This window comes from Allobacillus sp. SKP2-8, from assembly GCF_007559355.1.
GTDB lineage: Bacteria > Bacillota > Bacilli > Bacillales > Alkalibacillaceae > Allobacillus > Allobacillus halotolerans.
In genome coordinates this window covers 1-57,671 of record NZ_VMHF01000013.1, presented here as the reverse complement: position 1 = coordinate 57,671, position 57,671 = coordinate 1, and the positions used below count along the sequence as shown (strand labels likewise).

Sequence of the window (57,671 nt, the reverse complement as noted above, 5' to 3'; positions counted from 1 at the left end):
TGCAATCCAAGCGTTTATCTTCGTTATGTTAACAATGGTTTATATGTCGCACAAAGTGAGCGATGACCATTAATTCATAAAAAAATACTAATTTCTAATATCCAAGAGGAGGAATTTTCAATGACAGGAGCAGTAGCAGCTGCAATTGCAGTAGGTTTAGCGGCACTAGGTGCTGGTGTAGGTAACGGTTTGATCGTATCTCGTACAGTAGAGGGTATTTCTCGTCAGCCAGAATTGCGTGGTGCCCTACAAACAACAATGTTTATCGGGGTTGCGTTGGTTGAGGCGGTTCCAATTATCGCCGTTGTTATTGCCTTTATGGTAATGTAGTCGAATGAATACATCAAAATAATGGCGGAGTCGCTCAGAAGCTTCGCCATTCATTTGTACGCGAAAGATTAAAGAGAGCATGCGAAAACAAGCTGTTTTTTGAAACATCGTTTTCCGTGTGAAGCCTTATAGAAGAATAGGCGAAAGGAGTGAAAGCCGTGCTAGACCAAGCATTGATCATTGGTGCTGCCAATGGGTTACTTTTTGGAGATATGATTATCCAGTTAATTACGTTTATCATTCTATTGGCGTTGATTACCAAGTTCGCTTGGAAACCGCTGATGAATGTCATGCAAGAGCGTGAACAACATATCGCGAGTGAAATAGATCAAGCAGAACAAAGCAACCAAGAAGCAAAACGGCTCATGAATGAAGCGAATGACGAGTTGAAAAACACACGTCAAAACGCGCAACAAATCATTGATGACGCTAACGAAACTGCAAAAAATCAGCAAGCAGACTTAATCAAAGCCGCAAAAGAAGAGGCCGCACGTATCAAAGAAAACGCGCGTCTTGAGATCGAACAAGAGCGTGACAAGGCAATTCAAGCCCTACAAACTCAAGTGGGTAGTCTATCTGTTCAGATTGCCAGCAAAGTGATTGAAAAAGAACTTTCTGAAACAGAACAAGAGAAATTGATCAACGATTACTTGGAAAAAGTAGGCGAAGACAATGAGTAATTCAATTGTAGCCAGAAGATATGCGGTAGCTCTTTACGAATTGGGGAAAGAAAAAGCTTCCCTCGAATCGATTGAAAATGAACTGAATGTACTTGCTGAAGTATATGAAAATGAACCTGCTTTCAGCACATATATGAATAATCCACGAGTTTCAACTGAGGATAAAAAGAATTTCATTCGGAATACTTTCAAGGATCTGACAAAAGATCTGGTAAACACACTCCTACTATTAGTAGATAAAGGCCGTGTAGAGATCATTCCGGATATGGTCCGTTCATTTGTTGAAATGAAAAACGAAGCAAGTGGAGTTGCAGAAGCGGATGTTTATTCCGTTCGCGAACTTTCTTCAGAAGAGCTAGCTCAAGTCGAGAAAGTTTTTGTGAAACGATTGAATTTAAACACCCTTCGAATGAACAATATCGTCGACGCTTCATTGCTAGGCGGCATTCGTGTCCAAATCGGCAATAAAATTTACGACGGAACACTTGCAACACAGTTGAAACGTTTAGAGCAGAACCTTACGTCTGCAAACAAGTAAAGATAGGGGTGAAATGGATGAGCATCAAAGCTGAAGAAATCAGTGCGCTGATTAAACAGCAAATTGAAAATTATGATTCTGAGATCGAAGTAAACGATGTCGGTACCGTAATCGAAGTCGGTGACGGAATCGCTCGTGCACATGGTCTAGATGATGTAATGGCTGGGGAGCTCGTTGAATTCTCTAACGGCGTAATGGGAATGACCCAAAACCTTGAAGAGAACAACGTCGGTATCGTTATTCTTGGGCCATTTACTGAAATCCGCGAAGGTGATGAAGTTCGCCGTACCGGACGTATTATGCAAGTTCCAGTTGGAGAAGAATTATTAGGTCGTGTTGTGAATCCATTAGGTCAAGCAATCGATGGTTTAGGTACAATTGAAACATCCAAATCCCGCCCGATTGAAAGTCCGGCGCCAGGAGTTATGGATCGTAAATCAGTTGACGAACCACTACAGACTGGAATTAAAGTAATCGACTCCATGGTACCAATTGGCCGTGGACAGCGTGAATTGATCATTGGTGACCGCCAAACAGGTAAAACGGCAATCGCCATTGACACAATCATTAACCAAAAAGAAGAAGACGTTATTTGTATCTATGTTGCGATCGGACAAAAAGAATCCACAGTAAGTGGTGTTGTTGAAACCCTTCGTCAACATGGCGCATTAGACTATACAATCGTCGTTAATGCGGGCGCATCTGACCCAGCGCCACTTCTTTACCTAGCACCATATGCGGGTGTATCTATGGGTGAAGAATTCATGTATAACGGAAAACACGTATTGGTCGTCTATGATGACTTATCCAAACAGGCTTCTGCCTACCGTGAACTTTCCTTGCTACTACGTCGCCCACCAGGCCGTGAAGCATTCCCTGGAGACGTATTCTACTTGCACTCTCGCTTACTAGAGCGTGCAGCTAAACTAAGTGATGCAAAAGGCGGCGGCTCATTGACAGCCCTACCATTCGTTGAGACACAAGCCGGTGATATCGGTGCGTATATCCCAACGAACGTCATTTCCATCACAGACGGACAAATCTTCTTGCAGTCTGACCTATTCAACTCCGGTGTACGTCCTGCGATCAACCCAGGTCTTTCCGTATCCCGTGTTGGTGGTTCAGCACAAATCAAAGCAATGAAGAAAGTTGCTGGTACGCTACGTCTTGACTTAGCGTCCTTCCGTGAGTTGGAATCTTTCGCACAGTTCGGTTCTGACCTCGATAAAGCAACACAAGCGAAACTGAACCGTGGACAACGTACGGTTGAAGTCTTGAAACAAGGCCTACACGAACCACAACGTGTCGAATACCAAGTTGCAATCATTTATGCATTGGTTAACGGCTACTTGGATGACATTCCAGTGGAAGATGTACAACGTTTCGAGGAAGGTCTACATGCATACATGAAACAACATGCATCTGACATACTTCAATCCATCCGTGAAACAGAACAGCTTCCGGATAAAGAAGCATTCAACAAAGCGATTGAAGGCTTCAAAAACACGTTCAGCGTTAGCGAACAAAAATAAATCATTGATTCATATAAACAATCTGTTTGACCGTGTCGGAAATTGACTCGTATGAATCATTTCTGACACACCTTTTTAAAATACGAAGAAGTCTCTTAAAAAAGGTGGTGAGACGTTGTGGCATCTCTTCGTGAAATAAAAAACAGAATCAATTCGACTTCCAGCACCAAAAAGATCACGAGTGCAATGGAAATGGTTTCTGCATCTAAAATGAACAAAGCCGAACAAAATGCGAAATCGTTCGTACCTTATATGGAAAAAATCCAAGAGGTCGTCGCGAGTATCGCTTCCGGTAACGTAGATGCCGATCATCCTATGCTTCAATCTCGTCCAATCAAGAAGACTGGATATGTCGTCATCACATCTGACCGTGGATTAGCAGGTCCTTACAATAGTAATATTTTAAGAAACCTTTATCGTACAATCCAAGAGCGTCATCGTTCTAAAGACGAATATGTGGTGATCCCACTAGGTAAAGTGGGCACTGAATTCTGTAAACGAATGGAACTGCCGATCGCCAAAAGCATCGTCGGTTTGGATGACCAACCAGAGTTTGCGGAAATCAAAGAGATTACAAGCTATGCTGTAAACCTCTTTGAAGACGAAGAAGTGGATGAGCTGTACTTACACTATAACCACTATGTAAGTGCAATTACACAAGAAGTGACAGAAACAAAACTTCTGCCATTGACCAATATCAATGAAGAAGGAAAGCAGCTCAGCACATATGAATATGAACCAGATCAAGAAGCAATCTTAAATACAATTTTGCCTCAGTATGCCGAAAGCTTAATCTACGGTGCATTACTGGATGGTAAAGCAAGTGAACACGCGTCTCGTATGACCGCGATGCGCAGTGCAACGGACAACGCAGAAGACTTAATCGATGATTTAACTCTCTCGTATAACCGTGCACGTCAAGCAGCCATCACTCAAGAGATCACTGAGATCGTAAGTGGTGCATCTGCATTAGAATAATCGCGAACTGCAAGATTCGTATGAACTGAAAAGATGTTTTCTGATTCGATTCAGTTAGGAGGGAAAAGGATGAGCAAAGGACACATCACACAGGTCATGGGACCAGTTGTCGACGTGAAGTTTGATAGTGGAGATCTTCCTGAGATCTACAACGCTTTACGTGTAGCTGGAACAGACCTACGTGACGATTTAGTACTCGAAGTAGCACTTCACTTAGGTGATGACACCGTACGTACCGTAGCAATGTCTTCTACAGACGGACTCGTTCGTGGTGAAGAAGTGGAAGATACAAATGGACCAATCTCCGTTCCGGTTGGTGAAAAGACGCTAGGCCGAGTGTTTAACGTTCTTGGTGAAAAAATTGATTTGGAAGAAGAAATCGGTGATGACGTTCGTCGTGATCCAATTCATCGTGAATCACCAAGCTTTGATACCTTAGCTACAGAAACACAAATCCTAGAAACAGGTATCAAAGTTGTAGATTTACTTGCCCCTTACGTAAAAGGTGGTAAGATCGGACTTTTCGGAGGTGCGGGTGTAGGTAAAACCGTACTAATCCAGGAGCTTATCAACAACATCGCACAAGAACACGGTGGTATTTCCGTATTCGCAGGTGTTGGTGAACGTACACGTGAAGGAAACGACCTTTACTACGAAATGAGCGACTCAGGCGTTATTACTAAAACAGCAATGGTATTCGGTCAGATGAACGAACCACCTGGTGCACGTATGCGTGTTGCCTTGACAGGTTTGACAATGGCAGAGTACTTCCGTGATGAAGAAGGACAAGACGTTCTACTCTTTATCGACAACATCTTCCGTTTTACGCAAGGTGGTCTAGAGGTATCCGCCCTACTCGGTCGTATGCCATCTGCCGTTGGTTACCAGCCGACACTTGCAACGGAAATGGGTCAGCTACAGGAGCGTATTACATCAACAAATAAAGGTTCGATTACATCGATCCAAGCTGTATACGTACCTGCGGATGACTACACAGACCCAGCACCAGCAACAACATTCGCTCACTTGGACGCAACAACAAACCTTGAGCGTAAATTGACAGAACAAGGGATTTACCCAGCGGTAGACCCACTTTCTTCTACATCCCGTGCACTTGACCCGAACATTGTCGGCGAAGAGCACTATGAAGTAGCGCGTGAAGTTCAGCAAACACTACAACGTTATAGTGAACTTCAAGACATCATCGCAATCCTTGGTATGGATGAACTATCCGATGATGATAAACAAACAGTAGCACGTGCACGTCGGATTCAGTTCTTCTTATCTCAGAACTTCCACGTGGCTGAACAGTTCACTGGAATGAAAGGTTCCTATGTACCTGTTGAGGAAACAATCAAAGGATTCAAAGAAATTCTTTCCGGTAAATACGATCACTTGCCAGAGGATGCCTTCCGCTTGGTTGGCCGAATCGAAGAAGTCGTTAAGAAAGCCGAAGAATTGGAACAATAATGGGACGTTAAGCGAAAGAGGCAACTGTCGTAATTGACCTCTTCGCTTACCACTGCCCAAGGAGGGGTAAGATTGAAAACACTAAATGTGAGTGTTGTCACTCCTGACGGCCCTGTACTGGATGGCACCTATGAAATGGTCAGCTGTCGAGCGGAAGGTGGAGAACTCGGGATCTTACCAGGCCACATTCCACTCGTCGCACCATTGACCATCAGTGCAGTACGACTAAAAAGCGAGAACAATACGGAATACATCGCTGTTAACGGAGGCTTCGTTGAAGTGCGTCCTGACCAAGTGACAATTCTAGCGCAATCTGCAGAAAAACCGAGCGACATCGACGTCGATCGTGCTCAGCAAGCAAAGGAACGCGCAGAGCAACGCCTAAACTCCAAACGAGAAGACGACGTTGACTTTAAGCGCGCACAAATCGCCCTTCAACGTGCGATCAACCGTATTGATATTGCAAATAATCAATAATAAAAAGAGGCTGATCCCATTGTATGCGGATAGCCTCTTTTTTTGTTGTATGTTGACAGGTTGGCGTGCTTTATCAATAGTTGGGGAGCATATAATGGCAGTTAGGGAGCATTTAATGGCATTTTGGGAGCATATATCAGTATTTAGGGAGCATATAACAGCAGCTAGGGTGCATTTATCGGTAGTCAGGGAGCATATAACGGCAATTAGGGATCATTTATCAGCAGTCAGGATGCATATAACAGTAGTTAAGGATTATTTAGCAGTTGGCAAGTGTCTATCAACAGTTAGCCCGCATTTATCGACAGTTGGGTGACCTTTATCAACAGTTGTGATGCATTTATCGACAGTCAGGCGCTCTTTATCAACAGTTGGAATGCGTTTATCGACAGTTGGGTGCTCTTTATCAACAGTTGGAATGAATTTATCGACAGTCAAGTGCTCTTTATCAGCAATTGGGATACATTTATCGACAGTCAGGCGTTCTTTATCAACAGTTAAATCACATTTATCACCAATCACCAATCAGCAATCAGACACATCATGATCAATTAAGCCGAAAAGACAATCAACCAAAACTTTAACAACACAAATAAGAGAATTTTCACCAAAACATTAGCATAAAATACGCAATTATAACCATCATCCAACTAACGAACGACATAATGTTACAAGAATATTAACAAAATAATACATAACTTATTACCCGCGAAAAACCTACATAACCATTGTCTTCACGCTCCACAGCAAATTTTTCTAAATAAATAACTTTAGGTTTGATGTCGATATTTCCCGGGAAATGTAATATTAGCTCAACAATTTGACTTTTTTTGTAAGACTAATCCAGTGGGGAATAGCAGGCACATTCTTAGTAAGAGGTGTCCGAGATGTTTGTACAACCAGCAGTTGATGCATTAACGGGAATGATTTCCCACCTTATTTTTATCGTAATAGCTTGGAAAGCCTTGGAGTCATTCAATATTCAAGGGGTTTTCAAGAAGGATCGAGAGCTCGAAAGTAAATTGCTGTTTATTTTACTCTCAATTGTGATAGGTACTACAGTAAGTAACTTTTTTCTCGATTTTATCCGTTGGTCAGGTCAATTGAGTTATTTGATGTAAAAAAGAAGTCGAAATTTGAAAGGTTTATTCTTGGTGTTTCGTGCCCACCCTTTGGATAAGAGGGGTGGAAATGATGAGAATATTATTTATTGGACTATATTTGATTTCTTTTATTTTTACGAACCATACAATCTATCAAACTACGAATTTAGATGACTTTATGGAAGACATTGAAACGTTCGATCAATATTTTAGAGAGAATGAATTGGACATTGATTCATTTTCCTTTACCATCCGAACAGAGTTAAATGAATCACAAGTTGAACGTTTAGAAAATACGTTAATAAAAAAAGATTCTTTAAAGGACTCCCAGAAAAACGATTCTTTACACGAAGAGTTTGATGTAACTCGTTTTGACCAACGCGGAAAAATCCAAGTCACTTATGTTCTTTCAGGGGATATCTGGAATGAGCAAGTGAAAAATGAAATTAAAGGCAAATTGAATGATGAAACCTTCAAGGAATTCTTTGAAAATGGGCTTTATTACTCTTGTTATCAATCTAAGCACAGTGATAGAATGAATAGTAATTTGTTTTTTGATAGAATACGAGAAGATTTTGACATTCAAGAAAAAAATATGCTTGATGAGTCAGGGTTTAAAGTATTAGGTGGCAAGACTGACCTAATAAAAACGAGTCTAAATGAAAGTCAGCATTCTATTAATATTCAATTGGCGATCAGAGAAGAGGTAGACGGTGCAACATTGACAATCGGAACACCTATCCTTGTAATTGAATATTAAATAACATACGGAATATCGATCACGGAGGGAAATGTTGTGGATAAAATCATTGTGACAGGAGGCAATCGACTTGAAGGAACTGTCCAAGTCGAAGGTGCCAAAAACTCAGTTTTACCTGTAATTGCAGCAAGCATCATGGCAAGTGAAGGAAAAAGTACACTCGACCAAGTGCCAACACTAGCAGATGTAGATACAATTAGTGAAGTTTTAAGATATATGAATGTAAATGTGTTTAGAGATGGTGGAAAGCTTCATATCGATGCGTCTGACACATTAAAGACGGAAACACCTTTTGAATATGTACGGAAAATGAGAGCTTCTGTACTTGTATTGGGACCTTTACTGGCCAGGTATGGTCACGCAAAAGTCGCCATGCCAGGAGGCTGTGCAATTGGCTCCAGACCAATCGATCAACATTTGAAAGGTTTCGAAGCCATGGGTGCAGATATTCATGTAGGAAATGGATATGTAGAAGCATTTGCACCAGGAAAGTTGCAAGGCGCAAGAATTTATTTGGATTTCCCAAGCGTCGGCGCAACGGAAAACATTATCATGGCTGCAGCTTTAGCGGAAGGAACATCTGTCATTGAAAATTGCGCGAGAGAACCAGAGATCGTTGATTTAGCAAACTATATTAACCAAATGGGTGGTAAAGTAATCGGAGCTGGTACGGAAACAATTCGTATCGAAGGCGTTCCTGCATTGCATGGTGTCGAGCATACCATTATTCCTGACCGAATCGAAGCAGGGACATTCATGATCGCTGCAGCGCTAACAGGAGGAGACGTCGTCGTAAACGGCGCAATTCCAGGACATTTGCGCTCATTAATCGCGAAGATGAAAGAAATGGGTATTCGGATTGAAGAGTATGATGACGCTGTCCGTGTTACTGCCCGTGAAAAACTGAAGCCTGTCGATATTAAAACACTACCGTATCCTGGCTTCCCGACCGATTTACAATCGCAGTTCATGACACTGACAATGAAAGCAGAAGGTACTAGTGTCATCACGGAAACGGTCTTTGAAAATCGTTTCATGCATGTCGAAGAGTTCAGAAGAATGAACGCTGCAGCAAAAATCGAAGGACGTAGTGCCATCGTCAATGGTCCAGTCGAATTGCAAGGAGCAGAAGTTGCAGCAACCGATCTCCGTGCTGCTGCCGCACTCATCATCGCAGGCTTAGTCGCAGAAGGTCGCACTGAAGTCACTGAATTAAAACATTTAGATCGTGGCTATGTAAACTTTGAAGAAAAACTGAGATTACTCGGCGCAACAATCGAACGCGTAACGGATGAAGCAGAAGAACCAACAACGACAGATAAATTGGCAAAGTCTAGCTAACTAGCCGTACTCATTAATAAATCGATATAAGCTCACAGCCTATCTCTGAAAGGAGATGGGCTTTTTCACGTTGAGCAATCTATTAATCTTGATGTGAATTTTTTCTATAAAATTTCTATATTTTTGTTCTATCAAAGGTGCCTTTTACATAAAACTAGTAATAGTCAGGAGTTAATCAAAGGAGGAATTTCAAAAGTGAGAAAGGTACCAATCATCCTAGTTGCCACGTTACTTTCAGTCATTCTAGTGTTGCCTACGCTTCTTGTCATCCCGTTTGCCGAGGCATCGACGAAAGTGGATGAACAAGTAGAAAGTGAGCCAGTAACCGAAACAGAGACACCGAGTGAAGAACCAGTTGTATCTGTCTTTCGTCAGGAAAGCGAAGTCGTTGAAGAGGTACCACTTGAAGAGTATGTTGCTCTCGTGGTCGCTTCGGAAATGCCGATGAGCTTTGAAAAAGAAGCCATTAAAGCACAAGCACTTGCCGCAAGGACGTATATCGTGAAAAAAATGCTGACAGGAAGCGAGGAAGCATACGACGTGACCGATACGGTAAATGATCAAGTATTTAAAAGTGAAGAAGAACTCCGGGAAGACTGGGGCGTCGACTTCTCTGAAAGGTTCATGAAACTTGAGCAGGCTGTTAATGAAACAAAAGGTCAGATCATCACATATGAAGGAACGCCAATCACCGCCCAATTTTTCTCGACGAGTAATGGATATACCGAAAATGCGGAAGACTATTGGCAAAATGAAATTCCTTATTTAAAAAGTGTGTCGAGCCCATGGGATGAAAAGTCGCCTGAATTTAGTGAGCAAGAAGTCATTGCGATGCAAAAAGTCGCAGCCCAGCTAGATATTAATGCTTCGAATAATTTAACGGTATCGAATGTGAAACGAACCGAGAGTGGGCGAATTGCAGAACTAACGATCAATGGAAAAAGTTTCAGTGGACGTGAAGTCCGAGAAGCTCTAGGACTACGTTCCAATGATTTTACAATTGAAAAGAAAGATGACTATATTATTTTCAAAACGGAAGGCTATGGTCATGGCGTTGGCATGAGTCAATACGGAGCAAACGGAATGGCCAGAGAAGGAAAGACATATCAAGACATCGTCAAACATTATTATCAAGGAATCGACATTCAGACATTGGAAGAGGTTATGTAATACGGCCAAAACTTCTACTAATGAATAAACTCGAATTCTCTTCTTAACTACGGACTTCAATCAAAAATAAACATCCATTACCTCAGCAACCAAGAAAATTTTTGAAAATCGATGTATATATTCCACGTAATCGGTTCAGAATGGTTGCTGAGGTGATGAAAATGAGTGATAAGGAAAGAAAATTCCTTCGTCAATCAAAATGGAAAAGATTGACTCGTCAACGTTGGTTTTACCCAACACTCTACATTGGATTAGTCGCGGTCGTGTTAGCAGGGGTCATGATTTATCAGTTTAACGCAGCAGACGACACAGCTGAAGAAAATGCGAATGATTACAGCTGGAACGTCGAACAGAACGAGCTTATTGAAAGCAGCGAAGAAGATGCTGCAGAAGTGGTTGCTGAACAAGAGGATCTGGTCATGCCAGTCATGCTCGGTGATAAAACCGAGATTTTGACCCAGTATTATGATGCTGATGCTGCAGAAGAGGATCAATTGGATGCACTTATCTTTTACAATAACCAGTATTACCAAAGCAAAGGAGTCGACATTACATCATCTGATGGCGAATCATTTGAAGTCATCGCGTCACTCACAGGTAAAGTTACGAGTGTAAAAGAAGATGATCTTCTCGGCAAAGTTGTTGAAATGGAACACGACGGTGAACGAGCGACAATGTACGCAAGCCTTTCAGAAGTGTATGTCAGTGAAGGTGACGAGTTAACCCAAGGTGACCCACTAGGTCTCTCCGGTGAAAATGTTTACTCGGATGAAGAGGTCTCAAAAGTCCATTTTCGATTGATGGAAGAAGGTCAGCCTGTCAATCCAGGGTTTAAGTAAAATAGCACAATGAGGAATCCCCCCTAAGCTGGGGGATTTTTTCATTCATCCATCAATTCACGATTTTTATTGAAGGACCTTTTCAATGACAGCCAGCTGAATAAAAAGAAAAATAGTGTAGCCAATAATCCCATCATGATCGGTTCGATGATGAGAAAGTCCCCACGTTGTGTGAAAAAATTAAACACCGTGAAAATGGCGCCAAATGATAAAGAACTCCTGAAAATATTTTTCCGTTCCTTATTATAATCCTTTTGTGTAGCAACCTCTGTATACTCGATCCCTGAAGATATATACCTGATGGTTACATAGAAAACAAAGATGCCAATAGATATTAGTGGGACGAGACTAGATTCAAAGGGGCCTATCAACAAAGAGAGAAATTGAGCGAGGGCGATTAACGCGCCACCTTCAGCAATAAATACTAGAATTCTTTGCCGTTTGTATTCGTCTGTCGGTAAAAAAATCGATAGCCATGTTTTCAATTAGCTCACCTCCCAAAATAGTTCATCCAACGTTTGATCAAGCTCTTTCGCAATGGCGATACATAACTGGAGACTCGGATTATAATCCCCTTTTTCAATTAAGCCGATGGTTTGCCTTGTCGCTCCGACGCGTTTGGCTAACTGTGCTTGAGTTAAATCTTTTTTGATCCGTCCTAACTTCACTCGATTTTTCATAGAATACCCCTATAACTATATGCAAATTATAATGTACATTATGCAATTTATATGTTACATCATTATTTCCGCGAATGCAATAATACTTGCAAGAATATCAGTAGAGTAGCAAAATGGTTGGTAAAAGTGAAAGGGGATCTATACATGAATATCGCTCGGATTGTTTTGGCTGTCATTGTCGTACTGATGGCGGGATATAGTTTAATCATGCGAGAACTTTGGTTAGCGCCTTACACATTGCTGGCTGTAGGAGTTCTTCAATTAATCACTGGAATAGTTGAAATGCGATTAGGTAGGAAAGGTTATAGTGCCCTTTCTTTTGCTTCGGCTGGCTTTGTTTTTGTCGTTATTATTGTCATTTTAGTACTAGCCTAACTAGGTAAGTCAATCATTCCTCGATTATCATTCGGTCCTTCTTTGCTTGGTTAAGTGCGGCAAAGAGACCGAGGCTTCCTGAAAAAAATGTCGGAATCAAGCTATACCAAAGAAAATTCCAGTTATCTGTTGTGTAAGAGAAGATGATGAAAAAGATTGGGAAAAAGACCAACACGAAGATAGCGATCCGCAAACTCCACTTTGTACTACGCTTCATAAAACGCACCTACTTTTTTATTTTTATCATACGATAACTAACAGAATATTTACACATCTTTTCACCAATAACGAAAGTGTGCTCATAATCGACCTCCTGAGTGAATAAACTGTACCAACACATCAAAGAGTTGACAACTTCAGGAGGCGAGACGTTTGCATGATCACATCAAAGAAAGAACATTAAAGATTGCGGCGCATTTATTAGACTCCAGGCAAACCGTCAGGAGAATCGCAAAAGAATTTGGTGTTTCTAAAAGCACTGTCCATAAAGACCTGACAGAAAGACTGCCGAAAATTAACCCGGCACTGTCCAAGGAAGTAAAAAGCGTTTTAGAATATCATAAATCAATTCGACATTTGCGTGGCGGAGAAGCAACCAAACGAAAGTACACAGAAAAAGATGAGATGGAAACTGTATAAGACAAACATACACCTAACCGGTTCCGACCGGTTTTTATTTTTTGTGCATTTGTATAACGAGCTCGCGACGCGGTGCTTCATCATTTGTATAATGAGTTGCCTACGTGATGTGCGCTATTCGTGAAATATGCACCCTAATTCCGATTATTTGATCCCAAATCTACTGATATGCGACCTACTTCTTGCTATATGGTCCCAAAATCGTGATATATGTGCCGTATCTATGAATATATGCTCCCAAGCTCAGAATATATGCTCCCAACGTGCTGTCCCGTCATTCGCGCAATATGTTGATTAATTGCTACCCCGTCATTCGTGAAATATGCTCCCTAATTCTAATTATTTGAGCCCCAATCTACTGATATGCTCCCTACTTCTTGCTATATGGTCCCAAATCCGAAGTATATGTGCCGTGTCTATGAATATATGCTACCAATCTCAAAATATATGCTCCCAACGTGCTCTCCCGTCATACGCGTAGTATGTTGATTAATTGTTATCCCGTCATTCGTGAAATATGCTCCCTAATTCCGATTATTTGAGCCCAAATCGACTGATATGCGACCTGTTCCTTGCTATATGGTCCCAAATCCGGAGTATATGTGCCGTGTCTATGATTATATGCTACCAACCTCAAAATATATGCTACCGACGTGCTCTCTCGTCATACGCGAAATATGTTGATTAATTGCTACCCCGTCATTCGTGAAATATGCTCCCTAATTCCGATTATTTGAGCCGAAGTCTACTGATATGCGACCTACTTCTTGCTATATGGTCCCAAATCTGGAATATATGTACCCGGTCTATGAATATATGCTCCCTAATCGTAAATATATGAGCCTTTCTTTTCTCCAAAAAAGCCTTGCGCTTTACGTTAACGTAAATGGTATACTTTAATCATATGAATATTCTGACAAAAGGTGGTGATTTATTGGAGAAAACTTATTCGATTGCTGAAGTAGCTGACCGATTTGGTGTGTCTCATCGCACAATTCGTTATTACGAGGAAGTAGGGTTGATTCATCCGAAGCGGACAGCGACTGGGCAGCGAATATTCACCAGGAAGGAATTCACACAGCTTCAACTGATTTTTCGTGGAAAAAAGTATGGATTCAAACTCGATGAGATCAAAGAAATGGTTTTGTTATTTGAAGAAGATCCGACAGGGAGGGAGCAACTGAAGCGGACGATTGAGTATGGAGAGGAAAAGATGGCTGAAGTGACCAAGCGGATCAATGAACTCGAACAGCTCAAAAAAGAAATGGAAATGTTTTTGGACACGTTTCGAAATGAATTAACCAAATTGGAGGAGGAAGTAAAATGAATTTATCGACTTTATTAAAGGTGCACGCCAATAAGCAGCCAGATCATGAAGCATTGGTCAGTCCAAGCGAACGGGTCAGTTACCGAGAGTGGGATGAGCGCGTGAATCGCATGGCCAATGGGTTAAGGAATTTAGGATTTAAAGAAGAGGATAAGTTGATCATTCATTTGCCAAATGTGCCTGAGTTTCTATATTTATATATGGCGGCAATCCGGCTGAAAGGACTGGCCATACCGATCAATGCAAAGCTAACTCAAAAGGAAATCCAATACATTATCGATCATAGTGAAGCTGAATTTTTCGCAACACATGAATTGTTGTTTGAAACATCCAAAGGTCTCGCAGATGAAAATGATTTGACGTTTATTAAAACAGGAGAAGCGGCAGGTAAGTGGCTTTCCGTGGATCAGTTATTGAGCGAAGATTCGACTGCGATTGATTGCAATGCAACAGAAGATGATGAAGTATCGATTTTGTATACTTCTGGAACGACAGGTGATCCGAAAGGTGTCGTATTCACACATCGAAGCATTTTGACTGTCTCGACGATGATCAGTATCGAAATGACGATGAATGAGCATAGCCGTGTTTTGCATATGATGCCGCTTAGCCATTCAGCGCCACTGCATTTGTTCATGGGAGCAGCTCTGTATACTGGCGCAACGCACGTTTTAGCACCGACATTCACACCGGATCTTTTATTGCAAATGGTCTCTCAAGAAAAAGTGACGCATTTCTTTGGTGCACCTGTAGCGTATCTTTTATCTGCCAAACAGCCGAACATCGATGAGTTTGATTTATCATCCATGGAATATTGGGTGTACGGCGGCGCACCACTTGGACAAAATGAAGTTAAATTCGTGAAAGAGAAATTTAAAACTGAAAATTTATGGTGTGTCTATGGCCTGACAGAAGCAGGACCAAGCGGAACATTGTTGAAAGCAGACGAACATGCGGAAAAATCGGGAAGTATCGGGCGCCGTGCTGCCTTGAATACGGAAATTCGACTCGTTGATGAACAAGGTCAAGATGTTGCACAAGGAGAACCGGGGGAAATCATCCTCCGTGGTGAAGGAAATATGAAAGAATACTATAAAGCACCTGAGAAAACAGCTGAAACACTAAAAGACGGCTGGCTTTATACCGGTGATATCGCTGTACAAGATGAAGACGGTTACTATTGGGTGATTGACCGGAAAAAAGATGTCATTATTTCCGGTGGGGTCAACATCTTTCCGACTGAAGTCGAACAGGAATTGGTCCAGCACCCAATCATTGAAGACGTAGCCATTGTCGGCATTCCTCATGCGGAATGGGGCGAAACTGCGAAAGCATTTGTGGTGTTAAATGAACCCGTCGATGACTTGGAGAGTAGCTGTAAAGCGTTTCTTGATGGACGGGTAGCAGACTATAAAATTCCAAAACTTTTTGCAGAAGTGGAAGCGTTACCACGAAATGCGACTGGAAAATTACTGCGGAATCAATTGCGAGATTCTGCCGAAGAGATGACATCAAATTAATCGAATCAGCTAGGAGGATGAAAAATGACAGAGAAAAACTTTTACACATCAGATCCATTATTGCAGAAACTATTGAAGCGGTCATTGCCAGAGCGTTTTTTTGCCTATGCCGATGAAAAACTGACGGCATTCGGTGAAAGAGTCGCCGGTGCAATTGATGACCGTGCCGTTCATACGGACCGAGAAGGACAGCCACAGTTGGTCAAATACGATAAAATGGGCAATGAAATCAATGAAGTTTGGGTGAATGAAGGCTACCGGGAAACTGTGAAAGAGACATATGAAACGGGCATTGTCGGCTATGTTCACAAGGAAATTCCTGAGCTTGGCCATCAAGGGAATTACGTGTACTCGTATGCGCAAGGCTACTTGCTTTCCCAAGCGGAACCGGGCTTTTATTGCCCAGTGACGTTGACCATGGCGACAAGCTATTTAATTGATCACTATGCCGATGAAGCATTACGGAAAAAATATTTACCGCATGTCATCGCAACAGGCGATACAGAACTTTATGAAGGCGCAACGTTTTTAACTGAGCGACAAGGCGGTTCGGATGTCGGTGCGAATGAAGTTTCTGCTGAAGCGGATGGTTCGGATGCGTATGGGGAAGTCTACCGCATCACTGGGGAAAAATATTTTGCTAGTAACACTGGAGTGGCCGGTGTAGCGATGGTTTTGGCAAGAATTCCAGGAGCTCCAGAAGGCACTAAAGGGTTAAGTTTATTTTTAATCCCATGGGAAGAAAACCGGGTGGAAAACCGCGCGAAAGTAAGGCGGTTAAAAGACAAACTCGGCGTGCGAGCGGTTCCTTCAGCGGAGGTGGAATTCGACCAAGCGAAAGGATATCTCGTCGGTGATCCGAAAAAAGGATTCAAGTATATGATGGAAGCGTTGAATCTTTCGCGCGTATGTAATGCGATTGCTTCCCTAGGGATCATGCGTCGCGGCTATGTTGAGGCGAGAGACTATGCCGAGGATCGACGCGCATTTGGCGGGAAACTTACGGATTACCCGATGGTCCGCGAAACATTAGCGAACCTTGCTTCAAAATTGGAAGTGGAAATGACAGCCATTTTTGAGTTGATTGAACGTTTCGATCAAGTGATGACGAAAGGAGCAAACCCTTCAGAAGAAGAGCAAGCCATGCTCCGGTTATTGATTGCATTATTGAAAAAAGAATCGGCAGAGCAAGCCATCCACTTCTCCCATGAATCGATTGAAATGCATGGTGGAAATGGCTATATCGAAGACTTTGTCACTCCACGATTGTTAAGAGATGCGCAGGTGTTGACGGTATGGGAAGGAACAGCGAATATTTTAGGCTTAGAAGTCGTTCGATTAATGCGCAAATACAATATTCATCAAACGTTTGTTCAAGAAATGAATGAGCGGTTGGCTAATCTGGATTCGGCAGCCGTTTCGCTAAAAACCCCAGTGGAGCAGGCGTTACAAAAACTGACCAGCATGCTGGAAAAACTCGTTCAGCTCGATGAACAAACCCAACTGCTCCATCCGAAAAAGGTCGCCGTCCAAATGACGAAAATCTTCGAAGGCGTCGTTGCATTAGAAACGATTTCATCGGAAGATCCACGGTCACAAGCAGTCGCAGAAGTTTTTTTACAACAGACATTCGGTAGCGACGCGGATTTGTCGGATGCTCCTTTACGACATTTTGATGCGATTGTTTTCGAAAAGGAAAGTGTGAATAAAGAAACAGAAGCAGTAAAGTAAGCTTAAGGGACCAGGCTGTAACCGGCTTGGTCTTTTTCTTTGGTTGAAAGCAAATAAGCAAAGTCACGTTCCGTATCGAAAGCAAGTTGATAAGAAGCACCTTTGTTTTTCCCAATCAACGTTTGTTTGGCTAACAAATTTCGAGCGACTTTCCTTGAATCAATTTGAAAGAGCCACCTTGCTTCGCGATTTGTGATCTGATCATTAAATAAGAGGTAAAAATCTTTCAGTGCATCAATGTGGGCGGATTTTGACGAATGTCCACAAGATTCACATTGCCAATAACCGTGATTACGTTTCATGGATGAAAAGTCACATGCAGGACAGATGACACCTGGCTGAATGGCTTTTGGTGTCAGTTGATATTTATGGAATAGATCGACCTGTAACGGCTTGTTCTCTTGAATCATTTGTTGACCAATCGAATGGAGTGTTTGGTGTGATAAAAAATTCTGCGGATATTTATGATGAAGTTCGTTATACGTATCGGCAAGCTTGTTTGCATGAATAATGCGTGGATCAACATTTTGCTCATCTGAGCGCGTCAAATGAACGTGATTATTTACAAATACGACCAGCGATTCGACTGGAATCCCAGAAACGCCAAAATCATTGAGCCAATTTTGTAGATGAAAGGCTTGATTTTCAGCTTGGATGATTGGATCTTGAAAGGATTGAACCTGGCCGCTGGTTTCCCGGGTCATCAATCCGAACCCATGGTCAAAATTCACCTTTCCGGAAAGGTTTTTTACTTCAATTAAAAGAATGAAATTTGGATGTAGAATCACCGTGTCGATCTGAAAATTTTGCTTATGCTGCAAGCGGAGACTATGTAATAAGAAATTTTCCGATCGGTTGAAACGATGTAAATAGTAATCGAGCGCCAACTCCCCGCGGTAACCGGAATTGTACAATGCCCAGTCGTTGACGATCTTCTGATATTTCGGGTGATTTTGCGGAAGCCTTCTTTTAAGTGCAGCGAGCTTTAATAAGGCAAGTGGTACTTCATGATTTTTCATTAACATGACTATCTTGCTCCTTTCTTATATTAAAATTGATATCCAAGAGGAAGTCAAAATGGGAAAAAACGATTATCTACAGGGCAAAATAACATTATTTCTGGTTTGTTGTTTCTGAGTTCGTTATAAGATGAGAAAATTCATTTTTGGACAAAAATGAATTTTATTCCGATTAATATTTTGGTGGATATGCGCCCTGAATGTGTGGATATGGTCCCTGTTTTGATGTATATGGTCCGTTAAGAAAGATATATGCACCTGGTGAGAGAGAATATGCCCCCATGTTTGAGATCTATGAGACCGAAGCGGAGAAATATGATCCCGGCGCGCCAACTAAGCTAGGGAGCGGTGGATATGCGCCCTGTCCGTGAATAAATGGTCCCTGGTATAGCGTATATGGTCCGTAATGAAAGATATATGCAGCCGATGAGAGAGAGTATGCTCCCGAGTCCAAGATATATGAGACCAAAGCGAGAATATATGATCCCGGCGCACCATCTCAGCTAGAGGGCACCCGATATGCGCCCAACCTCACGAGATATGCTCCCACGTCCACCCGATATGCACCCATATCAAAGGGTTATGAGACGTAAACTTAAATATATGCACCTACGAGCGTAAAATATGCGACCAAACTCAAAATATATGCGCCCCCACCGCTAAAACACCTGCCCCCCACGCAAAAACATCCGCCCCAACGTAGAAACCTCCACCAATAACGCTAAAACCCCCACCAATAACACTAAATCCCCCACCTCCCACCCAAAACGGCAAACTCCAAAAAGAATGTGACACCTTGCAAAAAAAGTGATAAAATATGATGATAGAATAAATTTAAAATTTGTGCATGTGTCAGGAGGATCAATCGTTCATGTTCGCTAGAGATATTGGGATCGACTTGGGAACGGCGAATGTGCTCATTCACGTTAAAGGTAAAGGGATTGTTTTGAATGAGCCAGCTGTTGTTGCAATGGATCGGAATACGGGAAAAGTTTTGGAAGTTGGACAGGCAGCACGTCAGATGGTTGGGCGTACGCCAGGAAATATCGAAGCGATTCGTCCGTTGAAAGACGGTGTGATTGCTGATTTTGATGTGACCGAAGCGATGTTGCGTTATTTTATAGAAAAAATTAATGTTCGCGGTATGTTCTCGAAGCCACGGATTCTTGTTTGTTGCCCGACGAATATTACGAAGGTTGAGCAAAAAGCAATCAAAGAAGCGGCTGAAAAGAGCGGCGGAAAACGCATTTATTTAGAAGAAGAGCCGAAAGTTGCGGCTGTCGGTGCGGGAATGGATATTTTCCAGCCGAGCGGTAACATGATTATTGATGTTGGTGGAGGAACGACGGACGTTGCAGTATTGTCGATGGGCGATATCGTTACTTCAGAATCCATCAAAATGGCTGGGGATAAATTCGATCAGGAAATTCTTCAATACATAAAGCGCAAATATAAATTGTTGATCGGTGACCGGACGTCTGAGGACATTAAAATCAATGTAGCGACTGTATTCCCTGAGGGACGCAATGAATCGTTGGATATTCGTGGTCGTGACTTGATTTCAGGTTTGCCAAGAACCATCACAGTCAACTCAACAGAAATTGAAGAAGCGTTACGTGAGCCAGTCAGCTTAATTACACAAGCGGCTAAATCCGTTCTTGAAAAAACACCACCAGAGCTATCAGCGGACATTATCGACCGCGGTGTGATCATTACGGGTGGAGGCGCGTTGTTGCACGGACTTGATCAGCTATTAGCTGATGAGCTCAAAGTACCTGTATTTATTTCAGAAGATCCAATGAGTGCAGTTGCAAAAGGTACAGGCATCATGCTTGGCAATATCGATAAACTACCGAAAAAGAAAATCGGTTAATAAAAATTTACAAATGTATGAGGGGGAACGAACATGTTAAGAGGACTGCATACGGCAGGTTCAGGAATGATTGCGCAGCAGCGATATCAAGATTCGTTGTCGAATAATATGTCCAATGCGTTAACACCGGGTTATAAACAAGACCGAGGGACATTCCGAGCGTTCCCGGAAATGCTGATCCAGAACATGCAATCACAGTCGCTTCCGACAAAGCGAAACGTGAATATACCGAATAACCAGATCGTCGGCTCCCTTCATACAGGTACATATATGCAAGAAGATGTTCCGTTGTTTACTCAAGGAGATGTCGAAGAGACAGGTGTTTCAACCGATTTGGCCTTGATCAATCAGACGACACCCGATGAAACTGGGTTTTTGTTTTTCACCGTCACGAATGAACAAGGGGAAGCACGCTTGACGCGGAACGGGAATTTCACTGTTGATGCAGAGGGTTATCTAACGACATCAGACGGGTATTACGTAATGGATACGAATAATGAACGGATTCAAACCGGATCAGAAAACTTTGAAGTGACGGCAAATGGCCAAGTCATTTCACCGGTAGACAATACAGCCATTCAAATCGCCTACCAAGAGAATACCAATGCATTAACAAAAGAAGGCAACAATCTTTGGGCACTTGAAGAAGGCGCAGCAATCGGGGATGCGCGCGCAACGGAAGGCGTGAATTTTTCCATTAGCCAAGGATCGCTGGAACGCTCGAACGTCGACCCACAGCAAATGATGACGGAAATGATGCGTTCGTACCGGATGTTCGAAATGAACCAGCAAGTCGTTCGGATGTTTGACCAAAGCTTGGATCTAGCGGCGAATCAAGTCGGCCGTTTACGTTAAGGTGATTAGGAGGAAAAGCCCGTGAGAAATATGTACAATGCTGCGACGATGATGAATCAGCTCCAGCATCGGATGGATCAATCCGCCAATAATTTGTCGAACATGAATACCCATGGTTACAAAGCACGACAAAGTAATTTCTCATCATTGATGTTTCAGCAAATCGACAATATGCTTAGGTTTGATGCCGATTCACCGCGAATGACACCAGAAGGAATCCGAGTAGGATCAGGTGCTAAACTGGCTCATACGAATATTTTGATGGACCAAGGAACGATTCAGACGACAGACCGACCACTTGACGTCGCGATCGAACATGCCAATCAATTTTTTGTCGTCAACGCACCGAACGCCAATGGTGAAACTGAACAGCAGTACACACGTGCTGGGAATTTTTATTTACAGCCTGTCAACGATAATGAACAAGTGATGCTGACCGACGCAAACGGAAATCCTGTCCAAGGGAACGATGGACCGATTATTATCGATCATACGTTTGATCAAATTGAAATCACAGCAGATGGACGTTTGGAAACAACGACGGGCGACCAAAGAGAAACCGTTGCAAATATTCAGCTCGTCCAAATTGACTTACCGCGGACGTTGGAAAACGCCGGTGGAGGAAATTACCGTTTGGATGCAGAAGGATTGGGTGTTCCGGTAGATGAAATCGTAACAGGAATCCCAGCAGAAGCAGTAACTTTACATACACGATCGTTGGAAGCTTCCAACGTCAACTTCGCACAGGAAATGACTCGAATGATTGAATCACAACGTGCCTATTCATTGAACAGCCAATCGATTACACTCGGCGACCAAATGATGGGGCTTATCAATAGTATGCGTTCGTAATCACGAGCAAGAGGAATTGAGGGAAAGCACATGACTTCAGACGAAAAACATGAAAATCAAGAAAACAAAGACATTCAATCGAATACACTGGATCAGGAAACCCGTGCCAACTCCAATTCAACTGAACGCACCGATACAGAAAAAGTAGAAAAAACCGAACAGCAAACAACGAATGAAAATCTAGAAGCAGAATCAGACACCGAGTTGCCACCGAAGCCTGAAGGCCAAGCAGAGCTTGAAGCCAAACAAGCTGAAGGATATGAACATGTCAGCGAGAGCGCCGTCAACTTGCACCATGTTGGCGAATTGGAACCGTCCGATATTCCGCCAAGTTTAGGTGGAGAAGCGGAAATCAATTTCCCGTGGGATGAAGAAGACACAGCAGATGCTGAACTTTCCGAAGAAAATGAAACGGAAGAAGCCGAGCTCCCGGCAAAAACGGAAGAAGCTGAATTGCCGGCTGAAACCGAGGACGCAGCGGTGCCAGCTGAAGCGGAAGAAACTGCAGAACAGACGCCAGTCGAAGAAAACACCGTACAGACACCGGAACAGGCAGCGAAGCAACAGACTGAAGCGGAATACCTTGCTGAACTTCCTTTTGTTAAAATTTTTAATCCACAAAATCGTGATGAAGCAACGAAAATTTTCAAAATGGGTGAACTGGAAAAAGCCAATGATTCAACTGACGACCCTACAGTCGTTGCAGGACAAGCAGCAAAAGAAGATGATGAGTCAAAACAACCGAAGAATCGGAAAGAAGCGAGAAAAGCCAAACGGGAAGAACGGAAAAAGAATCCACGCGGACCGATTCGTTATTTACCGGTATGGTTACGTTTATTGATCGTTATTGCCCTTTGTTTCGCCGGTTTGGTCGTGGGCCTCATGGTTGGCTACGGTTTGATCGGTGACGGTGAAAACCCACAAGACGTCTTGAAAATTGAATTTTGGGAAAGCATTTACGATTATATTCAAGGAAAATAATCAAATGAGGAGGAGTCTTCATGTTGGATATTGAGCAGATTAAACAAGTAATTCCCCACCGTTATCCTTTCTTGCTTGTCGACCAAATCGAAAGTGTCGAAGAAGGCAAAAGTGCAGTCGGATACAAAAACGTTACGGCAAACGAACCATTTTTCCAAGGACATTTCCCGAACTACATGGTGATGCCTGGTGTATTGATTGTTGAAGCACTCGCACAAGTCGGAGCAGTCGCTATTTTAAAAATGGAAGAAAACCAAGGCAAGCTTGGCATGTTTACCGGAATCGACAAATGCCGATTTAAACGCCAAGTGAAACCAGGCGACCGACTGAAATTGGAAGTCGAAATGGTGAAATTAAAAGGACCAATTGGAAAAGGAAAAGCGAAAGCAACCGTTGATGGAGAGCTGGCATGCGAAGCGGAGATCATGTTTGCCATCGTTGACCCAGAGAAGTAATGATAAAAAGGCCAAATCACTTGGATTTGGTCTTTTTTTAATGGTTTCGATGATAAAAGTATTGTTTTATGGAAAAATTAAATAAGGAATATATAAACCATAAAATTAAGAATATCAGTGCTAAGAAACTGACTGTCATCAAAATTTTTCCGATAGTCGTTTGAAAAACATCATTCAATACGAACGTCACAGCTGAATAAGCAACAGCTAAAATCAAAAAAGATTTTTTATTCAACCTAAATCCCCCGATTGTTTCCGAAAAATTTATTTAAACCAAGTGTATCATATTTTTAGGCTCGCTTTACGTCAAACAGCGTCAAAGAAAGTAGCGTATAAAATGATTTTCTCAGAAAAAGTTGATTAAAGAACCCTCCTCTGGAAATACTACAGATTGATTAATCTTTTAGGAGGGACATAATGAAATCATCACTCATGAAGTCGTTGCTTGCTCTTTTCTTAGTGGTGGGTGCACTTGCCGGGTGTGCTGACGCTGAAGATGAGGAACCAACGAATCAGGAACAAGATAATATGGAAGAGCAAGAAAACGGTGATCAAGGTATGAACGGCGATCAAGGCGATAATGGTGACCAAGAAATGAACGGTGACCAAGGAAATAATGGTGGTGGCCAAGGCGAAAACGGTGACCAAGGTATGAATGGTGATCAAGGCAGCGAAGAGGAACCAATGCAAGATGAATTGGATCAAGAGCAAGACAAAAACCAAGAAAACTAAACAAATGAATGGCTGGCCTTCGATAAATTCTGAGGTCAGTCATTTTTTGTTTAGAATGCTCCAACTATAGACAATCACTCGACAAACCACCTCCTCCCTAGTTAATATCCAACAAATTTACAGAACAATGAGCAAAATGTTCTAAATAAGAACAAATATTTGTCAAAATAAATTGAAAATTATTGTAAGTTCACCTATATTTAAAAGGAGTAATTTGCTTCTTCACCTAAATTTAGTTAAAAACATAGAAAGGAATGTGAAGAGAAAGTGACTAGTCGATCCATCCAAAAGATCCAGCATTACACAATTAACGCTAAAACGCTGATGATTTGCCCTGATGTCGACCCACACCAATGCTTAATTTATGAAGGAGAAGACCTTTACTTATGCGAATCGACATCATTCGATATCGTCGATCAATCATGCATGAGTAGGGGCACAACATTAGACGGAAGAAGGCAAGCCGTCAAATCCATCTTAGAAAATAAACATAAACCGCCCATTCCCATCGATACAGAAAAGGGACTTATTTTTATGCCGACAAAAATCATGCGGGATATCGAATGTGCATGGATTTCATACAACCACTTACATACTGTCAATGCACATCCAGATGACCCGTCAATATCCAATATTACATTCGCCAACGGAATCACATATGAAGCACTCGTCAGTAAGAAACAACTGACGAAGCAAATCGTAATGGCTGGTCACGTATTTGGTCATTTCAAGAAAGGCAGTTTCTTAGGATAAAATGTGAGCACTCCTATTCGACGGTAGGCATGATTTTTTGCTCGCTACGGTCGAATAGAGCTGTTCTATTGAACGGAAGCATCGTGATTTTGTTTGCTACGGTCGAATAGAGCTGTTCTATTGAACGGAAGCGTCGTGATTTTGTTTGCTACGGTCGAATAGAGCTGTTCTATTGAACGGAAGTGTTGGGATTTTGCTTGCTACGGTCGAATAGAGCTGTTCTATTCAACGGAAGGGCTGGGATTTTTCTCGCTACGGTCGAATAGAGCTGTTCTATTGAACGAAAGCGTTGGGATTTTGCTTGCTACGGTCGAATAGAGCGGTCCTATTGAATGGAAGCGTCGTGATTTTGCTTGCTACGGTCGAATAGAGCGGTCCTATTGAACGGAAGGGTTGGATTTTTTCTCGCTACGGTCGAATAGAGTGCTCCTAATCACCGGAAGAGCCAAATTTTTCCACGCTATCGTTGCATAGAGCGCTCCTATTGAAGCGAAGACATGAATTTTCACTCGCTATCCGCGATTAGAGAGGAGAAGATAATAAGACATCAAAAAGCTAGGCGATCAGCCTAGTTTTTTTCATGGAGTGTAACAATATTTTCACTTGCCATATAGCATCTAATTCTGTATCGTAGTGACTATGACTGACTGGTCATTCTAGTTATTGGAGATGACAGAATTGAAGGATAAAAAAACCGAGATTATCGAAGCAAGCATTGAGCTATTTGCCAAAAAAGGCTTCCATACCACGTCGGTGCAGGAAATCGTCAATAAAGCTAACGTGGCAAAAGGCTCGTTCTATACGTATTTTCAATCGAAAAATGAGCTGATTTTTTCAATTTATACGTATTATTCTAGTTTGACGCAAAACAAAATGGATCAAGTAAAAGAGCGATTCGACGATCCAAGAGAAGCGTTCAAAAAGCAACTTGAAATTTTCTTTGAGTTATTGAAGTCGAATAAATCATTGATTGTGATGCTCATGCAAGGGCAAATTTCGATTGATAAAGATATCGAGTCTCTCATTCAACAATCGAAACAAAGAAATTTTAAGTGGGCAAAAGAAAATCTTGCAGCCATTTACGGTGAAGACTTTCAGCCATATCTGAACGATGCCGCAATTTTGTTGAATGGAATCGTTAACGGGTATGCAAGTTGGCTCGTCGGTGATAATGCTGATTTTGAAACCGACCGACTTGCGGCATTTACTGTCAAACGATTGGATGACGTTTGCTACGGCATGCAGCAACAAAATGAAGAACCGATGATACAAGAATTGCCCGATTATTTACAGGAAAGATCCCTGATTGCGCAAGAGATTGAATGGAAGTTATCCAATGAAGTCGAATCGAATGAAACAACTGAAAAAGCAATTGAGGCGATACAAGTGTTGCAAGAGGAGTTCCAAAAAGAACAAACTCAATCAGTCGTCATTCAATCGATGCTTCAATTAGTCGAAGAAGTGGAAAGTACACGGACAGAAGTGAACCGCCTCAGGAGATTGATTGGATGATCTCATAAAAACGGATTCGTAAACATAAAATGTCAACTTGGGCTGAGCGGCAGACCTCGAATCAAAAGCATTTCCCAGAAGGCGTGCTGGCTGTTCAATGAAACTGTCTAACTGTTAAAAGCGCGCCGCGACCGTTCAAAGATAGCATCTAACTGTTCAAAAGCGCGCCGCGACCGTTCAAAGTTAGCGTGTAACTGTTCAAAAACATGGCGTGATTGTTCAGAGCCAGCGTCTAACCGTTCAAAATTAGCATCTAACTGTTCAAAAGCGCGCCGCGAACGTTCAAAGTCAGCACCTAACCGTTCAAAAGCACGGCGTGCCCGTTCAAAGTTAGCATCTAACTGTTCAAAAACGCGCCGCAACCGTTCAAACCGAGCATCCAACCGCTCAAATAAAACGCACAAGCCCACCGGAAAACACCGAAAGGGCATATCACCAAACATAATAAAAAATAATGAGGGAGTAAGGAGTGAACATCATGTTCAAACGTATTTTCATGACATTGATTCTCATGACCGCGCTAGTTTTAGCCGCATGTAGTGATGATTCAAATGAAGACGAAAACAATGAAGAAGAAGCAGCCGATATTCCAGTGGAAGTCGCGAAGACTGCTGAGAAAGATTTCACGAAAGAACACACATACATTGCACGAACAACGCCAAGTGATCAAATGCCAGTGATTCCGCAAGGTGCTGGTGAAGTGACGGAACTGCATGTGGAAGCAGGTGAATCCGTTGAGGAGGGTGACGTCTTAGCGAAAATCAAGTCACCTCAATATGGAACGATTGAACTGGAAAGCCCGATGGATGGCCAAGTTCAAAACTTGAACATGAAAGAAGACCGTCCAGTTTCAACGGAAGACCCAGCAGCGGTGATTATCGCGGAAGACTCTGTTTTGCTGAATTTCTCAGTTACCGCAAGTGACCGGGAATTTATCGCGAAAGATGATGAAATCGACTATAGCATGTCTGCCGTTGACGATGAAGGAAAAGCGACAGTCAACAATGTGGCTGCAACAGCAGGAGAAAATGGTCTATTTGCCGTGGAAGCGGAAATCGACATTACAGAGAAAGACAATTTTCCGATTGGCACAACCGCTCAAGTTCAATTAGAGGAAATGGTCCAAAAAAATGCACTCGTTGTTCCGACCAATGCGGTCATTAATCAAGGGGAAGGCCAGCTCCTCTTTAAAGTCGTCGACAATAAAGCTGTCGCTGTCGACATTGAAGTCATTTCGATGCAATCAGAAGAAACAGCCGTCAAACCTGTCAATGAAGGCGATCTGTCTGCAGGAGATCAAGTCGTGATCACAGGACAAACAGCCATTTCTGACGGCGAAGCGGTACAGATTGTCGGGGAGGACGAATAAATGTCTTGCCAACCAGCTATTACAGAAAGAAATAAACACGTAACTCAAAAGGGGGGCGTCTAAATGAAAAAACTCATCGAAACGTCGATTAAACGCCCAGTCGGCGTCATCATGATTATTTTGGCGATTATCGCACTCGGTTTTATTTCATTCAGAAATTTATCCGTTGATTTATTTCCGGAAATTGATTTGCCGATTGCAGTTGTTGCGACATCCTATGATGGTGCCGCGCCACAGGAAGTCGAAGAGCTTGTCACAAAGCCGATCGAATCGTCGGTCAGTACAATAGAAGGAATCGAGCAAGTCCAGGCACAATCACAGCCAGGGAGCTCCCTTGTGATGATGATGTTTTCCATGGATACAAATCTCGATAATGCCTTACTGAACGTACGAGAATCCGTCGATCAAGTGAGTGGATTTCTCCCAGAATCAGCAAATTCACCGAGTGTCCTCCGATTTGATCCAGCGCAAATGCCTGTGATGTGGATCGGACTGACGGGTTCTGATAAAGCAGAATTGCAACGCATAGCCGAAAATGATATCCAGCCATTGTTCGAGCGTCAAGCGGGCGTAGGTTCCGTGCAAATTGAAGGTGGAGAGACGGAAGAAATCCAAGTCCAACTCGACCAACAAAAACTCACGCAATATGGCATGAACTCACAACAGGTCATGCAAGCAGTCCAAAGCGCAAACCAGTCGATGTCCGCCGGTGTGATTGAGCGCGGGGACCAGGAGCTTCAACTACGGATTCCTGGGGACTATGAATCGATCGATCAAATTCGTGAAACGCGAATTCAAACACCGCAGCAAACGTTTATCCGCTTGGATGACATAGCGACCGTTGAACGAGCAACATTGGAGTCCAGCGGGCTATCGATGGTGAACGGGGAAGAAGCGGTTGTCTTAAGCATTTTAAAACAAACCGATGCCAACACGGTCTCTGTTTCCGATGAAATCCAATCTGCGATTAAAAAAGCAGAGAAAGATCTACCGGAAGGCATTCAAGCACAAACCGTTTTCGATAACGCAGAATTTATCCGGATGTCGATCAGTTCTGTTATCCAAAACTTATTGCTGGGAGCGGTTTTTGCGATATTGATTTTACTCTTATTCTTGAAAAGCTTCCGTGCGACACTCGTTATCGGTTTATCGATTCCGATTGCAGTCATTTCAACGTTCACATTAATGTACTTTACCGGTGAAACCGTGAACATCCTGACGATGGGTGGACTCGCACTCGGAATTGGAATGATGGTCGACTCGGCGATCGTCATACTCGAACATATCGTCACCTACCGAGAACGCGGTTATTCAATGAAAGAAGCGGCCCGACTCGGTGCATCGGAAATCGCCCCAGCGGTGATCGCGTCAACAACGACAACATTGGTCGTTTTCTTACCGATCATTTTCGTCGAGGGCATTGCATCTGAAATATTTGCGCCACTCGCATTAACCGTAGCCTTTGCGTTGATTGCGTCCTTGATCGCATCGATTACATTAATTCCGATGCTATCATCGAAGCTATTGACAAAAGCGATGCAAGACAGTGGCAGACGCTATTGGTTCGACCGGTTCTTGGATAAAGTCGTTGCCATTTATCAAAAAATGTTGCGAAGCGTTTTACGTTTCCGAAAAACATCAATATTAGGAACACTCGCCATTATTGTCGCGACATTGTTCCTCATTCCGCAGCTCGGCGCAGCATTTATCCCGGAAGCGGACCAAGGGCAAATTGAAATTTCTGTAGAAACACCAACCGGAACGACACTCAGTGCAACACGCGAAGTCGTTGATCAGGTCAACGAAGTCATTGCCAAAGATTCCGATCTCGTGGAATCCAACTATTTGTCCGTCGGTTCCGGAGGCCAAGGCGGCCCGATGGGTGGAGGCTCCAACACAGGAAGCTATATGATCCAACTCATTCCAAGCGGCGAGCGAGACGTAACGACTGAAGAAGTCATGAAACGCTGGAATGACCAAGTGGAAGATATTCCTGGTGGAGAAGTCAATGTCGCTGTCATGGGAGCCGGAATCAGTGCAGGCAATCCAATTCAAATTCAAATGACCGGACCTGACTTTGACACCTTAAAACGACTAGCGGATGAAACCGTTGCTGAAATCTCCGAAGTCGAAGGTGTGCATAACGCAGGGACTTCTGCGGATGAAGGTCGCCCTGAAATGCAAATCAACATCGACCGGAATAAAGCTGCCGAACTAGGTATGACCTATGACCAAGTGATGGGCCAAGTAAGCATGCAGCTCAACGGCCGCGTCGCAACTCAATTCCGGACAGAAGGACAAGAGCTCGATGTTCGCGTCATGACACCGGAAGAACAGCGGTCAACGATTGAAGATGTTGAAAACTTATTGATCCAAACACCGACTGGCGCCATGGTCAGCTTGGCATCCATCGCAAGCATCGACCAAGAGATTGGCCCAGCCAGCTTGACGAGACAAAACCAACAGCGAACCATCACGGTCTCCAGTGAAATTTTAGACCGAGATCTCGCAAGCGTAACGGCAGATGTAGAAAGTAAACTCGCTAGTATGCACTTGCCGGAAGGGTATGATTATTCAATTGGAGGGGAAGCGGAAGACATGGCAGAAGCCTTTGGCGACCTAGCCCTAGCACTCGTCTTCTCGATTTTCCTAGTCTATGCCGTCATGGCCGTCCAATTTGAAAACTTCCTGCATCCATTCGTCATCATGTTCGCATTGCCGACAACAGTCGTCGGTGTCATCCTAGGCTTGTTTGTGACTGGCTTACCGTTCAGCATCCCAGCCTTCATCGGGGTCATCATGCTCGCCGGTATCGTCGTCAACAACGCCATCGTGCTCGTCGACTACATCAATATTTTACGTGAAAAAGGTCAAGAGCGATTCAGCGCAATTATGGACGCAGGCGCAAGTCGTCTCAGACCAATCCTGATGACATCACTGACAACAATTCTCGGAATGATCCCACTCTCCCTCGGACTCGGGGAAGGTGGAGAAGCACAGCAACCGCTCGCCGTCGTCATTATCTTCGGCCTGCTCGTATCGATGTTCTTTACACTGCTGCTCATTCCGCTCGTCTATACGTTCTTTGATGATCTATCACGAAAATTCACACACCGTAAAAAGAAACGAAAAAAAGAAGTAGAAGCATAATTTAGGAGAAACACCCAGCCGGATGGCTGGGTGTTTTTTATGTGGATCATTTTTGCTGAGGCAAAAATGTACTTTTTGATCGACTTCGTACGGAAACGGCTGCCGTGTGGCCAGCCGCTGAATAAAATCGTGCAGCCGTCGAATTCCTTTGTCTAGCCATCGAAAAAGCGCTTGAAGCCGTCGAATTCCTTTGTCGAGCCGTCGAAAAAGCGTGCCCAGCCATCGAATTCTCCGACGAAGCCATCGAAAACATGCTCCAAGCCATCGAATTCCACGGGGAAGCCATCGAAAAAATTGCGAAGCCGCTAATGAATGCTCTTTGAAAGATTAAGTAGACCATTTTTGCCGCGGCAAAAATGCACCTTTTTAGGTTTTTGAGGTTTTGCATGAGATTTTGCGATTGAACGATGGCGATTTAATTGCTAACCACCCGATGCAGCGTTCGAGCCACCCGGCAAACGCGTGTAACCGCTCGATAATCGCGCGTAACCGCTCGACAAGCGTGCAGAACCGCTCGACGAACGCACGGAACCGCTCAACAAACGCGTGTAACCGCTCGACGAACGTGTGTAACCGCTCGACAAACGCGTGTAACCACTCGACAAGCGCGCGGAACCGCCCGATCAAGCACTCCACCCACCCGACAAACGCGCCCAGCCACCCAACAAAGCACTCGCAACCACCCGCCCCCACAGTCACACTTCTGTCACAAACAAACTAAATTCATCTCTAAAACGTGATATGGGTCACAGGATGAAACCGGTTTCGCAATTACAATAAAGGTACCAAATCGATAAGGAGGGCTCACACAATGAAAGATCAAAAGGTTACAAAAATCGAGGATGCTAAAGAAATGGAAGAAGTACATGATGAAAGAGGCGCATTCTGGTCGTCCATAATCTTTGTAGGTGGGTTTATCTTCGCTCTATACGTTGTTTATTACTTGCTTTATATGATAAGAGTTGGCATTTAATCAGAGGAGGGAAAAATCATGCTCAAACATGAAAAAATATGGCTCACAGTCAGTAGTGTAATGATAATAGGTTTTATGATTGCAACCGGAATACAAACCTTTGCATTCGGCATGGGACCACCAAGTGAAACGGAAAGAATCGATCCACAAAAGGTCGATGAACATGAAGTATTCTCCGAACCTGGTGTTTATGAAGTAGGCGAAAATAAATACGAAGTCGTCATGACACTAGAAATTTTCAGCTTTAACCCAGGAGATATTGAAATTCCAGCAGGTTCCGAAGTGACGTTTAAAATGACATCGAAAGACGTGACCCACGGATTCCAAATCGCTGGAACGAACGTCAACGCGATGGTCATGCCAGGGTACATTCAAACCATCACTCAAACGTTTGATGAACCAGGCGAGTACTTGATTCTATGTAATGAATATTGTGGATCTGGTCACCAACTAATGGCAACGACCATCACAGTGGTTTAAAAGGAGGGGAGATCAAATGGCTTTAGCGCAAAAAATACAAGAGAAAACACAAAAAGCGTTGGGTGCACACCCAGCGGACGCGAAAATCTCGAAATCTTACTTTTCCATATCATTTATCGCATTATTGGTCGGTGGGGTCCTCGGCTTGCTACAAGGACTCAACCGGGCAGGATTGCTAGAACTACCAACTTGGCTCAATTACTACCAAGTCTTAACCGGACACGGACTGTTTCTTGTACTCGTATTTACATCATTCTTCGTCGTCGGTTATTTTTACGCAGCACTCTCCCATAACTTGGGCGGCTTACAACCGAAAGTACGCAAAATGGTCTGGAGCGCATTTTGGTTAAAAATCATTGGTGCCGTAACAGCTGTCATTCCAATCATTCAAGGGGAAGCAAGTGTCATGTACACCTTCTACCCACCAATGGCAGCATCACCTGTATTCTATATCGGACTTGTCCTCTTCGTTGTCGGGATCTGGATGGCCGCATTCGGCGCATTCATCCAAGTGGCGAATTGGAGAAAAGCAAACAAAGGGCAGCACTTACCGATTCTTTCTTACTTCGCTACAGGGGTATTCGTTCTACTATTCTTCTCAAGTCTCTTCGTAGCAATTGAAGTATTCATGATTCTTCCATGGTCACTTGGCTGGGTGGATACGATCAACGTCATGCTTTCCCGGACATTATTCTGGGCATTCGGCCACACGCTTGTGAACATTTGGTACCTGACGGCCGTATCGGCTTGGTACACAATTATTCCAAAAGTACTGGGCACACGCCGTTTCAGCGACACATTGACAAGAGTCGTCGTCATGTTACTTGTTATCTTGAACATCCCAGGTGGATTCCACCACCAAATCGTAGACCCAGGGATCACCGAATCTGTTAAATACCTACACGTATTTATGAGTCTAGCAATCGGATTCCCATCACTGATGACAGCCTTCGCGATGTTTTCCATCTTTGAAAGAAGTGGACGCGAAAAAGGCGCCAAAGGACTCTTCGGTTTCTTTAAAAAATTACCTTGGGGCGATGTTCGCTTCCTCGCACCGATGATTGCGATGATTTCATTCATCCCAGCAGGAGCAGGTGGAATCGTTCAAACAACGAACCAATTGAACCAAGTCGTACACAACTCCCTATGGGTAGTCGGACACTTCCACTTAACCCTAGGAATGACCGTTGCATTGACATTCTTCGGAGTCAGCTACTGGCTCGTCCCATATGTCTCTGGACGCGTACTGACAAAACGAATGAACAAACTCGGTGTCATCCAAACTTGGATATGGACCATCGGCATGACCTTAATGTCTGTCGCCATGCACCTTGTCGGATTACTTGGATCACCAAGAAGAACATCTTACTCAAACTACTTTGGAAACGAAACAGCATTAGGCTGGGACCCATACTTGATTTTCCTAGCTGTCGGTGGAACACTCTTGATTATCGCCGTCGTCCTGCAAGTGTATAACATGTTCCACTTAATGTTCCGTGCACCAAAAGGCGAATCCGAATTCATGGTTGAACCGGAAGCCGTTGGCGGAAACAAAACACCATTCTGGACAGAACGCTGGAGTCGCATCATCGTCCTAATGTTGATTGTCATCGCCATGGGATATGTCATCCCACTGACAGACTTTATCTTTAACGCACCACCAGGATCACCGCCATTTAAAACATGGTAAATTCGAAGGATCAGTACCGCTAAAATCGTGGTTTATTGATCTGGGGGAGATCAATGAAACAATAAATCAAACATCCATCCAAAAAAGTTTTCCCTAAAAAAAGAGGCCGACTCCCCCCTTAATGAGCGGTCTTTTTTTGCTAATTTACTTCTCGACCAAAAAAGGTTGTAGACAGGAAGTGAACAAAATGAATCCATTGAAAATTTCCATCGCAGTCGTTTTACTATTCAGCTTTGGATTGTTTTTCATCGGCACGGACGGCTTCCAAGCATTCACCGCAGAAACCGCCCGGACCAATGACTTAATCGAAACACAACCCGAATTTCCGGAAGTCACATTAGAAGACAGCCATGAACGCACCTATTCGTTTTCCGAATTTGAAGGCAAGCACGTGTTCATTACGTTTATGTACACCGATTGTACCAGCGTTTGCCCGCAACTTGAGATGAATATGTACAACGTCTATAAACAACTTCCCGAAGAAGCAATCGAGGAAGATATCGTCTTCTTAAGCATTAGTTTCGACCCGGAAAATGACGACCCGGAAACATTGTCGACATACCGCGGTTATTTTGAAAGTGACGGAGAAACGTGGCGCATGGCGAGAATTCCGGATCAAAATGAACTCGACCGTCTACTCGAAGAATTCGGTGTCATTGTCATACCAGATGATAACGGTCACTACACCCATAACTCCGCCTTTTATTTAGTGAACCGCGAAGGCAACTTAACTGATGTCATGGATTATACGGAAATCGATGAAGCGGCCGATAAAGTGAATGCCATTCTAGCCAACGAGAAGGGGGTATAAGCATGCAACCAATCATCGGGCTAATTATGTTTTTATTTCTTATGCTTCCTCCTGTCGCCAATTTGCTAGAATCAATTATGATTTTTCATATGCATATGCAAATGCCCTTGATCACCATATCCGGCTTCTTGATCGCACCGTTCTTCATAGAAAAATTTCCGAAGTTTTTCGCCAAATGGAATGAGCACGGCATCCCGGGAATCATCCTATTTACACTCGTCATGACCTATTGGTCGATTCCACGGGCAATGGATGACGCACTGACGATGAATTCCGTCGAACTATTTAAATTCATCAGCCTCGCATTTTTGGCAGGTGTCCCACTCCGCGCCAGTTGGACGAAACTAACCGACTTTTGGAAAAACGCTGTATTCGTCTTTTTCACCCTACAATACGGTCTAATGGGACTCATATACTTGATGTCTGACAGCCAACTTTGCAACAACTACTTGCAAAGCGAACAAATCACCCTCGGTTGGGGCTTCCTGACCGTCGCGGTTGCGCTATTAATCTATTTAATTCAACTAGTGATCATCGACCCATCTGACTATGAATAAAACTGTACTCCTGGTGAGGGAGTGCAGTTTTTTTGGTTTGCCCGGAACGGAGTTTAAAGAATTAAATCGAACATTTTTGCCGAGGGAAAAATGCACACTTTATGTTCATAAGATTTTGCGATTGAACGTTGGTGACTTGGTTGCTGGCCACCCACCGAAAGCGCATAGCCGTTTGCCCTTTTGATCGAGCCGCTGAAAAACTGCATTCAGCCGCTCAACAAGCACGCGTAACCGCTCGACAAGCGTGCAGAACCGCTCGACAAGCGCGTGTAACCGCTCGACAAGCGCACGTAACCGCTCGACAAACGAGCGGAACCGCTCGACAAGCGCGCGGAGCCGCTCGACGAGTGTGCCAAACCGCTCAACAAACGCGCCAAACCGCTCAACAAACGCGCGGAACCGCTCGACAAGCGCGCGGAACCGCTCGACAAGCGCGTGTAACCGCTCGACAAGCGCGTGTAACCGCTCGACAAACGCGCGAAACCGCTCGACAAACGCATGAACCCCCCGACATCAGCCACCAACACTGCGGAATTTGTCGAAATCTCAACATTATCCAACAAAACCATCAACAAATCAACAAATCATCCGATATAAATAACGTTGCCATTAATCGAGGGCGTAGAGAAAGAAACTACATAAAAATTGAGAGGGTACCTTATGACGACAACTTATGAAAACAGCAGCAAAAACATAACTACACTGCTGAACGGAACGATTCAATCGATTCAGCAAACGATCCCGATTCCCGTTCAAATGGGAAAGCCAAGCGCGGACACAAAGGAACTACATACACAATTCGGCGTGTTAATCGGCATTACCGGCCATGTAAAGGGTCAATTATTATTTTCCGGTGACCATACCGCTTTTGGTGTCATCGGCAAATCCATGTTCGGCATGGAACTTAGCGGAGAAATGCTGAACTCATTTTGCGGAGAGTTCGGCAATATGATCGCTGGTAGACTCGCAACGATCGTCAGTGAGCAAAGTGTTTCCATTGATATCACTTCACCGACACTTATTGAAGGAGATATGCGCATGACCGGCTTCAAACGATCGCTCTCAATCCCATTCACCATCGAATCAACCTATGAACTCACCATCTATTTACTACTCGACCAATAATCATAGACAGAAAGGAAATCCAACATGAAGAAAAAACAAACGAAACAAAAACGATTCAAGCGATTCAAAGACTGGAGCATTCGAACAAAACTACTATCTACCTTTTTAATTATCTTGATTGTTCCTTCATTATTGATTGGAATTGTTTCCTACGATGCCGCTAAAGAAGAAATTTCCGACCAAGTGATGAATGCTGCATCGACAAACATTCAAGTGATTGACGATGAAATCAACCAATTAATTAACCAGAAAGCTGAAACACTCAACTATTTAGCGACAGTCATTAACCGGTTCACTTATAACAAACCAGATCAGATGGATGATATGTTATCACAATATTTTTTGACGAATAGCGATACAGCATCCGTTTATGTCGGAACGGATGCAGGGGAGATGTATTCCCAGCCAACGATGAACGATTCGAGCTACGACCCAACTGAACGCAACTGGTACAAAAAAGCGATGGAGTCAGCTGGAGAAGTCATCGTCACAGCACCTTACCAAGATGCTGATACGGAGGAAATGGTCGTGACGGTCGCTCAGTCGACGAATGACCAATCCGGCGTTGTCGGCATCGATGTGGAATTAGAAGAGCTCGAAACTTTAGCAAGTACGATGGAAATCGGAGAAGAAGGTTATGTCATTTTAATCGATCAAAATAACCGCTATTTATCTCACCCAACAGAAGAAACGGGTACACCAATCACAGAACCATGGAAAGACACAATTGCATCTACAGAGAACGGCCACGAAAGTTATATGCATGATGGCGATTCAAAAGAAATGATGTTTGCTACGAGTGAAAAAACGGGATGGAAAATTGTCGGCACGATGTATACATCGGAATATGATGAAGCGGCAAGCGGTATTTGGAAAACAACCCTTGTTGTTATGGGCATTGCAATTGCCATTAGTATCGCCGTTATCTTGTTTGTCACGAGACAAATGACCGTGCCACTGAAAAATTTGACTGGAAATGTTCATTCAATGAGTCAAGGTGACTTAACCGTTGATGTAGAAGCCCAATCCAATGATGAAATTGGGCAGCTCTCAACCGGCGTCAAAGACATGCAACAAAACTTGAAAACACTGATCGGCCAAGTCCAACACGCCTCCGAAAATTTAACTGGACAAAGTGAAGAAATGACCCAGTCCGCTGGAGAAGTAAAAGAAGGCTCCGAGCAAATCGCAGCAACCATGGAAGAACTCGCATCAGGTGGCGAAACACAAGCGAGCAGTGCCGGGAACCTCTCGACATCGATGGAATCATTTACGGAACGCATGCGTGATGCCAACGAAAACAGTAAAGAGGCATATGAATCATCCGAGCACGTATTGGAAATGACAACCAATGGCGCAGACTTGATGAAACAATCCGTCACCCAAATGGAAAACATCGACAAAGTCGTTCAAACAGCAGTTGAAAAAATGGGCGGACTAAACGACCAAACCGAGCAAATCTCTGAACTCGTCGCTGTCATTCAAGATATTGCGGATCAAACCAACCTATTGGCATTGAACGCAGCGATTGAAGCGGCACGAGCTGGTGAACACGGAAAAGGCTTTGCCGTTGTTGCAGATGAAGTCCGTAAACTTGCTGAACAAGTCGGCTCATCCGTTACAAGCATCACAGGTATCGTCAACAACGTTCAAAAGGAATCAACAAACGTCGCCGAATCACTTAGACGCGGCTATACAGAAGTCGAAAAAGGCCGCAAACAAATCGAGCAAACTGGCGAAACGTTTGAACAAATCGAAACATCGATCCAAGAAATGACCAGACGCATTCAAAACGTGTCCGATAACATTAGAACGATGAACTCGAACACCGACGACATGAATGCATCCATTCAAGAAATAGCCGCTGTCTCCGAGGAATCCGCAGCAGGCATTGAACAAACAGCAGCTTCAGCCCAGCAGTCTTCAAGCTCAATGGAAGAAATTTCACGAGCATCTGAAGAACTAGCGAAACTCAGTGAAGAACTGACGGAGCAGGTGCAGCGGTTTAAGGTGTAACCAATAGAGAAGTACAGGCCCAATTGGGTACCTGTGCTTCTATTTAATATCTACTTAGATCTTGCATTGGCGTCTGAACGATGATCGGATTTTTAGCTGGATCAATCCACTGCATCATCGAAACGACATGACTTTCCGATGTCGCAATACAGCCTAACGTATAGCTATTTCCAACGTGGAAAAATATCGCACTACCTTCGTAAGGAACTTGATTCGTGTTGTAATTAATGACAAAGCCATTCGTATACAATCGGTGATTCATATTTTCAGCGCTAGTCCACTGATCCTGCGTCGCACTTTTCGATTGCCATGTATTATACAGCGGAGACTCCGGATCATCCACCCATACATCATCGCTTGTAATTGCTTTATACGGAAGCTTTGTTCCTGGATTACCCTTCTGTCCAAAGGCCGTTCCTAAACTATACTTCCCTGTCGGTGTTTTTCCGTCACCTTCTTTTTTATTACCCGCAAAACCATTCTTGCCGATATAGCCATTGACCTTCATCAAAGACTTCCAATTCCCATCTCCACCTCGCTCAAACGTTTCAATCGTTGCCCGGTTCGTGCTATAGCCATTCGAAGTAACCAAAATTAATTGGTCATTATTGTCGATAGTAGATAACTGATCCGCCAACGTATTATTCGTTGGTTTTTGTTTAGATTCAGTTTTCTCATCTGTTTGATTTTCTTCATTATTCTCTTTCTTAGATGATTGCTTTTTCTCTTTCTTTGGCTTTTCGGCAGTCATTTTAGGCTTTGTTTCAGCTAAATAATTACTTGAAACCCACCCGGACTGCTCACCAAATTGGATTTTGCTCCACGAACCTTGCTCACCAAGCACCATAACTTCTTGACCGATTTTTACGTTATTAATGGCAGAGTGATTTGTCCCCGCACCACTACGAACATTCAACGCATTCGCAGTCACAAAACGTTTCACAGGACTCGCAAACTCTTTATAGGGCGTTTTTTGAGTTGTTTCCTCTTTGGGCGATTCATCGTTGGTCGTCTCAGCGACGGTCTGAATGGTCTCAATTTCGGATTCTTCATCTTTCGTGGCGACTAGATCTTCCATTTCCGATTGAACCATGATGCTCTTTTTATTCTCAGGATGCATATGTATTCCAACTATTTCATCGGCTTTCGTGACCTGCGCCTCGCTTTTCGAATTCGCTCCTTGTGTTACTGTCAAAACAGTAAGTATTACTAAGGCAGACAAGGTAACTAAAGTAATTAGAAGTGATTTTTTAATCGATGTTTTCAAGAAATTCCTCTCCCTTTCTTATATAAGATAGAAAATGTATCTATGTTAAAAATAGTTGTCTAGTTCTATATTACCATAACTATTTTTGTCGAATTGGGAATGATAGAGAGCCTCTTTTGAATAAAAATATGCTTATCTACAAATTAGCTTTTGAAGATAACTAATAACCAAACAAGTATCTTTATTGTCATTCCGTGTGCGATTCAGTAAGATAAAAACAGAGCATTACATAAATCAGACATACAGAAAGCCATAATCTAATCTGAAAAGGAGACACATATGACACAAAAAAATTGCTTAGTCATTGCCCATCGGGGTGCTTCAAAATATAAACCGGAAAATACACTTCAAGCATACGACCTCGCTTTGAAAATCGGTATCGACTACATAGAACTGGACGTTCAACTAACAAAGGATCAAGTGCCAGTTATTTACCATGATAGTGACCTTTCGAAAAAAACGGACATCAAGGGTAGCATTCAAGATTATACGTACGAGGAAATTAAAAATTTGGATGTAGGGAAATGGTTCGGTGAAGAGTACAGAGGAACGAAATTGCTTCACTTTGAAACCGTGCTTCGACTTTACGGAAACCAATTTAACTACTTCTTGGAAATTAAAAATCCCACTGAAGGAATCGAGCAACTCATTTTTGACTTATTTGAGAAGTACCAAATTGATACCTCGAATCATCGTGTGGTTATTCAATCGTTTGATCAGGATTGCTTATTGAAAGTAAGAGAGATGGATCCGAATATCCCAATCAATCAGTTGATTTTAAAAAAGGTCGAAGAAGAAATGCCATATAGCTTAGCTGAGATCAGTAAGTATGCGGAAGGTCTTGGAATTAATCAATCTAACGTTGATAAGCAATTGTTACGTGAGGCGAATGAGCTCGGGTTGAAAATTTATCCATATACAGTGAACGATCCTGAAAGAATGAAACGATTTATGGACATGGGAGTAACGGGAATTATAAGTGATTGTCCTGATATAGTAAAAAGCCTAAACCTTAATTCATAAGGTTTAGGCTTTTTCTGTATCATTATTCAGCCAAAAACTCTTGCAATGCTTGTCGGTTCGCTTCAAAATCTAATTCCAATACTAGACCTGCATGACTATAACGACCATTTCGATACGTGCCGTCAGCTGGGATCCGAAACGATTCAATTTCTCCTGGTTTATTCGTAATAAACTCATAACCTAAGGACAAGATTTTCTTTGTTTCCATATTTGTATTCACAAAAGGTTCCAAAGTTCCAACAGCACGAGGTAAATTCATAATGCCTGTGAATGACATCGCTTCATCTTTTAAAGTGGACAACACTTTTTGTTGACGTCGAACTCGACCGAAGTCATTTTCATTATCGCTACGGAAACGAACATAATGAAGAAGTTGCTCACCGTTTAACTTCTGCTGACCGGGTTGGAGATCGATATTCAAACCGGCTTTTTTATCTGTGTACTGCATTCGTTTTTCGACATCGATTTCTACGCCATCAGGAGAGATCGTATCGACAATTCTCGTGAAACCTTCAAAATCGACAATCGCATAATACTGGGCATCCATCCCAAAATTATGAGAGATGGTTTTCCGTACAAGTTCTGGTCCACCTCGAGAAAAGGAAGCATTTATTTTATTGAAACCCATCCCAGGAATTTCAACATAGGAATCACGCATAAAAGAGATCAGCTTTACTTTTTCACGATCGACATCATATTGAGCCATCATAATCGTGTCCGTACGGGGATTTCCATATTCATCAGAATCCGCGCCAAGTAATAACACGTTCGTTACGCCTTCAGCTTCCTCGACCCCTTCGAAACTTTCCATATATTCTTGATTTAGCTCAGTGTCTTGTGTGCCAGCTTTTTCAGCTTCTCTTTTTCCATCCCAATATTCATAAAATACATAGCCAGCAATCAAAATTAAAACAGCTAATAGAATCAGTATGATTTTACGCCGACGTGACTTTTTTCTATGTTTTCGTCGCTCTGAACGTTGTTGAGTATCCATGTTATTCCTCTTTTCAATCTATGTTTCAAATCAATAGATTCTTTCAGTCATTCTACAAAAAAATAGCCTATTGTGAAGGGGAAAAGACCCATACACAATAGGATCTATATTAAAAAGAGTATACCAAAAATAGAGCGAAATGAAAAGTGGCTACTAAACGATTATATGGCAAAGCATTTACTTTTTTTTGAAGGAACTGTTTGAGTTCTTCTTTAACTGTTCTAACCGATTTTCTAAAGAAGTTTTCTTTTCGCTGTTTGAATCAATCAATTGAACTTCAGAGACTTCACCATTATCAATCGTTACTTCCACCTGATCACCCGTATGAATCGAATCAGGTAAACGGTTCGCAGGCAAAAGAAAATCCTTTTTATCATCTTCTACTAAAATAACTGCCTGTCCATCTTCAATCCGGTCGAGTACTCCTTCATATTTACTCATTCGATGACCTCCTTAGCTGTACGATTATTCTTTCACACAAGCTATTCCTTCTTCTTTAATATCAGCCAACCGACCCTCACCAATTCCATAAATTCGTTTCAAGCCATTTAATGAATGGTGTGGTCGCAGCTCGATCAATTCCTGTGCACGCACTTCATCGATATGAACAATCTCATACAAATCTTCCAAGATAGCTGAATTGATATCGATGCACGAGTCCTGCGGGCTAGCTGGTTCCTCTTTTACATCCTTCAGAAAACCAGGCTTTTCTTTCTCAATAGTGGCTTCTCTGTCAGTCTGAACCGAAAAATCTTTACCATCCGACTCAACGACAATCGTGCCGTGTGCATCGGTTCCATACAAGTCAATTCCCAATTTCCGCATCAGTTCAACCGTCTCATGATGCGGGTGACCGTAATCATTGTCTAGACCAGCTGAATAGATGGCAAGTTCCGGGTTAACTGCTTCCACAAACGTTGGCGTATTGGAAGTACTGGATCCATGATGACCAAGTTGGAAAATATCTGCTTTCAAGTCCAATCCACTCGCTAGCATTTCTTCTTCAGCACTAGCTTCAGCATCGCCAGTAAATAAAAAGCTCACGTCTCCATAAGTCACTCGCGTTGAAATCGAGTCATCATTAAAATCGCCAGACAGTTCAGTCGGGTGGTAGACTTCCACCAAGAACGGCCCGATTTCAAACTCATCGCCAGAACGCGGCTCAACATAAGATGCATCAGACTGTTCGATGGCTGCCAACACATCTTCAAATGCACCGGTCGTATGTACATTACCCGTCATCCACACTTCTTCAACCGGAAATTCTTGAATCACCTCATCCAATTGGCCGATATGATCGGCATGGATATGTGTACCAATAGCAACGTCCAATGATTCAACAGACTGAGAATGCAAGTAAGGGACGACCTCATCCCCTGTCCAATCACCGGCATCGATTAATAGATTATAAGTTTCATCGCTTTCTACCGCACGAAGCAATGTCGCATCTCCTTGGCCAACATCGATGAAGTGAACGGTTAGATCACCTGACGAAATATTTTCCTCAGCAAACTCATCGTCGGTTTGCTCAATTTCAAGCGTTTCATTAGGTCCTTCTTCGACATTTTTTTCATTAGCATCCATTTCACTGCAACTTACTAGAATCATAAACGTCAATAATAATAGAGTGATTTTTTTCATGATGTTTCCTTGCCTCCAAACGAATTCCCTCAATCATTGAACCAAGAAACAAACAAAATCACAATGCAACAAAATAACCAAACTGGTGACAAAAATCACTAATCCAGGTAAAATAAAGGGAAGCAAGGAAGTGAAGTGATGGACAGTAAAAAGAAATTGCAACTAGGCTGCTTGATTTACATAGTATTCGGAATCGTAATTACTTATCTATATTTCACACAAACAGACGCAGACCTATTCAGAAAATACTTTGACTGGAGCGACTTGTTTAGTTTTTAGGCTTTATTAAAGTCCGTCGTTGATATTGTGATCCGCTACCGGTGGGCGCTTTCCGCGGGCACGGCTCGAGCCTCCTCGGAAGAAAGGCACTTCCTGCGGGGTCTCGAGACTCGTGCTATTCCCGCAGGAGTCGCCACCTTCGCTTCTCACAATTCAACAACTCAGTGTTCAACATTTAAAAGTCACTACTAAACTTTAACGGAGCCGATTGTTAAAAGACTAAGAACAAATAGAGAGGATCGAATAAATGGAAACGAGAAAAGGTAAACGCAACCAAAAAAAAGGAAACAAAAAAGGCTTAAAAATTGTTTTAATTGTACTGGGAATATTGCTGTTAGCAGGCATCATCTACTTTGCTTATTTATATAAACAAGTAGACAACGCCGTCTCAGAAATGTATCAACCACTCGATTCAGACCAAGAGAAGAAAGAAGAAATTGAACAACGCTTCAAAGATAAAGATACAATCAACGCATTGTTATTAGGTGTCGATGAACGGAGTGGAGATAAAGGTCGATCAGACACAATGATTTTCCTATCCTTAAATCCCGACACGAATAAAATGTTGATGCTCAGTATCCCGCGTGATACGTATGTCAACATTCCGGGTAGAGGTATGGATAAAATCAATCACGCTTATGCGTTCGGTAACTCAGAACTTTCCGTGCAAACAGTTGAGAACTTTTTAGATACGACCATACACTTCTATGGCAAAGTGAATATGGAAGGGCTGAAGGATGGCGTAGATGCACTTGGTGGCGTAACTGTTCAGAACAATCGTCAATTTACACAAAGCGGTAAAACATTTGAAACTGGCGAACTTCACTTGAACGGAACTGAAGCATTAGCTTATTCTCGTATGAGAAAACAGGACCCAAAAGGTGACCTAGGTAGAAATGATCGTCAACAACAAATTATCGACGCGATGATCGATAAAGGGATGAGTTTCGGTTCATTTACGAAAGTACAAAACATTTTAGATGCGCTAGGATCAAATGTAGAGACCAATCTACAGATGGAAGAAATGCGCAAATTGTTCATGGACTATCGAGGAACACGTTCAGAGACCATCCGTGAAGATGTAAAGGGAAGCGGTTCGAGAATGAATGGTATCTGGTATTATGTCGTGTCAGATGCAGAGAAGGCGAGACTGCAACAGTTGGTGGATGAATATGAAAAACAAAAGTAAAATGTAATGATGAGACCATATTACTTAGGAACTACTTTCTAAGTGATATGGTTTTTTCATTTTTATAAATAATGATAGCATGATTATAACGAAACGATGTCAATGGGAGGGTCGTAAAATGAAGAAATCGACAGTTACATTGATTGCGATTGGTTTAATTGCTGTTATTACATTTTTCTTTTTAATGAATGACACAGAAGATGAAACAAACGAAGATCGAAATAAAGATCAACAGGAAGAGTCTAATGAGGATGAACAAGAACAAAAATCTGATCGTGAACTAGCAAAAGAAGCTTTAAACACGAGAAACTTAGAACCAGTAGACTACGCATTTGCCCCTGAACCAACGGATGACGTCATAGAAAGCCAACAAGAAATTGAACAGACAATTATTGAAGAAAGTGAAGGCAGCACATTTGAAGATCCCTATATAAAGCTTGACCCTTATAATAGAACACCACTTACTGCGTTTGTTGTTTTTGAAACTGAAAAACCAGCCACAATTACTTACACGGTAAAAGGAAAAGATGGAGGGCCTGAGATATCCAATAGTACGACGCAGCTGACTACTAAACACGAACTGCCGATTTTAGGTTTATATCCGAATCATACAAATGAGATTACCATCGAGGCGATCATGGAGGATGGAAGTACACAAGAAAATTTAATCTCAGTTGAAACGGAACCACTTCCTGATTATATTGGTTCAATCTCAATTGAAACGATAAAAAAAGAACAGGTTGATATGCCTGCTAACGGTTTGAACTTTGCTATTCCAAGTACAAAGTATGTCTATGGATTTGATACAAACGGAGATGTACGGTGGTATACTTCACAATATAACAGCCATGTATTCAAAAAGATTCAGAACGGTAACTTTGTATACTTAGGAAAAGATGATAATGGCGGACCTGCATACAATCGATTATTTGAAATTGATTTAATGGGTAAAATTTATAAAGCATTTAAGATTTCTGATGATGCTGCGATCAGCGAAGCAGAAGGGTTGGAACAAACGCTCATTCATCATGATATAGCCGAGTTACCGAACGGAAACTGGCTCATGACAGTGAATGATGGCAGTGAAAATTATATGGAAGATACGATGATGTAACTGCTAAACTAAATTGAACAGTTTCTGCTTGATAAAAATGAACACTTTCTATCAAATAAACCCAAACTCAGCTAAACTAAAAAGGCATGAATAAATAGTTAGTTTGGGGGATAAGAAGGTGTGGAAGTTAGAAATGATTCTAAAGGTACATCAATTGAGGATGCAGGGTTTCAAAGTGTCTGAGATCGCAAGAAAATGTAGTTTATCAAGAACAACTGTCTATGAGTATCTTGAAAAAGATTTACATGAGGCTTTTGAGTGGGTAGAGCTATTGAAAACAAGAAAAAGGAAGCTGGATCCCTATCGTGAACATATTCTTTCTTGGTTGAAAGAGCATCCAGATCTTTCGGCTTCACAAGTCCAGGATTGGTTAGAAGAACGATGTTCTTTTAAAGAGGTAGGTGACAGCACAGTTCGCACTTATGTTCGCGAACTGCGAGAACAGTATCACATACCTAAAACATTGACCTATCGGAGTTATGAAGCAATAGAAGAATTGCCGAAAGGAAAACAAATGCAAGTTGATTTTGGCGAAATGAAAGTACAAACGGTAGAAAAAAGGTGGAAAAAGCTATACACGATTGCCTTTGTCTTGTCTCACTCAAGATATAAATACTCAGAGTGGCAGGAACATCCCTTCACTACTCGAGACGTCATACGGTGTCATGAAAATGCATTTGAATATTATGGAGGTCTAACAGAAGAAATTGTTTATGACCAAGATAAATTGATGACCGTCAGTGAAAATGGAGGAGATATCATATATACCGAGGAATTTCAAGCTTATAAGCAAGAGAGAGGTTTTTCAGTCTATTTATGCAGGGCAGCTGATCCTGAATCCAAAGGAAAAGTTGAGAATGTCGTCAAATTCATCAAAAGAAACTTTGCCAAAAATCGAATCTTTCACCAATTAGAAACGTGGAATGAACAGTGTTTAGCTTGGCTTGAAAGAAAAGGAAATCACCAAGTTCATAACACAATAAAAAAGAGACCTGTCGAAGTGTTCGCCGTCGAAAAGCCACACTTACGAAAAGTCTCATCCATTCTCTCTTTCGAGAGAAATTCTAACTCAAGTATATCAAGAACAGTCCATAAGGACAATATTATTAAATACAAATCGAATCGTTATTCTTTGCCACTAGGAACGTATACTCCACACGGTGTGAATAAAGTCTATGTAACTATTGATAAGAATCAATTAATAATTACTAAAGAACCCGAAGGTGAGCCACTAGCGATTCATCCATTATCCCTTGGAACGGGTCAGCTAATAAAAAACAAAGACCATTCTAGAGATAAAACAAAAGGAATACAAGCATATAAGGACACTGTAATAGAGACTTTTGAAGACAGTGAAAAAATTAGTGTGTTCCTTGAACAAATTCAATTACTATACCCTAGGTATATTAGAGATCAATTACAACTTATTCAAAAAGCAGCAAAGGAGTATAAGCCTTTTATAGAGCAAGCCTTGAATAAATGTGTTGCGCAGAAACTGTGGAGTGCAAATGATTTACGGGATGTAGCAAAGCATTTTAAAAATATAAAGGAAGAAAAGACTTTATCCTCATCCATTGACATACCAGTAAAAGGACTTCCTCCTGAAAAAATGGCAACAGCCGCAAAAAGAGAATTAAATGGCTACCTTGAGATATTAGGAGGTGTCTGAGATGGGGAACTCAGTGGAAGGGTTACAACAACAACTCAAAAACTTAAGAATAGTTGAGACATCAAAAGAATTACCATCTTTACTAAGAAAAGCAGAATTACATTCTTGGACCTATCAGGAATTCTTAAGGGAAATGCTTACATTCGAAGAAAACCGTCGAGAGGAGAAAATGATTGAGAAGCATTTAAAGTGGGCAGCATTCCCGTTTCAAAAAAACATTAATGAATTTGACATTAAAGAACTGCCATCCCTAAGTGAAAGGCAACTCAAGCAACTGAAGGAATTAAACTGGCTAGATGAGGCTTTTAATCTAATATTCTTGGGGCCGCCTGGAGTTGGTAAGACACATTTAGCAATTGGATTAGGTTTAGAAGCTATTCATAAGGGACAACGTGTTTCATTCATTACAATGGGTGATTTGATTTCCGTTTTGAAATCGGAAGATTACCTACGGAAATCACAACTCAAATTGAAACGTATTCGAGAAGCCGATTTGATTATTATCGATGACCTGATGTATATGGCAATGGATCAGAACGAGGCAAACTTATTCTTTCATTTAATCAATCACCTATACGAACGGAGTTCGATTATATTAACGTCCAATAAAGGACCTGAAGAATGGGGAGAGCTGCTTGGTGACCAAGGAATAACAACGGCGATCCTAGATCGCCTCCTCCATCGCTCAGAGGTTGTTCATTTAAATGGATCCAGTCATCGAATTAAATATAGGCAGTCTCTGTTCCAAGAAAAAAGTGTTCAAAATTAATGAGCAGAAATTGTTCATTTCTACTTGACGGTTACAGATGATCGAAGTTAATCCAACCAATGGAGAAGTAGTAAAGCTTATCGATTTAAAAGATCTTTATCCCACTGAAACTTATGAAGAATATACAGCAAGGGATCCTAAAGACGGAAAACTTGATTGGTTTCACCAAAATTCAGTTGTTTATGATGAAAGTGATAACAGTATAATCATTTCGGGACGAAATCAAGATACCGTAATGAAAATTGATTATTTAACAGATGAGATTATATGGATTCTGGCCCACCCAGACGGCTTTAATGATGATTTTCTAAACAATTACGTCGTTGAAGGACAGGGAGAAGATTTTAAATATCCTGGAGCTCAGCACGATGCAACAATCATGCCTGACTTTGACAATAACGATGATACAATCGATTTACTAATTTACGATAATAATGTCGCAGTTGCCCGTGGAGACAAAGAATTATCGCGAACCTATAGTGCCGGAACACAGTATCGAATAAACGAAAAAACAAAAGAGGCGGAAATCATCTGGAGCTATGGAAAAGAACGAGGAGAAGAACTATTTACGAATATTATCGGTAGTGCAAAATATTTAGAAGATAGCGGAAACCGATTGATTGATTTCGGTCACGTCGATGATGGAAACCGGAGCCATATCATTGAAGTAACAAATGATCGAGATGCAGAAGTTGTATTTGAAGCAGTCATCAGTGACTTTCCATCTGGAGCATGGATTTATCGAAGTCAACGTTACCCGTTGTACGACGATGAATGGAAACAAAAATTCACTATTCTAGAATAAGGAAAAGACTGATTCCTTTCGATGGGAGTCAGTCTTTTTCTGTTTGATAAACGTACTCAATAAGTTTTTCCGTCGCATGTCCATCATTATATTCGTTCCATTCATTAGCAAATATTTGAATCTTTCCTTTGCCAAATTCTTTTTGTCGTACGAGTTCAATAATATCATCTGTGCTTTCGGCAATCGGCCCTGGAACAAGTTCGTCATAATCCTCCCAAAAACCACGTTCTGTTACATACTCCTCAATATCATAAGGATAAAAGACCATCGGCTTTTCCATTAGGGAGAACTCAAAAGGAATAGATGAGTAGTCGGTGATTAAATAATCAGTCACTAAGAGCAAATGATTCAAATACGGATAGTCAGACACGTTGATAATGAACCCTTTATAATGATCGCTATATTTGTTTTCGATTGCAGGATGCAATCGAAGCAAGAATACGTAATCATCGCTTAATTTTTCATATAGCTTATTGATATTCAGTTTGATTGAATGCTTCTTTAACTGATGTTCTCTGTACGTTGGCGCATATAAAATAACTTTCTTATCTTTGATTTGTGGATATTGTTGAGAGATTAATTCTCTAATCTCTTCTTGTTTGGCATCATAAAAAAATAAATCTGTTCGAGGAATTCCTGTCTTTAACATTCTTTCAGACGATAGTCCAAAAGCATCCTGAAAGATTGCACTCATCTTTTCTGAACCGACAACAATGTGATCGAAACGCTCATACACACTCTTAAAACGTTTATAAGCACGATGGCTTCTGAAGTGAATGGAAGGGTCCTTTAACCCAAACTGCTTCACAGCTCCATTTGCATGCCACAATTGAATGCACAGGACATTCTTCTTGAAATGAGTCGCAGAGAGAATACCAAAGTAGTTATCAACGAAAACTACACGACTCGTTGCTAGGTGATAAAGCCCCTTAATAAATGAAAATGAAAGAGGGGATAAACTGAGTGGAATAATGTTTGTACGGTTGTTTCTTTTAAAATCACCTTGTGTACCAGGAAGCTTTAGAATGACAATATCATGGTCCGTTTTCTCTAAAACCTCTTGTGAAACGTAGTAAGTATTATCGCCAAACGAACTGATGAAGACCGTTTTCTTTTTTAATGGAAAGATCTTAAAAAGAAAAAATAATGCACGTATATAGAATAGATAAAGAAAGATTGCTATTTCTCTAGCCATTTTGCACCTCGGTTTTATTGCTTTGTTTTATTTTAACAGATATAGAAGTGAATAGAGAAGGTAAGAAATCTATTTCAAGTTCAGATGAATATATTTGTATTTTTGTAAATTAGGCCTACTAAAGGGGTTTATTGAAATTTATAATGATCTCATCTAGAATTAATAATATAAGCAAATTTTTGTTTAAAGTATTATTGTTCGTTTTAAAGATTGTTTAAAACTACAAATATTTATTATAGCATGATAAGCGGGGAAAATTTATGATTAAAGTATCAATTATTGTTCCTTTTTATAACACAGAGGAATATTTAAATGAGTGTATTAAATCAATTACATATCAAACATATCCAAATTTAGAGATTATATTAGTAGATGATTGTTCTACAGATAATAGTAAAAAAATAGCAGAAGATTTCAGAAAGATAGATAGTAGAATTAAAATTACATATAATCAAATTAGGTCAGGTGTCGGAAAGTCCAGGAATATAGGTATAAAGAAAGCTAATGGAGACTTTATTTATTTTGTAGATAGTGATGATTATATTCATCATAATGCGATTAAGCGGCTTGTTGATGTTGTTGAAGAAAAAGATAATGTAATCAGTGGCAGTATATCAACAATAACTAACTTAAATGAAATTGACAAGTTTACGGAAAGAGTAACGGAATTACCCGTAAGTTACAAGTTATCCTCTAAAAATTTCAAAGGACGATCTGCCTTAAAAGCATTATACAGAAGTAACTTTATTAAAAACTTAAATATTAAGTTTAGTGAGGATGTCAATATATACGCTGACCATCCATTTACATATGAAGTTATTAAACATTCAAAAGAAATCAAATATGTCCGAAATAGTCGTTATTTCAGACGTAGAAGGCATGATCGTGTAACAAATCCAAGCTTAAAAGAATTATCACGATATGATAAAATAATTGATTTTACTAGGATTTACACCAGTATAGCACCGAAATACCACAGTGATACATTTATGAAGCAATTGATTGATAGAGATTTTCTAAACTTTTATCGAAAAGTAGTTGTCATGTTTATGAAAGCCTCAACTGAAGAAGAATTCAAAGAGGTATTTCCAAGATTACACAATTCAGCTAGATACCTAATAAACGAATCTTATAAAAATCTTAACCCGTTAATAAAGAGAGAAATTAAAGCATTGAAATATTATGAAACAAAGAAATTTCTAAAATATTTAAGGATTCATCACGAATTGCGTGATTTTAAGAAGATTATAGGTAGTAAAAAGAACCTTTATAAGTGGATATATAAAAAGCGATTTTTAAAACAACCAATCGATTCACATAAGGTTGTATTTGAGAGTTTTATGGGCAAAAATTATTCCGGTAATCCTAAAGCTATCTACGAATCGATGAAAAAAGAATTTAAAGATAAAGAGTATAGTTATATCTGGGTATATAAAGAAAACCCGTTGCCTATTTCTGCAGATGATAAACAAGTAAAACGGTTTTCTTTAGCTTATTATAAAGCTATGGCTACAGCAAAGTACTGGATAGTTAATACACGTCTCCCTAAACACATAGAAAAAAGAACAGATCAATTGTATCTACAGACTTGGCATGGTACACCATTAAAACATCTAGGTATGGATATTTCAAATGTACAAATGCCTGGTACTGACACAGGGAGATATAAAAAAAACTTCACTGAAGAAGCTGCACGTTGGGATTACTTAATTGCGCAAAATAAATATTCATCCGAAATTTTCAAGAGGGCGTTTATGTTTAACGGTAAAATACTTGAATATGGATATCCAAGAAATGATATTTTAGTGCAACAAAGTGGCAATGAAGTTAACTCATTAAAAGAAAAAATAGGCTTACCAAATGATAAAAAAGTTATTCTTTATGCCCCAACATGGAGAGATAATCACTATTTTGAGAAAGGGAAATACAAATTTAAATTAGCTTTAGATTTAGAAAAAATGAAAAGTAAGTTAGGAAATGACTATATTATCATCCTAAGATTACACTATGTTATCGCTGAACAACTAGACCTTAGTCAACATAAAGGCTTTGTATACGATTTATCAACTTATGGTGATATAAACGATCTTTATTTAATTTCAGACTTATTAATCACAGATTATTCATCCGTATTTTTTGATTATGCTAATTTGAAAAAACCAATGTTGTTTTATACTTATGATTTAGAGGATTATAGAGATTCTGTAAGAGGCCTGTATTTTGACTTTGAAAAAGTTGTACCTGGACCACTGTTAAGAAGTACAGACGAAGTTATTTCAACTATTCAAAATATCGAGTCAATCCAAATCAAATACCGAGAGCAGTATGATAACTTTTATAAAAAGTTTAATTCCTTGGATGATGGGAGAGCAGCTGAAAGGGTAATTAATGAGATTTTAAAAAGTCAACCAGAATATGATTTAATTTCTGAAAGAACGACCGAAGTATAGATTATCTTCGGTCGAATTTTTTATTATAATTTGCCGTTTAAATCAGACTTAATTTTAGTTGTTGAAATGCCTTCTGTTCTTGGTAAATATACCACTTCACAATAATCTTTTAAGAAGTCAAATTCACCTTCCCAGTCATGACCCATAACAAATACATCAATATTATTGTTTTTAACATCATCAATCTTTTGTTCCCAATTATTTTCTGGAATTACTTCATCAACATATTTAACGGCTTCTAAAATTAATTTGCGATCTTCATAGCTGTAATATGCTTTTTTGCCTTTAATTGCATTAAATTCATCTGTTGAAATTGCTACTACTAAGTAATCACCAAGTTCTTTGGCTCTTCTTAATAAGTTTATATGTCCGACATGTAATAAATCAAATGTACCATAGGTAAGTACTTTTTTCATTTAGTTCTATCCTCCTAAGGATTATATTTAAAAGATTGAACATTGATTGGTCAATTGTCTTCATAAAAATTAACTTAATGGGGCAGATTTAATAATTTAAAATATAATCAACCACACGCTCAGAGGCTTTACCGTCCTCCCAGTGATTAAATTTCGAATTAAATTCATTATATTTTTGATTATATTCTCTTTGTATATCATCGATATTTTTAATTGTAGCTATTGTTTGTTCTGTGGTTTTCACCAATGGACCAGGTGCATCGTTGATAAAATCAAAATAAAAGCCGCGAATCTCATTTTGGTACTCTTCTAAATCATGAACATAGAAAATAATTGGTTTGTTCATAATACTGAAATCAAAAAACACTGATGAATAATCCGTAATTAAAATGTCTGAAATGATGTATAAATCTCTTATATCGTTATAATCGGTAACATCAACCAAGAAGCTTTTATACTTATTGAAATCAATGTTAGCGGCCGCTAAATAATGCATCCTAACTAAAACTATATACTCATTACCTAATTCTGTATTCAGTAAGTCGAAATTCAAGTCTGAAACAAACTGATGTTTCCCTTCTACTTTAGATGTATTATCTCTCCAAGTAGGAGCATAAAGAATTACCTTCTTATCTTTAGGAATTTTCATCGATTCTTTTATCTTCTCTATATCTTCACTGTCATGATTTTTTAAAAAGTCATTTCTTGGGTAACCAGAATGGATCATGTCACCATTAAAATTAAAAGCCTTTCTGAAAATTTTACTAGAATACTCATTAGGTGCAACTAAAGCATTCCATTCTGAAGTTTCCTTTTTAAAACTGCGTTTATATTGTTCAGTTGTGATACCTGGGATTGTTACATTATCCATATCCATTGCTAATTTCTTTAAAGGGGTACCATGCCATGTTTGAATATAATTAGTTCTCTTACTTTTATATATCCATCCGGGCAACCTAGTATTAACAACCCAAAAAGAAGCTCTTGCCATTACCCAAAGCCACTTTAAAGTCCCTCTTTTTATAAAGTTTATGCCTTCCTTCTTAAATAATCTGGTGCAGGATGGGTTGATACTCCAAATTAAATTATAGTTCGGATAGTATTGATTCATATATTCAAATATAGCTCGTGGGTTATCACTATATTGCTTACCTGAAAAACTTTCAAAAACAATTGTTTTTGATTTTTTCGGTACTTTTTTTTCGATTTTATTAAAGAGTTTTCTGTAAAACTTTTGATATTTTTTATGGTTCCTTATTTTTTCTAAGATATTCATTTTTTCACCTTCTAAAAGTATCTAAATGACTTCTACCGAGAAATTAACGATTCGATTTGTTCCTTAAGAACTTCGTTGCTATTCTGATAATTGTTGTCTATAAATTTAGAGAGATCTAAATTTAAATTTCCGTATATATTGTTCTCTATCATGTACATTAACTTGTTTTTATCAGCTGTAATTAAAGGCTGTAAATGGTCTAAGATTTCCTGATATACACCTCTTGAGTCTTGATATTTATATAGGTCATTTATATATAAATAAAAAGGCTTATTTATATGCATAGCATCAAAAATTATCGAAGAATAATCGCTTATTATAATATCAGAAATAAGGATTAGTTCCTGAGTTTCAAAAGTATTATTAGGCTGTATGACTTCATTGTAAACATTCTCCCAATTTTTCTCAAAATCATGTGACTTATCTATGATTACATACTCATCACTTAACTTATTAGCTAGTTCACCTAAGTCCAGTTTGAAGTTAAAGTCAGTTAACTTTGTTTTATGATTATAATCGCGCCAAGTTGGAGTATACAATATAACTTTCTTGTTTATTGGTATATTCAATTCAGCTTTTAACTCTTCAATTAAATTAGTGTTAACTATGTTATCCTTTAGCCACTGAACACGTGGATACCCTGTAGTCATAATATTTTCAGGATTAAACAGAAATGATTTACTTAATTTTTGCTTGGCAAATTCCGAGTCAGCGATTAAATAATCCCAACGACGGATATCTCTTTGTTTGTTTCTTTTATGAAGTTTATTTTTCGTTAATATATTTTTTTCGTTACTATCGAATAATAACTTCTTAAAAGGAGTCCCATGCCATAGTTGTATCCATTTTGAATCTTCTCTTTTTCTAAAGTCTAATGGGATCCAACTTTCTGCTATTACTATTTCTGAACTATATAAATACTCATAAAACTTCAAACTTCTTGGTTTTACTCTTAAGTAACCTGGAACTGACTTATTCTTCGTGGCAATAAATATTTGATAAGGATGTGCTTGCTTAGTTAGATAATCAAAAAGATATTTTGAATTACCTTTATATTTAAAGTCGAATCCTAAAAATAATATCCTACCCTTTTTAACTGGATTATTTAAACTCTCTTTAATAACATTAGCTTTAGCTTCTCTTTTATTTTTAGCTTTAACCCTATCCCGAAATGCTTTGTACTTATAAAAAACTTTGTTTAGTTTTTTCTTTCGATGTAACCAATCCACAATCAATATTTTTAAAATTTGCCCTCTTTGAACATAGGCTCTTCTAAAATATAAATGATTGTGCAAAACTATGTTTTTAGGTACTATATAATCAACTTTTTTGTTGTTCAGCAATTTAATTACCTTTTTAATAGTTGGTATTTTTTTGCCGAATGGTGCTCTGTTGTTTGAATAGTTAAGGGCTTTTCTCAACAAATGTTTATATAAATGATAATAAGATATTTCTTTTCTAGGTTCAAAATCCAATAAAGTCGCTTCCACTGCTCTAACAAAAGAGTCTATATGTATTGTTGTCTTTCTAGAAATTTTTGTAGTTGAATTATCGTGAAATCTCACGAAATAATAAGGATTAGAAATCACACCAATACTTCTTGCATTAATTGTAGTGTTGACGTAAAATTCATAATCTTCGTAGATATATCCTTCGCCATATGAAATATGATTTTTTTGTAAAAAATCTTTGTTATAAAGCTTGTTTACAGTAAAAAAGGTAATAGCCTCTAACAGCCTTTCGCAATCTTTTTCATACAATCTTTTTTCTCTTAAAAAAGAGTCGAAGTTTGCATACACTATACCTCTATCCTCATAGCTATACGCCCAATCACACATCACGAAATCATGATCAAATAATTCTCCTTCTTCAAATAAATCATTGAGACAATCTTCATGTATAAAGTCATCTGAATCCAAAAAGAAAACATATTTGCCTTTCGCAATTGATAAGCCTTTATTTCTTGCTGCACCCTGCTTCATATTTTGTTCTAATTCAATTAATTTAATTGGGAATCTAGAACTTTTCATTATTCTTTTAATAGAACTCACAGTATTGTCAGTTGAACAATCGTCTATCACAATAATTTCCACGTCACCAAAAAAGTTCTGTTTATTCACAGAATTTATAGCCTCTTCAATGTATATAGGTGCGTTGTGTACAGGGATAATAACTGAAATATCCATAAACATTGTCCTCCACTTTTCTAATTGTAATTAAAGAAAATAAAATAAAATTACAAAAAATATTTAAAATTTTGGTGAATTTTGCTATACTTTATCATAAAGAAAATTTTAGGCTCTATGTTACTCGAATTATTTTATAACAACAACATAATAATGTAAAGACACAAGAGAGGAGTACTAAAAATACATAATTTATTTTTTCGAATAATGGTAATTGTTGCTTTTTTTGTTTTATTCAGTGAACCATTAACCTCAGAAGGTGCCGCGAAAGAAGAGTGGGAAGGTAAGATCTACGACAATGTAGGTTTAAAGGGGGATTTTGAAGATTTCCAAGCTTCGGAAGTAAACTTTGATTGGGGTTATAAAAGTCCTCATTCAAATATAAGCCCAGATTACTTTTCTATTAAACTATCAAAAAGATTCTATCTTAATGAAGGAGTATATAATTTACGTACATGGATTAACGATGGAGTAAGGGTGTTTGTAGATGGTGAATTGTATATAGATGGATGGAATAATAAAAGTTTTAACTTTTATGCAAAGCCTTTTTTTGTCAAATCTGCTGGGTATCATGAGATCGAAATACATTATAAAGAGTTAACGGACTATGCTAAATTGAAATTTGACCTAGATGATTTAACCAGAGATACCCGGTGGTATGGCCTGGCGTTTTCAAATCCTGATCTCACAGGAGAGACAGCTTTA

Annotated in this window: 61 protein-coding genes (1 of these 61 running past the window's edge); 44 read left to right on the top strand and 17 right to left on the bottom strand. The window is 40.6% G+C overall.

From position 1 onward, the window contains the following. The 8 genes from atpB to FPQ10_RS10085 form a co-directional block, all read left to right on the top strand. A protein-coding gene (gene atpB, locus FPQ10_RS10120) for a F0F1 ATP synthase subunit A (RefSeq protein ID WP_144163398.1) crosses the window boundary here: on the top strand, positions 1-73 show its 3' end. It extends 650 nt beyond the left edge of the window; 73 of the gene's 723 nt are visible here — the last part of the coding sequence; its start codon lies beyond the left edge, outside the window; its stop codon occupies positions 71-73. 47 nt (positions 74-120) lie between these two features. Then, positions 121-330 carry a F0F1 ATP synthase subunit C gene (atpE, locus tag FPQ10_RS10115; protein WP_144163397.1) on the top strand — a complete coding sequence of 70 codons (210 nt, stop codon included), beginning with the start codon at positions 121-123 and terminating at the stop codon, positions 328-330. A gap of 158 nt (positions 331-488) precedes the next feature. Continuing rightward, a complete protein-coding gene (gene atpF / locus FPQ10_RS10110; RefSeq protein ID WP_144163396.1) occupies positions 489-1,010 on the top strand; it encodes a F0F1 ATP synthase subunit B in 522 nt (173 codons plus the stop codon). Continuing rightward, positions 1,003-1,548: a F0F1 ATP synthase subunit delta gene (locus FPQ10_RS10105; RefSeq protein WP_144163395.1), complete on the top strand. Its 546-nt coding sequence runs from the start codon at positions 1,003-1,005 to the stop codon at positions 1,546-1,548. The genes atpF and FPQ10_RS10105 overlap by 8 nt, the downstream gene beginning before the upstream one ends. Positions 1,549-1,565: 17 nt before the next feature. Continuing rightward, the gene (atpA, locus tag FPQ10_RS10100; RefSeq protein WP_144163394.1) at positions 1,566-3,080 is read left to right on the top strand and encodes a F0F1 ATP synthase subunit alpha; all 1,515 of its coding nucleotides are present in this window, start codon (positions 1,566-1,568) and stop codon (positions 3,078-3,080) included. 117 nt (positions 3,081-3,197) lie between these two features. Further along, complete coding sequence (gene atpG / locus FPQ10_RS10095; protein ID WP_144163393.1) at positions 3,198-4,058, top strand: ATP synthase F1 subunit gamma; 861 nt, start codon at positions 3,198-3,200, stop codon at positions 4,056-4,058. Between the two features lie 69 nt (positions 4,059-4,127). Next, positions 4,128-5,528, top strand: coding sequence for a F0F1 ATP synthase subunit beta (gene atpD / locus FPQ10_RS10090; RefSeq protein ID WP_144163392.1), 1,401 nt, complete (start codon positions 4,128-4,130; stop codon positions 5,526-5,528). A 72-nt stretch (positions 5,529-5,600) separates the two neighbouring features. Then, the gene (locus FPQ10_RS10085; RefSeq protein WP_144163391.1) at positions 5,601-6,005 is read left to right on the top strand and encodes a F0F1 ATP synthase subunit epsilon; all 405 of its coding nucleotides are present in this window, start codon (positions 5,601-5,603) and stop codon (positions 6,003-6,005) included. A gap of 255 nt (positions 6,006-6,260) precedes the next feature. On the opposite strand, the gene FPQ10_RS10080 is transcribed toward FPQ10_RS10085, so the two are convergent. Beyond that, on the bottom strand, positions 6,261-6,527 hold the full coding sequence (locus tag FPQ10_RS10080; RefSeq protein WP_144163390.1) for a hypothetical protein: 267 nt from the start codon (positions 6,525-6,527) through the stop codon (positions 6,261-6,263). Between the two features lie 365 nt (positions 6,528-6,892). Between FPQ10_RS10080 and FPQ10_RS10075 the strand changes: the two genes are divergently transcribed. The 5 genes from FPQ10_RS10075 to FPQ10_RS10055 all read left to right on the top strand — a co-directional run bounded on the left by FPQ10_RS10075 (position 6,893) and on the right by FPQ10_RS10055 (position 11,218). Continuing rightward, the gene (locus FPQ10_RS10075; protein ID WP_144163389.1) at positions 6,893-7,126 is read left to right on the top strand and encodes a DUF1146 family protein; all 234 of its coding nucleotides are present in this window, start codon (positions 6,893-6,895) and stop codon (positions 7,124-7,126) included. 73 nt (positions 7,127-7,199) lie between these two features. Continuing rightward, on the top strand, positions 7,200-7,868 hold the full coding sequence (locus tag FPQ10_RS10070) for a YwmB family TATA-box binding protein (RefSeq protein WP_186278646.1): 669 nt from the start codon (positions 7,200-7,202) through the stop codon (positions 7,866-7,868). 36 nt (positions 7,869-7,904) lie between these two features. Beyond that, a complete protein-coding gene (murA, locus tag FPQ10_RS10065) occupies positions 7,905-9,209 on the top strand; it encodes a UDP-N-acetylglucosamine 1-carboxyvinyltransferase (protein ID WP_144163387.1) in 1,305 nt (434 codons plus the stop codon). Between the two features lie 195 nt (positions 9,210-9,404). Continuing rightward, on the top strand, positions 9,405-10,379 hold the full coding sequence (spoIID, locus tag FPQ10_RS10060; protein ID WP_144163386.1) for a stage II sporulation protein D: 975 nt from the start codon (positions 9,405-9,407) through the stop codon (positions 10,377-10,379). Positions 10,380-10,540: 161 nt separating this feature from the next. Further along, positions 10,541-11,218, top strand: coding sequence for a M23 family metallopeptidase (locus tag FPQ10_RS10055; protein WP_186278645.1), 678 nt, complete (start codon positions 10,541-10,543; stop codon positions 11,216-11,218). A 41-nt stretch (positions 11,219-11,259) separates the two neighbouring features. On the opposite strand, the gene FPQ10_RS10050 is transcribed toward FPQ10_RS10055, so the two are convergent. Continuing rightward, entirely contained in the window at positions 11,260-11,703 is a 444-nt protein-coding gene (locus tag FPQ10_RS10050; RefSeq protein WP_144163384.1) for a hypothetical protein, read from the bottom strand. Then, entirely contained in the window at positions 11,704-11,898 is a 195-nt protein-coding gene (locus FPQ10_RS10045) for a helix-turn-helix transcriptional regulator (RefSeq protein WP_144163383.1), read from the bottom strand. Between the two features lie 144 nt (positions 11,899-12,042). Here FPQ10_RS10045 and FPQ10_RS10040 point away from each other — a divergent pair, with 144 nt between their 5' ends. Further along, entirely contained in the window at positions 12,043-12,273 is a 231-nt protein-coding gene (locus FPQ10_RS10040) for a hypothetical protein (protein ID WP_144163382.1), read from the top strand. A gap of 13 nt (positions 12,274-12,286) precedes the next feature. Here FPQ10_RS10040 and FPQ10_RS10035 read toward each other — a convergent pair whose 3' ends face one another. Next, positions 12,287-12,490, bottom strand: a complete 204-nt coding sequence (locus FPQ10_RS10035) for a hypothetical protein (protein ID WP_144163381.1) — start codon at positions 12,488-12,490, stop codon at positions 12,287-12,289. A gap of 155 nt (positions 12,491-12,645) precedes the next feature. Here FPQ10_RS10035 and spoIIID point away from each other — a divergent pair, with 155 nt between their 5' ends. The 4 genes from spoIIID (at position 12,646) to FPQ10_RS10015 (ending at position 17,490) form a co-directional block, all read left to right on the top strand. Beyond that, positions 12,646-12,912 carry a sporulation transcriptional regulator SpoIIID gene (spoIIID, locus tag FPQ10_RS10030; RefSeq protein WP_144163380.1) on the top strand — a complete coding sequence of 89 codons (267 nt, stop codon included), beginning with the start codon at positions 12,646-12,648 and terminating at the stop codon, positions 12,910-12,912. Positions 12,913-13,846: 934 nt separating this feature from the next. Then, a complete protein-coding gene (locus FPQ10_RS10025) occupies positions 13,847-14,239 on the top strand; it encodes a MerR family transcriptional regulator (protein ID WP_255439864.1) in 393 nt (130 codons plus the stop codon). Then, entirely contained in the window at positions 14,236-15,759 is a 1,524-nt protein-coding gene (locus FPQ10_RS10020; protein WP_144163378.1) for a class I adenylate-forming enzyme family protein, read from the top strand. Before FPQ10_RS10025 ends, FPQ10_RS10020 begins: the two co-directional genes overlap by 4 nt. A gap of 24 nt (positions 15,760-15,783) precedes the next feature. Continuing rightward, positions 15,784-17,490, top strand: a complete 1,707-nt coding sequence (locus FPQ10_RS10015; RefSeq protein WP_144163377.1) for an acyl-CoA dehydrogenase family protein — start codon at positions 15,784-15,786, stop codon at positions 17,488-17,490. A gap of 2 nt (positions 17,491-17,492) precedes the next feature. On the opposite strand, the gene FPQ10_RS10010 is transcribed toward FPQ10_RS10015, so the two are convergent. Beyond that, a complete protein-coding gene (locus FPQ10_RS10010; RefSeq protein WP_144163376.1) occupies positions 17,493-18,515 on the bottom strand; it encodes an NERD domain-containing protein in 1,023 nt (340 codons plus the stop codon). Positions 18,516-19,380: 865 nt separating this feature from the next. On the opposite strand from FPQ10_RS10010, the gene mreB reads away from it, so the two are divergent. Genes mreB through fabZ form a run of 5 tightly spaced genes read left to right on the top strand, consistent with a single transcriptional unit; the run spans position 19,381 to position 23,525 of the window. Then, positions 19,381-20,382 carry a rod shape-determining protein gene (gene mreB / locus FPQ10_RS10005; RefSeq protein ID WP_144163375.1) on the top strand — a complete coding sequence of 334 codons (1,002 nt, stop codon included), beginning with the start codon at positions 19,381-19,383 and terminating at the stop codon, positions 20,380-20,382. A gap of 33 nt (positions 20,383-20,415) precedes the next feature. After that, positions 20,416-21,237, top strand: a complete 822-nt coding sequence (locus FPQ10_RS10000) for a flagellar hook-basal body protein (protein WP_144163374.1) — start codon at positions 20,416-20,418, stop codon at positions 21,235-21,237. Positions 21,238-21,267: 30 nt separating this feature from the next. After that, complete coding sequence (locus tag FPQ10_RS09995; RefSeq protein WP_255439867.1) at positions 21,268-22,089, top strand: flagellar hook-basal body protein; 822 nt, start codon at positions 21,268-21,270, stop codon at positions 22,087-22,089. A gap of 30 nt (positions 22,090-22,119) precedes the next feature. Beyond that, positions 22,120-23,070 carry a DNA-directed RNA polymerase subunit beta gene (locus tag FPQ10_RS13370; RefSeq protein ID WP_246569326.1) on the top strand — a complete coding sequence of 317 codons (951 nt, stop codon included), beginning with the start codon at positions 22,120-22,122 and terminating at the stop codon, positions 23,068-23,070. Positions 23,071-23,090: 20 nt separating this feature from the next. Then, positions 23,091-23,525 carry a 3-hydroxyacyl-ACP dehydratase FabZ gene (gene fabZ, locus FPQ10_RS09985; RefSeq protein ID WP_144163372.1) on the top strand — a complete coding sequence of 145 codons (435 nt, stop codon included), beginning with the start codon at positions 23,091-23,093 and terminating at the stop codon, positions 23,523-23,525. A gap of 37 nt (positions 23,526-23,562) precedes the next feature. Here fabZ and FPQ10_RS09980 read toward each other — a convergent pair whose 3' ends face one another. Then, positions 23,563-23,760 carry a hypothetical protein gene (locus FPQ10_RS09980; protein ID WP_144163371.1) on the bottom strand — a complete coding sequence of 66 codons (198 nt, stop codon included), beginning with the start codon at positions 23,758-23,760 and terminating at the stop codon, positions 23,563-23,565. A 182-nt stretch (positions 23,761-23,942) separates the two neighbouring features. Here FPQ10_RS09980 and FPQ10_RS09975 point away from each other — a divergent pair, with 182 nt between their 5' ends. The 3 genes from FPQ10_RS09975 (at position 23,943) to FPQ10_RS09965 (ending at position 26,522) form a co-directional block, all read left to right on the top strand. After that, entirely contained in the window at positions 23,943-24,257 is a 315-nt protein-coding gene (locus FPQ10_RS09975) for a hypothetical protein (RefSeq protein WP_144163370.1), read from the top strand. Positions 24,258-24,524: 267 nt separating this feature from the next. After that, complete coding sequence (locus tag FPQ10_RS09970; protein ID WP_144163369.1) at positions 24,525-25,010, top strand: competence protein ComK; 486 nt, start codon at positions 24,525-24,527, stop codon at positions 25,008-25,010. Between the two features lie 678 nt (positions 25,011-25,688). After that, positions 25,689-26,522: a TetR/AcrR family transcriptional regulator gene (locus FPQ10_RS09965; protein WP_186278644.1), complete on the top strand. Its 834-nt coding sequence runs from the start codon at positions 25,689-25,691 to the stop codon at positions 26,520-26,522. 107 nt (positions 26,523-26,629) lie between these two features. Here FPQ10_RS09965 and FPQ10_RS09960 read toward each other — a convergent pair whose 3' ends face one another. After that, positions 26,630-26,926 carry a hypothetical protein gene (locus FPQ10_RS09960; protein WP_144163367.1) on the bottom strand — a complete coding sequence of 99 codons (297 nt, stop codon included), beginning with the start codon at positions 26,924-26,926 and terminating at the stop codon, positions 26,630-26,632. Between the two features lie 74 nt (positions 26,927-27,000). Between FPQ10_RS09960 and FPQ10_RS09955 the strand changes: the two genes are divergently transcribed. After that, positions 27,001-27,891: an efflux RND transporter periplasmic adaptor subunit gene (locus FPQ10_RS09955; RefSeq protein WP_144163366.1), complete on the top strand. Its 891-nt coding sequence runs from the start codon at positions 27,001-27,003 to the stop codon at positions 27,889-27,891. Positions 27,892-27,954: 63 nt separating this feature from the next. Beyond that, positions 27,955-31,041 carry an efflux RND transporter permease subunit gene (locus tag FPQ10_RS09950; RefSeq protein WP_144163365.1) on the top strand — a complete coding sequence of 1,029 codons (3,087 nt, stop codon included), beginning with the start codon at positions 27,955-27,957 and terminating at the stop codon, positions 31,039-31,041. Between the two features lie 366 nt (positions 31,042-31,407). On the opposite strand, the gene FPQ10_RS09945 is transcribed toward FPQ10_RS09950, so the two are convergent. Beyond that, on the bottom strand, positions 31,408-31,668 hold the full coding sequence (locus FPQ10_RS09945; protein ID WP_144163364.1) for a hypothetical protein: 261 nt from the start codon (positions 31,666-31,668) through the stop codon (positions 31,408-31,410). Between the two features lie 184 nt (positions 31,669-31,852). Here FPQ10_RS09945 and FPQ10_RS13115 point away from each other — a divergent pair, with 184 nt between their 5' ends. The 5 genes from FPQ10_RS13115 (at position 31,853) to FPQ10_RS09925 (ending at position 35,552) form a co-directional block, all read left to right on the top strand. Then, on the top strand, positions 31,853-32,014 hold the full coding sequence (locus FPQ10_RS13115; protein ID WP_186278643.1) for a hypothetical protein: 162 nt from the start codon (positions 31,853-31,855) through the stop codon (positions 32,012-32,014). 18 nt (positions 32,015-32,032) lie between these two features. Beyond that, positions 32,033-32,494, top strand: a complete 462-nt coding sequence (locus tag FPQ10_RS09940; protein ID WP_186278642.1) for a cytochrome c oxidase subunit II — start codon at positions 32,033-32,035, stop codon at positions 32,492-32,494. Between the two features lie 16 nt (positions 32,495-32,510). Beyond that, entirely contained in the window at positions 32,511-34,184 is a 1,674-nt protein-coding gene (locus FPQ10_RS09935) for a cbb3-type cytochrome c oxidase subunit I (RefSeq protein WP_144163362.1), read from the top strand. 187 nt (positions 34,185-34,371) lie between these two features. Further along, positions 34,372-34,995, top strand: a complete 624-nt coding sequence (locus FPQ10_RS09930) for an SCO family protein (protein WP_144163361.1) — start codon at positions 34,372-34,374, stop codon at positions 34,993-34,995. A gap of 2 nt (positions 34,996-34,997) precedes the next feature. After that, on the top strand, positions 34,998-35,552 hold the full coding sequence (locus tag FPQ10_RS09925; protein WP_144163360.1) for a hypothetical protein: 555 nt from the start codon (positions 34,998-35,000) through the stop codon (positions 35,550-35,552). A gap of 206 nt (positions 35,553-35,758) precedes the next feature. Here the strand turns inward: FPQ10_RS09925 and FPQ10_RS13520 are convergent, their stop codons facing one another. Beyond that, complete coding sequence (locus FPQ10_RS13520) at positions 35,759-36,052, bottom strand: hypothetical protein (RefSeq protein WP_370512039.1); 294 nt, start codon at positions 36,050-36,052, stop codon at positions 35,759-35,761. Positions 36,053-36,212: 160 nt separating this feature from the next. On the opposite strand from FPQ10_RS13520, the gene FPQ10_RS09915 reads away from it, so the two are divergent. Next, positions 36,213-36,677 carry a chemotaxis protein CheX gene (locus tag FPQ10_RS09915; protein WP_144163358.1) on the top strand — a complete coding sequence of 155 codons (465 nt, stop codon included), beginning with the start codon at positions 36,213-36,215 and terminating at the stop codon, positions 36,675-36,677. A gap of 24 nt (positions 36,678-36,701) precedes the next feature. Next, entirely contained in the window at positions 36,702-38,693 is a 1,992-nt protein-coding gene (locus tag FPQ10_RS09910) for a methyl-accepting chemotaxis protein (protein WP_144163357.1), read from the top strand. 43 nt (positions 38,694-38,736) lie between these two features. On the opposite strand, the gene FPQ10_RS09905 is transcribed toward FPQ10_RS09910, so the two are convergent. After that, positions 38,737-39,960 carry an SH3 domain-containing protein gene (locus FPQ10_RS09905; RefSeq protein ID WP_144163356.1) on the bottom strand — a complete coding sequence of 408 codons (1,224 nt, stop codon included), beginning with the start codon at positions 39,958-39,960 and terminating at the stop codon, positions 38,737-38,739. Between the two features lie 279 nt (positions 39,961-40,239). On the opposite strand from FPQ10_RS09905, the gene FPQ10_RS09900 reads away from it, so the two are divergent. Continuing rightward, the gene (locus tag FPQ10_RS09900; RefSeq protein ID WP_144163355.1) at positions 40,240-40,983 is read left to right on the top strand and encodes a glycerophosphodiester phosphodiesterase; all 744 of its coding nucleotides are present in this window, start codon (positions 40,240-40,242) and stop codon (positions 40,981-40,983) included. 22 nt (positions 40,984-41,005) lie between these two features. Here FPQ10_RS09900 and FPQ10_RS09895 read toward each other — a convergent pair whose 3' ends face one another. The 3 genes from FPQ10_RS09895 to FPQ10_RS09885 all read right to left on the bottom strand — a co-directional run bounded on the left by FPQ10_RS09895 (position 41,006) and on the right by FPQ10_RS09885 (position 43,618). Beyond that, positions 41,006-41,977 carry an LCP family protein gene (locus tag FPQ10_RS09895; RefSeq protein WP_144163354.1) on the bottom strand — a complete coding sequence of 324 codons (972 nt, stop codon included), beginning with the start codon at positions 41,975-41,977 and terminating at the stop codon, positions 41,006-41,008. A gap of 177 nt (positions 41,978-42,154) precedes the next feature. Beyond that, entirely contained in the window at positions 42,155-42,418 is a 264-nt protein-coding gene (locus tag FPQ10_RS09890; protein WP_144163353.1) for a DUF3006 domain-containing protein, read from the bottom strand. A gap of 24 nt (positions 42,419-42,442) precedes the next feature. After that, a complete protein-coding gene (locus tag FPQ10_RS09885; RefSeq protein WP_144163352.1) occupies positions 42,443-43,618 on the bottom strand; it encodes an MBL fold metallo-hydrolase in 1,176 nt (391 codons plus the stop codon). Between the two features lie 138 nt (positions 43,619-43,756). On the opposite strand from FPQ10_RS09885, the gene FPQ10_RS13110 reads away from it, so the two are divergent. From FPQ10_RS13110 to FPQ10_RS09860, 6 genes are all read left to right on the top strand, one after another. Then, on the top strand, positions 43,757-43,897 hold the full coding sequence (locus FPQ10_RS13110) for a hypothetical protein (RefSeq protein WP_186278640.1): 141 nt from the start codon (positions 43,757-43,759) through the stop codon (positions 43,895-43,897). Between the two features lie 247 nt (positions 43,898-44,144). Next, positions 44,145-45,086 carry an LCP family glycopolymer transferase gene (locus FPQ10_RS09880; RefSeq protein ID WP_144163351.1) on the top strand — a complete coding sequence of 314 codons (942 nt, stop codon included), beginning with the start codon at positions 44,145-44,147 and terminating at the stop codon, positions 45,084-45,086. 118 nt (positions 45,087-45,204) lie between these two features. After that, complete coding sequence (locus FPQ10_RS09875) at positions 45,205-46,200, top strand: aryl-sulfate sulfotransferase (RefSeq protein ID WP_186278639.1); 996 nt, start codon at positions 45,205-45,207, stop codon at positions 46,198-46,200. A gap of 133 nt (positions 46,201-46,333) precedes the next feature. Next, positions 46,334-47,869, top strand: coding sequence for an IS21 family transposase (gene istA / locus FPQ10_RS09870; RefSeq protein WP_370512036.1), 1,536 nt, complete (start codon positions 46,334-46,336; stop codon positions 47,867-47,869). Position 47,870: 1 nt separating this feature from the next. Then, complete coding sequence (gene istB / locus FPQ10_RS09865; RefSeq protein ID WP_144163348.1) at positions 47,871-48,638, top strand: IS21-like element helper ATPase IstB; 768 nt, start codon at positions 47,871-47,873, stop codon at positions 48,636-48,638. Between the two features lie 37 nt (positions 48,639-48,675). After that, positions 48,676-49,443 carry an aryl-sulfate sulfotransferase gene (locus FPQ10_RS09860; RefSeq protein ID WP_144163347.1) on the top strand — a complete coding sequence of 256 codons (768 nt, stop codon included), beginning with the start codon at positions 48,676-48,678 and terminating at the stop codon, positions 49,441-49,443. 28 nt (positions 49,444-49,471) lie between these two features. On the opposite strand, the gene FPQ10_RS09855 is transcribed toward FPQ10_RS09860, so the two are convergent. Then, entirely contained in the window at positions 49,472-50,638 is a 1,167-nt protein-coding gene (locus FPQ10_RS09855) for a CDP-glycerol glycerophosphotransferase family protein (RefSeq protein WP_144163346.1), read from the bottom strand. Positions 50,639-50,898: 260 nt separating this feature from the next. Here FPQ10_RS09855 and FPQ10_RS09850 point away from each other — a divergent pair, with 260 nt between their 5' ends. Then, a complete protein-coding gene (locus tag FPQ10_RS09850) occupies positions 50,899-53,088 on the top strand; it encodes a bifunctional glycosyltransferase/CDP-glycerol:glycerophosphate glycerophosphotransferase (protein WP_144163345.1) in 2,190 nt (729 codons plus the stop codon). A 23-nt stretch (positions 53,089-53,111) separates the two neighbouring features. Here the strand turns inward: FPQ10_RS09850 and tagD are convergent, their stop codons facing one another. The 3 genes from tagD to FPQ10_RS09835 all read right to left on the bottom strand — a co-directional run bounded on the left by tagD (position 53,112) and on the right by FPQ10_RS09835 (position 56,966). Next, the gene (gene tagD / locus FPQ10_RS09845) at positions 53,112-53,504 is read right to left on the bottom strand and encodes a glycerol-3-phosphate cytidylyltransferase (protein ID WP_144163344.1); all 393 of its coding nucleotides are present in this window, start codon (positions 53,502-53,504) and stop codon (positions 53,112-53,114) included. A gap of 88 nt (positions 53,505-53,592) precedes the next feature. Beyond that, positions 53,593-54,780: a CDP-glycerol glycerophosphotransferase family protein gene (locus tag FPQ10_RS09840; protein ID WP_144163343.1), complete on the bottom strand. Its 1,188-nt coding sequence runs from the start codon at positions 54,778-54,780 to the stop codon at positions 53,593-53,595. Positions 54,781-54,812: 32 nt separating this feature from the next. Beyond that, a complete protein-coding gene (locus FPQ10_RS09835) occupies positions 54,813-56,966 on the bottom strand; it encodes a bifunctional glycosyltransferase/CDP-glycerol:glycerophosphate glycerophosphotransferase (protein ID WP_186278638.1) in 2,154 nt (717 codons plus the stop codon). A 207-nt stretch (positions 56,967-57,173) separates the two neighbouring features. Here FPQ10_RS09835 and FPQ10_RS09830 point away from each other — a divergent pair. Further along, the coding region (locus FPQ10_RS09830) for a PA14 domain-containing protein (protein ID WP_144163341.1) at positions 57,174-57,671 on the top strand (498 nt) is incomplete at its 3' end.

Excerpts from the sequence above, each read along its gene's own strand:
- FPQ10_RS09890 (WP_144163353.1), bottom strand. The coding sequence starts at position 42,418 with ATGAGTAAATATGAAGGAGTACTCGACCGGATTGAAGATGGACAGGCA.
- atpE (WP_144163397.1), top strand. The coding sequence starts at position 121 with ATGACAGGAGCAGTAGCAGCTGCAATTGCAGTAGGTTTAGCGGCACTA.
- atpD (WP_144163392.1), top strand. The coding sequence starts at position 4,128 with ATGAGCAAAGGACACATCACACAGGTCATGGGACCAGTTGTCGACGTG.
- FPQ10_RS09840 (WP_144163343.1), bottom strand. The coding sequence starts at position 54,780 with ATGAATATCTTAGAAAAAATAAGGAACCATAAAAAATATCAAAAGTTT.
- FPQ10_RS10010 (WP_144163376.1), bottom strand. The coding sequence starts at position 18,515 with ATGTTAATGAAAAATCATGAAGTACCACTTGCCTTATTAAAGCTCGCT.
- fabZ (WP_144163372.1), top strand. The coding sequence starts at position 23,091 with ATGTTGGATATTGAGCAGATTAAACAAGTAATTCCCCACCGTTATCCT.
- istB (WP_144163348.1), top strand. The coding sequence starts at position 47,871 with ATGGGGAACTCAGTGGAAGGGTTACAACAACAACTCAAAAACTTAAGA.
- FPQ10_RS09900 (WP_144163355.1), top strand. The coding sequence starts at position 40,240 with ATGACACAAAAAAATTGCTTAGTCATTGCCCATCGGGGTGCTTCAAAA.
- atpA (WP_144163394.1), top strand. The coding sequence starts at position 1,566 with ATGAGCATCAAAGCTGAAGAAATCAGTGCGCTGATTAAACAGCAAATT.
- FPQ10_RS09880 (WP_144163351.1), top strand. The coding sequence starts at position 44,145 with ATGGAAACGAGAAAAGGTAAACGCAACCAAAAAAAAGGAAACAAAAAA.
- FPQ10_RS10020 (WP_144163378.1), top strand. The coding sequence starts at position 14,236 with ATGAATTTATCGACTTTATTAAAGGTGCACGCCAATAAGCAGCCAGAT.
- FPQ10_RS09860 (WP_144163347.1), top strand. The coding sequence starts at position 48,676 with ATGATCGAAGTTAATCCAACCAATGGAGAAGTAGTAAAGCTTATCGAT.
- FPQ10_RS10075 (WP_144163389.1), top strand. The coding sequence starts at position 6,893 with ATGTTTGTACAACCAGCAGTTGATGCATTAACGGGAATGATTTCCCAC.
- FPQ10_RS09835 (WP_186278638.1), bottom strand. The coding sequence starts at position 56,966 with ATGGATATTTCAGTTATTATCCCTGTACACAACGCACCTATATACATT.
- FPQ10_RS09955 (WP_144163366.1), top strand. The coding sequence starts at position 27,001 with ATGTTCAAACGTATTTTCATGACATTGATTCTCATGACCGCGCTAGTT.
- FPQ10_RS10015 (WP_144163377.1), top strand. The coding sequence starts at position 15,784 with ATGACAGAGAAAAACTTTTACACATCAGATCCATTATTGCAGAAACTA.
- FPQ10_RS09910 (WP_144163357.1), top strand. The coding sequence starts at position 36,702 with ATGAAGAAAAAACAAACGAAACAAAAACGATTCAAGCGATTCAAAGAC.
- mreB (WP_144163375.1), top strand. The coding sequence starts at position 19,381 with ATGTTCGCTAGAGATATTGGGATCGACTTGGGAACGGCGAATGTGCTC.
- FPQ10_RS09855 (WP_144163346.1), bottom strand. The coding sequence starts at position 50,638 with ATGGCTAGAGAAATAGCAATCTTTCTTTATCTATTCTATATACGTGCA.
- FPQ10_RS10045 (WP_144163383.1), bottom strand. The coding sequence starts at position 11,898 with ATGAAAAATCGAGTGAAGTTAGGACGGATCAAAAAAGATTTAACTCAA.
- FPQ10_RS13110 (WP_186278640.1), top strand. The coding sequence starts at position 43,757 with ATGGACAGTAAAAAGAAATTGCAACTAGGCTGCTTGATTTACATAGTA.
- FPQ10_RS13370 (WP_246569326.1), top strand. The coding sequence starts at position 22,120 with ATGACTTCAGACGAAAAACATGAAAATCAAGAAAACAAAGACATTCAA.
- FPQ10_RS09940 (WP_186278642.1), top strand. The coding sequence starts at position 32,033 with ATGCTCAAACATGAAAAAATATGGCTCACAGTCAGTAGTGTAATGATA.
- FPQ10_RS10040 (WP_144163382.1), top strand. The coding sequence starts at position 12,043 with ATGAATATCGCTCGGATTGTTTTGGCTGTCATTGTCGTACTGATGGCG.
- FPQ10_RS09930 (WP_144163361.1), top strand. The coding sequence starts at position 34,372 with ATGAATCCATTGAAAATTTCCATCGCAGTCGTTTTACTATTCAGCTTT.
- FPQ10_RS09950 (WP_144163365.1), top strand. The coding sequence starts at position 27,955 with ATGAAAAAACTCATCGAAACGTCGATTAAACGCCCAGTCGGCGTCATC.
- FPQ10_RS09995 (WP_255439867.1), top strand. The coding sequence starts at position 21,268 with ATGTACAATGCTGCGACGATGATGAATCAGCTCCAGCATCGGATGGAT.
- FPQ10_RS13520 (WP_370512039.1), bottom strand. The coding sequence starts at position 36,052 with ATGCGTTTGTCGAGCGGTTTCGCGCGTTTGTCGAGCGGTTACACGCGC.
- FPQ10_RS10105 (WP_144163395.1), top strand. The coding sequence starts at position 1,003 with ATGAGTAATTCAATTGTAGCCAGAAGATATGCGGTAGCTCTTTACGAA.
- FPQ10_RS10000 (WP_144163374.1), top strand. The coding sequence starts at position 20,416 with ATGTTAAGAGGACTGCATACGGCAGGTTCAGGAATGATTGCGCAGCAG.
- FPQ10_RS10035 (WP_144163381.1), bottom strand. The coding sequence starts at position 12,490 with ATGAAGCGTAGTACAAAGTGGAGTTTGCGGATCGCTATCTTCGTGTTG.
- FPQ10_RS09895 (WP_144163354.1), bottom strand. The coding sequence starts at position 41,977 with ATGGATACTCAACAACGTTCAGAGCGACGAAAACATAGAAAAAAGTCA.
- tagD (WP_144163344.1), bottom strand. The coding sequence starts at position 53,504 with ATGAAAAAAGTACTTACCTATGGTACATTTGATTTATTACATGTCGGA.
- FPQ10_RS10055 (WP_186278645.1), top strand. The coding sequence starts at position 10,541 with ATGAGTGATAAGGAAAGAAAATTCCTTCGTCAATCAAAATGGAAAAGA.
- FPQ10_RS09975 (WP_144163370.1), top strand. The coding sequence starts at position 23,943 with ATGAAATCATCACTCATGAAGTCGTTGCTTGCTCTTTTCTTAGTGGTG.
- FPQ10_RS09915 (WP_144163358.1), top strand. The coding sequence starts at position 36,213 with ATGACGACAACTTATGAAAACAGCAGCAAAAACATAACTACACTGCTG.
- FPQ10_RS09925 (WP_144163360.1), top strand. The coding sequence starts at position 34,998 with ATGCAACCAATCATCGGGCTAATTATGTTTTTATTTCTTATGCTTCCT.
- FPQ10_RS13115 (WP_186278643.1), top strand. The coding sequence starts at position 31,853 with ATGAAAGATCAAAAGGTTACAAAAATCGAGGATGCTAAAGAAATGGAA.
- FPQ10_RS09875 (WP_186278639.1), top strand. The coding sequence starts at position 45,205 with ATGAAGAAATCGACAGTTACATTGATTGCGATTGGTTTAATTGCTGTT.
- FPQ10_RS09885 (WP_144163352.1), bottom strand. The coding sequence starts at position 43,618 with ATGAAAAAAATCACTCTATTATTATTGACGTTTATGATTCTAGTAAGT.
- FPQ10_RS09850 (WP_144163345.1), top strand. The coding sequence starts at position 50,899 with ATGATTAAAGTATCAATTATTGTTCCTTTTTATAACACAGAGGAATAT.
- FPQ10_RS09935 (WP_144163362.1), top strand. The coding sequence starts at position 32,511 with ATGGCTTTAGCGCAAAAAATACAAGAGAAAACACAAAAAGCGTTGGGT.
- istA (WP_370512036.1), top strand. The coding sequence starts at position 46,334 with ATGATTCTAAAGGTACATCAATTGAGGATGCAGGGTTTCAAAGTGTCT.
- FPQ10_RS10070 (WP_186278646.1), top strand. The coding sequence starts at position 7,200 with ATGAGAATATTATTTATTGGACTATATTTGATTTCTTTTATTTTTACG.